Raw genomic sequence first — 57,671 nt, 5'->3', positions numbered from 1 at the left:
CCAGCTCAATTTCCGGATGGCCCGGATAACCGTGAAGCTGCTCCTCGCCGGGGCCAAAGACCCGATCGATATGGTCCGCCAGTTTGCATACCACCTCCAGCAGACGGCGTTTTCCGGTTCCCTGAAAATAGGCCACGCCAGCTTCAATCATATGTCCGGCGCAGTACAGTTCGTGGCATTCGGCGAGATTCGTCCAGCGCTCACCGGGTGCTTTCACCGTGAAGTAGGTGTTGAGATAGCCATCGTCGCACTGCGCCGCCGCAATCAGCTCAATCACCTCATCGGCGGTTTTTTCACGTTCCGGGTCGGGCTTCTGGCACAACGACCACGCGACGGCTTCCAGCCATTTCGCCACGTCGCTGTCCTGAAACACCATCCCATAGAACTCCCCTTTTTCCAGCCCAGCCGCAATGCGGAAGTTGGTGATGGCGTGACTCGGTTCGGCTTCGGTAACGCGATCGTTTAGCGCATCCCACTGGTAGGGGATCACCACATCACGCACCAGCCGCTGATACTGACCGAGAAACGGGTCGTTGATGTTCAGTGTGTGCAGGTCGGCTTCCATTATGGACATGTCATTCTCCTCAGGACGATACGTGACGCTGGCGCAGATCGGTGGCAATGCGCGACATCATGGGATTGTTGAGTCTGCACCAGCGGATTGAGACCGCCAGCAGCAGGTGGAAAAGGGCGGGGAGCAGCGTCTCCATCGCAGTAATTCCCTGCAACGAGGCTGGCGTCTGGTTGCCCGCGCCCGGCTGGTAGGCGACGGCGATAAACACCAGGCTGATGATCCCGGCGCTGGACGCCCAGGCGAGCTTGATGAAAAACAGATTAAAAGCGAAGTTCATGCCAGATGAACGTACCCCGTTTTTCCACTCACCATAGTCATCTGCAAATGCCATCAGCGAGAAGTGCAGGGGCAGGGTAAAACCGAGAATGACGCCGTTACTCAGAATAACGATCAGCCAGAGCATCTGATGAGCCGGACCGCCTGGCAGAAACCACATTCCCGCCGCGAGCGCGGCCAGCACGAGGTTGGTGTAGTAATAGAGTTTGACGGTATCAATCCGGCGAGAAAGGGGATTCACGATCACCGCGCCGAGAATGGCCGCAAAGGTCACCATCGTGAAGAACAGCGAGGTATAAGCGGTACTGCCCTGGAGCACGTAGGTGATGAAGTACATGTAGCCGCCGCCACGAATGTTGAAGACGTTGATCAGCAGGAATGACATCACCAGCATCAGCAGGAGCTGATCGTTGTTGCGCAGGCCGGCCAGATGCTCGCGTAAGGTGAATTTGCCCATCAGCGCCAGCGGGACGCGCTCACGCACCCAGAAGAAGCAGCAGAGGAACATCACCACGGCGATGGCGCACAACACCCCAACGCCGAGCTGATAGCCTCGCGCGGCGTTGCCCTCGCCCAGCGCTGCGACCAGCCACGGCAGGCCAACAGAGACCAAAAAGCCCGCCACACCGCACAGCACAAAGCGCCATGACTGACAGGAGATGACCTCGCTGTGGCGGGTGGTCATGGTGTTGATCAGCGCGCAGTAGGGCACGTTGATGGCGGTATAGCCCACTGACAACAGCAGATAGGTACCAAACGCCCAGGCGATTTTCACCCCCATGCTGGCGTCAGGCACGGTGAAGGTCAGTACACCGATAACTCCGACAGGAAGCGCCACCCACAGCTGCCGCGGGCGAAAACGCCCCCAACGGCTTTGTGTTCGGTCGGCAATCACCCCCATCACCGGATCGGAAATGGCATCAAACACGCGCAGGGCAATAAACAGCGTGCCAACGAGCGCAGGCGTCAGACCAAAAACGTCGGTGTAGAAGAAGGTAAGAAAATTCATGATCAGGCAGGTAATGACCGTGCCACCCGCGTCACCCAGGCCGTAGCCTATTTTTTCGCGGACTGACAGGCGGTCATCCATAGCCCCTTGTACGACCTGTGATTCTGTAATCGGTGTGGAAGTCATGAGGTAACTCCTCGGTAATCGATTTTTATCGTATTTATGCAAGGTACCCCATTCATTCTGCACCGAACGCTCGGGCCAACAAGGGAAGGGAAAAGTATAAAAAGGTGACGATTCCGACCTGATGATAAATTTGTGATTTCGATCGGGAAGGCAGGAAGATATTCATTAATAATCAAAGCATAAGATGAATATTAATGGCAATCAGAGCGGAATGGTGAATATCCATGCTTGAATTATCCATAGCGCTTCCGATTAAAGTGCAAAATGGTGGGCTCTTTATTTCCCGGGGCGTGGGCCGGCATCCGGCGCGCAAATTAACCTCGTGGGAGATTATCTTCGTCGAAAAAGGGACATTAACGATCCAGGAAGAAAACACGCTCTTTGAGGTGAAAGCGGGAGAGAGCTTACTGCTCTGGCCGGCGCGTCGACACGTGGGGACAGAAGATTTCCCGGCGGACCTGCGGTTCTACTGGCTGCATTTTGAGGTCGAAGCGCAATCGTCGTCTTTGCCACATGCTTTTCCGGTGGCCATTGAACAACATTGCTGCGTGCGCGATGCTCAATATGTGATTGCGCTATTCCGGCAATTCCTGAGTGAGCAGGAAAAATTACAGCGAAGCGTGGCGCTGGAAATGATTTTGCTGCTGATTTTACAGCAAGTGTCGATCTCCTCAGGTTATGAAGACAGAGCCGATGAAGCCGGCGCGGCCATGGCATGGAAGGCAAAACAGCTTATTCGCACGCAGTTTCATCTGCCGCTTTCCACATCGCAACTGGCAAAAGCCTTGCACTGCAATGCCGATTATCTGGGACGCGTATTTCGCCGGACCTTTCACTTAACCCTGACGGAAGCGATCCACCGCCAGCGCGTCAGGGCGGCAGAAAAGCTGTTGCTGAACGACTCCGCGTCCCTGACCGAAGTGGCAACCCGCTGCGGTTTTAATGATGTCGGGTATTTCCGGCAGATATTTTCAAAGCATACCGGCTTAACGCCCGCCGTATGGAAACGGCGGTACTGTAAGGAGCATATTAATTCCGGGTGATCACTGCCCGTAGTAGGCATTTGCTCCATGCTTGCGCAGGTAATGTTTATCGAGCAGTTCCTGCTGCATCGTCGGTAGCTGTGGCGCAAGCTGGCGTGAAAACAGCCCCATAAAGGCGCACTCTTCCAGCACCACAGCGTTATGTACCGCATCGGCCGCATTTTTTCCCCAGGTGAACGGGCCGTGAGAATGCACCAGCACCGCCGGGATCTGCATCGGGTTTACGTCGCGCTCCTCAAAGGTTTTGATGATCACTTCACCGGTCTGGTATTCGTATTCACCCGCAATTTCAGCCGGGGTCATCAACCGTGTGCAGGGGATCGCACCATAAAAATAGTCGGCGTGCGTGGTACCCCATGCCGGTAAATCCTGCCCTGCCTGCGCCCAGACAGTGGCGTGGCGGGAATGGGTATGCACAATGCCGCCAATTTCAGGGTAACGGCGATACAGCGCCAGGTGGGTTGGCGTGTCGGAAGAGGGTTTTTTAACCCCCTCGACCACCTGGCCCGTGGCAATGTCCACCACCACCATATCCTCTGCGGACATCACGTCATACTCCACGCCGGAGGGTTTAATCACCATCAGGCCGCGTTCACGATCCACCGCACTGACGTTGCCCCAAGTGAAAGTCACCAGCTGGTGGGCGGGCAGCGCCAGGTTTGCCGCCAGGACCTCGGCTTTGAGTTGTTCTAACATGTCATCCCTCCTTCCTGCATCCGGGCTTCAATCCAGCGGCGTGCCTGGATGATTTCCAGTACCGGCTCTTTGGCTTTTTCGGTCCACATTTCAATCAGAAATGCGCCGCGATAATTGAGCTGATTCAGCGTGTTAAATATGCCCACGAAATCAACGCACCCCTCACCGAACGGTACGTCACGAAACTGTCCGGGGCTTTGTTCAGTCACGGGCTGGGTATCTTTCAGGTGGATGGCGGCGATGCGATCGATGCCCAACGTCAGCTCGGCGGCCACATCGTTACCCCACGCGCTCAGGTTGCCGACGTCCGGATAAACGCTGAACCATGGTGAAGCGAGCATTTCGTCCCACTTTTTCCATTTGCTGATGGAGTTCATAAACGCGGTATCCATGATCTCCACTGCCAGCATGACCTGCGCGGCGGCGGCCTGCTCCACGGCCCATGCCAGCCCTTCGGCAAAGCGTTGCCGGGTACCTTCGTCATGTTCTTCGTAATAGACGTCATACCCGGCAAGCTGGATGGTGCGAATACCGAGATCGCGCGCCAGACGGATGGCTTTGGTCATGATGGCGCGTGCGCGCTCGCGGACGGTCTCGTCCCGGCTACCAAACGGGAAACGGCGGTGGGCTGACAGACACATCGACGGGATCGCGACCCCGGTTTCCAGCATCGCCTCAACCAGAGAGGCGCGCTGCGCGGTGTTCCACTCAAGGCGGGACAGACGCTCATCGGTTTCATCAATCGACATCTCGACAAAATCAAATCCGCAGCTTTTTGCCAGCACCAGGCGCTCTGGCCAGGTGAGCGCTTTCGGCAGCGCTTTTTCGTAGATACCTAACGGATGCTGACGCATGGTGACTCCCCCCAGATGTCGCGGATGTGTGAATGGAATGCATGGGCCACCTGCGGTGGGTTGGCAGCGCCTGTCAGTGCCCGTCCGGCAATAAACGCTTTCACATTGATCTGCTTAAACAGCGGCAGGTCGGCGGGGGTAATGCCGCCGGTGATCGAGAGCTGCAGGCCGATATCCGAGAGGGCTTTCATGCTGGCGAGATCCGCCTCGCCCCACTGCTGGCCGCTGGCCTGTGCGTCGCGCCCACGGTGATAAATGGCCTGTGTGACCCCGATACGGTGCCATTCTCGCGCATCATCCAGCGTCCAGTGACCAAACAGCTCCATCTGAATTTCCCCGCCGCAGCGCAGAGCCACCTCGTGACCCTTCTCGACGGTTGCCAGCGGCGCGGCGCAGATGATGGTCATCCAGTTCGCGCCTGCGCCAAACGCCTGTTCAGCCAGCGTTTCTCCGGCATCGGCCACTTTCCAGTCAGCCACGATCGTTTTTTTCGGACACTGCTGGCGCAGTGCGCGCACGGCATTAAGCCCTTCGGTGAGACACAAAATGGTGCCTGCTTCGATAATATCGACGTGATCCGCAAGCCGCTCGACGTCGCGCTGTGCGGCCTGAAGTGAGGTATGGTCGAGCGCCAGCTGCAGTAATGGTCGGCTCATAGGTCGTGCTCCTTAACATGGGCGTGATAGCCCTGTAGTGCTGAAATCAGTAGCTGGTAGCGCTGATACTTGCGCTGGTAGGCCGCATGGGCATGCTTGTCGGGTGTGATGACGCGAATGTGATGTCTGACAGCCTGCTGCGCGGTGCGGAAATCGGGATAAACGCCGGTACCCACCAGCGCGGCCAGCGCCGCGCCGGAACAGCCGGTCTCTTCGACCTGCGGCAGTTCTATTGCCAGACCGCTGACGTCCGCGAGCATTTGCATCCACACATCCGAATGGGCAGGGCCGCCGGTTACGCGCAATGCCTGCACGTGCGTGAAGCGCGCTAGCATGCGGTTAAGATGGGTCATGTGGCTGAAGACCACACCTTCATAGACCGCCTGCAACAGATGCGCGCGGGTGTGCAGGGCCTGCATGCCGTAAAACCCGCAGGTCATCTCCAGCCCGGCGTTGCTGCCATAGAGGAACGGCAGGAAGAGCAGATCGCTTCCGGCTTTCGGCAGGCTGGCCACGGCCTGGTTGATCGCATCGAATGACATGTTGCCCCACTGTGTGGTCAGCCATTCGAGGTTACCGGACGAGGTGGGGCTGGCTTCGTGAACGATGTAGTGCTGCGGATGAACGTAGCGCCCATACACATAGGGATACGGCTCGTTATGGCCTATACCGTTGGCGATCCCGCTGGTGACAGCCCAGGTGCCCATCACGGCGTTGAGCGTGCTGTCGTCATGTAACCCGGCGCAGATCGCGGTGGAAACCACATCAAACAGCCCCCCCACAACGGGTGTACCCGCTGCGAGACCGGTCAGGGCGGCGGCCTGAGCGGTGATTTCCCCGCAAATTTCTGCTGAACCGACGATCGGCGGCAGTGCGCCGTCAATTTCATCGATGCCGAGCCAGCGTGTGAGCTGCGGATCGTACTGCCCGGTGTTCATGTTGTAGAGATTGGATTCAGAGATGTTGCTCTCTTCACACCCTTTAACGCCGGTGAGGCACCAGCGCAGGTAGTCGTGCGCCATCATCACACAGCCAATCTGCTGATAACGGTGCGGTTCATTCTCTTTCACCCAGCGCAGGAGGGAGGCGGGATGCCCCGTCCATAGCGTCTGGCGCGTATGCGGATAAAGCTTTTCAGGAATACCGTCCTGCTGCCAGCGCTGTACAATCTCCAGCGCCCGGCGGTCAGAGGAGAGCATGGCGTTGCCGAGCGGCTGGTCATACTTGTCCAGTAAAAACAGTCCTTTACCCTGAGCCGATATCCCGACGCCTTTGATTTGTGCGCCGCCAATGTCGGCATTTTTAAGCAGCAGGGCGACGGTGGCGTGGCACTGCTGCCAGAGTTGGTGCATATCCCGCTCAGCGTGGCCTGCGTGTGGGCTGAGTGTGGCAACCGAGCGGCGCTCAATACAGACTTCCTGGCCCTGGCTGGTGTACAGACCGGCTTTTAGATACGTTCCGCCACAATCGATACCCAGCCAGAAGGGCTCTTTTTCACTCATCGTTGACTCTCTTGTCTTACGCCCTCTCTTCAGGAGAGGGCGGGGGGATCAGGCTGCGTGCTTATGCGGATTCACGCCGGGGTTGGGTTCCGCTCCGGCATCGCATTTCGCCGGTAGCATCAGGGCGAGCAGCGAAGCCAGCGCCAGCGAAACCGCGAGGCAGTACACCCCGGCATCTTTGCTGTAGAGGGTGATCAGCACGCCCACCGCGTAAGGGCCGCAGAACCCACCGAGGTTACCCAGGGCGTTAATCACGCCGCGAGCGCCACCGGCCATCTCTGCGCTGAACAGGCGCGCCGGAATCGTCCAGAACACACCCGCAGCGGACTGCAGGAAGAAGCCACAGCCCACCAGCGCGGCATAGGCCAGCCAGATGTTCTCTTTCAACGCCACGGAGAGGAACATGCAGAGCGCGAAGCCAATCAGCGGCAGGGAGACGAACAGCTTGCGCTTGCCGGTACGGTCAGACAGTGAGGAGAACAGGAACATGCCCGCAATGGCGCCGACATAAGGCAGGATGGCGAGCATTCCCACCTGGCCGATGCTGGTATGCGTCAGCTCTTTGAGAATGGTCGGTAGCCAGAGGGTGTAACCGTAAATCCCGGTCTGGTAGAAGAAGTTCAGGGCAATCAGCTGCCACATGGTTTTGTCGGACAGAACAGCACTCAGCGAGGCATTTTTCACCGCTTTTCCGGCAATAGCCTGCTGTTCTGCGGCCAGCGTTTGTATCAGATAATTTTTCTCGGCCTCGGAGATCCAGCGAGCCTCCTGCGGGCGGTCGTAGACGGTGAACACCCAGAGCACCAGCACCACAATGGACATCAGCCCTTCAATGATGAACAGCCAGCGCCAGTCGAGTGCGGTGATAATCCAGCCCGACAGGGGCGCGGTGATGATCCCCGCAATGGGAACAAACATGATGACAATCGCATTGGCGCGGCCGCGTTCGGCGTCCGGGAACCAGTTACTGATCATCGTGAGCACCACAGGCAGCATCCCGCCTTCTGCCACACCGAGTAAGAAGCGCAGTGCCAGCAGTTGATACTGATTGGTCACAACGCCGGTCAGGACCGAAATCACCGCCCAGGCAACCAGTGACCAGCCAATAAACTTCTTACCGCTGCCATGCACGGCGATCTTGCCGCCGGGCACCTGCAGGAACAGATAACCGATAAAGAAGATCCCACCCGCCAGGCCTGCCATGGTGGCAGAGATACCTAACTCTTCATCCATACCGCCTGGCATCGCAAATGCAATATTCACGCGGTCCATATATGAAATAATACAGGCGATAAGAATAGGCGGAATGATTCTTAACCAGCGCTGGCGCGGAATATCCGCTTGTAGAGCATGAGTAGAAATATTCATATTTAATATCTCAGTGAATGTAACCGGAATAAGATTTTTATTGTTATTGCGTTGCTTTTTTCATTTCACTAATGCCGTCGCGCAAAATAGCGATACGATGGCTGACGTTAGCATTAGCATTTATTTCCAGTAATTTAATACCGGAGAATTTCAATGTTGCGGCGCTCGCCGCAGTAAAAAGTGCTTTTACCTGTTCGGTGGTCATTAAACTGTCGGCACAGAACGGGGAAAATGGCGCATGCAGATCCTGCCATTCGCCGTACGCTCCGCGAACGGAGGTCCCGGAGAACATCAGTGCGCCCAGCTTCCCGGCCTCAAGTGCGGCTTTAACATGTTCAGGCGGCAGCGCGGTATTGCGTCCTTCGATAGCCGACCGCGCCCAGTTGATGCATACGCTGATATCCGTTTCTTTCACCACCTCAAGCACCTGCGCTAAGGGCAAAAACCCCTTGCGTGGCGCGGGGCCGGTCATTGCATCGCAGTGTTCAAGCACCAGGTCGCATGACCAGTCCCATGAGGTGATTTCGCGTACAGAACGGGAAAACGCAGCGGTAGCTTGTTCAACAGACGGGTTTCCCGCCTGCGGCGCGGCTTGCATCTCCAGAGCGATAATTTTGCCTGGAAAGCGAGTATTGATGGCATCAATCTTTCGCAGCAGATGGCGGTAATAGTCAACGCAGGCTTTGCGCTGTTCTTCATCGGCAGAGGCCAGGCCAAACGCGCCATTTGTGCCGCGGCGGCGCATGGTTTCCATCACCGCGGTAACCACCATTTGCCAGTCCCCCGGCGTATGGCGGAACAGCCATTCGTCACCCAACGGATGGAGATCCTCAAGACACGGTTGCTCCAGCCCGCGAATGTCTGGCGTGTCGGAAAGCGCTCGCCAGAAGTCCTGCTCTTCTTGTTCCCCTTGCTGATGAAACGAGGGTGCGCAGGGGTACGCACCAATTATAAAACCGGTGTTAGTCATTTCGCATTCCCAATAGAGTTCAGAAAATTAATCTATTTCGCTGATTGCTACTTTCACCACAATTTTACGAATTGCCGATACCTTATTTTTAATACAGGCAGGACGGTGAACATCCTGCGGAAAAAATATGGCGTACGTGCCGGGCGTCATTTCTATAAATGATTCATTTTCGCTGCCGTGGTAAAAAATAATATCCCGCTGTTCCAGCAGTGATTCGCTTATTTCGTTATTGCCGGTATCAATGGCGACACCGATTTTCTCTTCACCCCATGCCAGAAACTGTATGTCCAGATAGCGACGGTGCACTTCGGGACGGTTCTCATCCCACGTCCGGGTGGTGAGGTCGAGCACCTGAGCAAAAATGTTACGTCCGTCAATGTCCACCACGCCAGGTGCCAGCGCCGTGAAATCCGTGGTGCGCAGAAAATCGAGTGCTTTCTCTATCGCCCGCGGCAGGCGACACGGATTTGGCTGCGAAATATGTCCTAAAATCATGACCCACTCCTTACAGAGACTGGATTTTCGCCCACACGCTGTCGTCAATGGTGATGCCGTTGCGGCGGTTCTCTTCGAGCAGACGTGTGAATTCATGACCCGGCAGTCGAACCGCGACGTTGTCATCAGCCCGCTCGGCGTTGATGATAAAGTCCATGATGCGCTGCAGTTTGGCATCGCGGGTGGGTCCGTCGATCAAACGATCGACCTCGATGGCGATAAAGATTTGTGACACGCCATATTCGTCGCTGTTGTCCTGGGTCACTTCCGCAACGGAGGATCCGTTGGAGAGCAGGGTTGCGATCATGTCGAGGACGATGGATAAGCCCGATCCTTTCCAGTAGCCCATCGGCAGAATGCGGCGGTTTTTCTCGATCACACCAGGTTCTCTGGTGAGGTGCCCTTCATCGTCAAACCCCCCATCCACCGGCAACGTGCGTCCGGCCAGGCGATTCACTTCCAGCATGCCGTAGGAGAACATTGACATCGACATATCGACCATTGTGATCGGCGTAGACGGAATCGCCACGATCAGAGGGTTAGTGCCGATGCAGCACGCTTTCGAGCCCCAGGCTGGCATGACGGCAATGGAGTTAGTCCAGCAGATCCCGATGTACCCCTTCTCTGCGGCCTGCCAGCCGTAGCTGCCGCCGCGCATCCAGTGGTTGGCGTTTCGCAGTGCCACCAGGCCGATACCGTGGTCGGCGGCCAGTTCGGTGGCGCGATCCATCATCTTTTTCGCCGTCAGGTTGCCAATCGAACGTCGGGCATCCCACTGTTCGATGGCACCTAGCGAGGTCACCCGTGTTGGCTGGGCATCAGGAATGATGTCGCCGGCATCAAGCTGCTGAATGAAACGAGGGAAGCGGTTAACCCCGTGTGAATAGACGCCCGATTCCGTGGTGCGGGCAAACATCTCCGCGCAGGCGTCGGCGGTGTCCGCTTTTACGCCGCGATCGACCAGGACCCGCCTGAACGCCGCTTTTAACTCTTCAAAGGTCACTTTCATCCCTGTTCTCCTGTTTTTGTCGGGGCAAGTGTGAGTGCTTTTTTATCGCTAAATTTCACTATGCGAAATCTGATTTCAAATATAGCGATCAAATTTTGCCAGATCAACGACATTCATGATTTTCAAAATCGATTAAAATCAACTGGTTGTGTTTTTTCTGTTGAGATCGTGAACTGAACCACACTTTGCGCTACCATCAGGACGCGATAAAAAGGAGCCATTGGATGAGCACGAAAGAGAGCGAAATGACGCAAGAAAAAGAGAGGCCAGCAGGTAGCCAGAGCTTGTTTCGCGGCCTGATGCTGATTGAGATCCTCAGCAACTACCCGAACGGGTGTCCGTTGGCCCATTTATCGGAACTGGCAGGGCTGAATAAAAGCACCGTGCACCGCTTACTGCAGGGGTTACAGTCGTGCGGGTACGTTACCCCGGCGCCTGCGGCGGGCAGCTACCGCCTGACCACCAAATTTATCGCCGTCGGGCAAAAGGCGCTGTCGTCTCTGAATATCATTCACGTGGCGGCCCCGCACCTTGAGACGCTGAATATCGCCACCGGTGAGACGGTGAACTTCTCAAGCCGCGAGGACGATCACGCCATTCTGATTTATAAGCTGGAGCCCACAACCGGTATGCTGCGCACGCGCGCTTACATCGGTCAGCATATGCCGCTCTATTGTTCGGCGATGGGCAAAATCTACATGGCGTTTGGTCATCAGGACTATGTGGCGAGCTACTGGCAGAGCCATCAGGAGCAGATCCAGCCGCTCACCCGCAACACGATTACCGAACTGAGCGCGATGTATGACGAGCTGGCGGAAATCCGCGAGCACAGCATGGCGATGGATAAAGAAGAGAACGAGCTGGGCGTCTCCTGTCTTGCCGTACCGGTGTTTAATATTCATGGCCGCGTGCCGTACGCGATCTCCATTTCGCTCTCGACGTCCCGCATGAAGCAAATTGGTGAAAAAAACCTGCTGAAACCGCTGCGGGAAACGGCAGAGGCTATCTCAAAAGAGTTGGGTTTTAACGTGCGCGGAGCGTGACAGATGAACCGATTTATCCTGGCTGATACGGAAAAATGCATTGGCTGTCGTACCTGCGAAGTGGCCTGCGTGGTGTCGCATCAGGGAATGCTTTCTGCAGGCGCGTTTACGCCCCGCATTCGGGTGGTCAAAGGCGGTGCATTCACTACGGCTGTGGGCTGTCATCAGTGTGAAGATGCCCCTTGTGCCACTGTTTGTCCGACACAGGCGATTCGCCACACCGCGGGTGCCTGGCGGGTGGAGCCGGCGCGCTGTATTGGCTGTAAAAGTTGTGTGGTAGCGTGCCCGTTTGGGGCAATGCAGGTTCAGCGAGTGGGGAACCGCGTTCAGGCGGTGAAATGTGATTTGTGCGCAGATCGCGAGGCTGGACCCGCCTGTGTGGAGGCGTGCCCAACCCACGCGCTGCGCTGCGTTGACCCCGCCAGATTACGCACCGAACGGCTGCATAATCTGGCGTAACGCGTTACTGGCTATCTTCGCGCCAGGCGTACTCAATCTCTTCGGCGAGAATTTTCACGCCCGCTTCGATTTTCTCCGGATCGGGCACGTAGTTCATGCGCATGCACTGATGCGTATGCGGCCACGGCTTATCCAGACCCGGGAAGAAGTAATCACCCGGCACCATCAACACGCCGCGCTTTTTCAGGCGCTGGTAGAGAAGCTCGGTGGTGATCGGCAGATCCTTAAACCACAGCCACAGGAAAATTGCCCCTTCAGGTTTGTGGATCAGGCAGCGTTCTTCCGGTAAGTAGCGGCGAAGAATGGCGAGCGTTTCCTGTACCCGCTGGTAATAGAACGGCTTGATAACCTCGTTCGACAGGCGCAGCAGGTCATTACGTTTGATCATTTCGCACATCATCGCCGGGCCGATTCCCCCCGGGGAAAGGCTGATAATGCCGTTCATGTTGGTAATGGCGGTGATGATTTTTTCATTGGCGATGATGATCCCGCAACGGCTGCCCGGCAGACCCAGCTTGGAAAGGCTCATACACAGGACGATGTTCGGGTTCCACAGCGGACGTGCTTCGCTGAAGATGATCCCCGGGAACGGCACGCCATAAGCGTTATCAATCACCAGCGGGATGTCGTGCTGATTCGCCAGCGCATCCAGCTTCATCAGTTCGTCGTCGGTGATGACGTTGCCCGTTGGGTTGGTTGGACGTGATACGCAGATCATGCCCGTCTCTTCACCAATATGCAGATGTTCAAAGTCGACGTGATATTTGAACTGGCCTTCTGGCAGCAGCTCAATATTCGGGCGCGCCGAGACGAACAGATCCTCTTCGAGGCCGGAATCGGCATAGCCGATGTACTCTGGTGCCAGCGGGAACAGCACTTTTTTGGTGGTGCCGTCGGCGCGACGGCCTGCGAACAGATTAAACAAGTAGAAAAATGCGCTCTGACTGCCGTTTGTCAGTGCAATATTCTGTGGTTCGATATCCCAACCCAGCTCTTTGCGCAGCATTTCAGCAAGCAGTGTCAGCAGTTCGGTTTTACCCTGCGGGCCATCGTAGTTGCAAAGCGCATCGGTTGCTTTCCCGCTTTCCAGCATCTGAGCCAGCAGCGTCTGAAAATAGGTGTTCATCTCCGGGATTTGAGCCGGGTTTCCGCCGCCGAGCATGATGGCGCCTGGTGTGCGCAGCCCGTCGTTGAGGTCCTCCATCAGGCGAGTAATGCCTGAATGGCGGGTGAATTTGTCGCCGAAAAGTGAAAACGTCATAGCAGGTGATCTGTCGAGCTTATTTTGAAAGTGGGTAACCATAACGCTAGCACCGTGCTGGTGCAAATCGAGAGATGCGGTCGGGATTGTTGTTTTATGTGGTGGGAAGGTATTTAGGTAGTGGATTGTTCTGGTGAAATATCCCTCTCCCGGAGGGGGAGAGGGAACCGGTTTGCGTCGTTATTGATTACCTGCCCACACCACCATGACCTTATCGCCATTGTGCTCGCGAACGAAGCCGTAGCCTTCTTTCAGCGACAGCGTGGTTTGTTTGCCTTCACCTATTGCGGGATGACGGGCGCGGAACTGGCCCAGAACCTGCCAGTGGGCGACGGTTAAGGCCTGCTTGCCCGTCACGTCCTGCCAGTTCATATCCGAGCGGGTGCCCTGTAATGGATCAGACCCTGTCGGTCCGAATGGCCGCTCGGATTCATCGCCGTAGTAAATTTGTACGCTGCCCGGTGCGAGCAGGAGCAGCTCTGCGGCACGCTGGCCGCCTTCACGGAAAAGGCGTGTGTCATGCGACGAGAGATAGCTCAGGACATTGAAGCTTTGCAGTTTTTCCGCCATCTGCTGCCAGGTCAGGTCGATGTCCGCCAGACAACCGACCGCTTTTGCTGCCTGCTCCTGATAATCAAAGTTGATCATCGCGTCAAACCCGTGGCGGTAATAATCGCTTTGCATCACGCCGTGGCCCCATGACTCGCCGGTCATCCAGAACGGGGTGTTGTCGAGTTTTTTGTCGGGGTTCGCGCCTTTCCAGGCTGCCAGCGCCTGGCTTGCCTGATCTTTCAACTGCTGCCAGGCCTCGAGCTCCACGTGTTTTGCCGTATCCACACGGAAACCGTCAATGCCATAGTCACGTACCCACTGGCTGAGCCAGTGGGTCAGGTAATCACGCGGGGTGTAGCCCGAAATGGCCTTCGCGTGGGTATCAGGTTTATGTTGGTAGAAGTTGGGTAAACCGGAAGGGGTCGTCGACTCCGTTTTCAGGTCCGGCAGGAATGCCAGCGACAGGGTTAAATCGTCGAAGCCGGGATTGTCATAATCGCCAATGTCGGTGCGGATCCACTTTTTACCCCACCATTTTTCCCAGGCGGCTTTGTCGCTGAAGTTGATGTAATCGTTGAAGCTGTGCCAGCTTTGGCCTGCTCCCGGCTTCCAGTCCGTCCAGTGCTCGCCCAGCGTTTTTTTCAGTTCATCACCCTGCAGATAAAGGGCCCCAAACTGGAACGCCTGCATGTCTGCGAGCGTCGCGTAACCCGTGTGGTTCATGACGATATCAAACAAGATGCGGATACCGCGTTTATGCGCTTCATCGACAAGGTGGCGTAAATCATCTTCGGTGCCCATGTTGGCATCAAGCGTGGTCCAGTCCTGGGTGTAGTAGCCATGATAGGCGTAGTGGGGGAAGTCACCTTTGGTGCCACCGCCAACCCAGCCGTGGATCTGCTCCAGCGGGGAGCTTATCCAGAGCGCATTCACGCCCAGCTGCTGTAAATAATCGAGCCGGGTTGTAAGCCCCTTGAGATCGCCACCGTGGAAGGTGCCGATCTCCTGCATGCCATCTTTGTGGCGTCCATAGCTGTTATCGTTAGAGGGATCGCCGTTGACAAAGCGGTCAGTCAGCACGAAATAGACGGTGGCGTTTTGCCAGCTAAACGGCGCAGGTTTGTCGGTTTCGGCGCGTTCAAGCAGCAGCAGGCCGTTGCTGTTGGCGGCGGGTTGCAGGGTGATTTTTCCATTCTGCACTGTTGCAGTCTGTTTGCTGTAGAAATCACGGACCACCGATCCTTCCGGGAAATCGTTGCCAACTTCAAGCGTCAGGGGCTTACCGTCCCACTTCGGACACTGGCGGGTAACGTTTGCAACCGACGGTTCCGCTGCGCTCTGAATAGTCAGCATCAGTGTGGGCGTACCGGAGCGGGTATCGACACGCATCTGATACTCGCCGTCGCGGAACAGTCGCCACTGCGGCGGCGTGCCGTCACATTTTTTAAGCGACAGCATCTCATTGAGTTTTATTGCATCCGTTGGCTGCCAGCACGTGTTGTCAAAACTCAGCGTAAGAGGGCGAGTACCCTTCGCAAGCTTTGCCTGGCTGGTGAATATCCCGGTACCTTCGGCGCTAAAGGTGTTGAAACCCGGTGATGACCAGTCAGCATGAGCCAGTGCGGGTAACATCAGAAAAGCTAATGCGGTGCGTTTCATTCCATTTTCCTGTCGCGGCATTTTTGACCAGTGTGCCATCAGGTGTGGGGTAAAAACTCATCCCCCGGGGCTTTCTGCAAGGATGACGCGTGAGGATGAGTGAGCCCGCGCAAAATTAGGAAGTTATCTGCGAGTTCGCGCACAATTTTTCAGAATTGATGCTTATGTGAGCAGGTTTCAGGTGACATAGTTTCGGAATTGGACTATTTCTATACGTGCTCTTGCAGTCTATTTTTGTTATGATTTGAGATTCCGCTCTCAAATTTGTGAAAAAAATAAGGTGTTGGAATGTTTATATCCGACCAGGAGACCTAATGATATCGACTCCCATTCGACGATATGGGGCCGCGATACTCATGTTACTCACCATGGCATTTTCGGGTGAGGTGCTTGCGAAGACGCACACGGATACAACGAGTAAGAAAGCCCACGTAATAAAGACGACAAGTAGTAAGGTTAGCAGTAAACAAGAGTATTCTCGCAATAGTGCAAAGAGTAGTTCACTTCCTGATTTGCGAAAATACCCTTCCGGAACACCAAGGAAAAAAGCGTTTCTCCGGACGGTAATGCCTTACATCACAAGTCAAAACGCCGCGATTACTGCGGATCGTAACTGGTTGATTGCCAAACAGTACGATAGCCGTTGGTCGCCATCAGAACGCGCGCGTCTGAAAGATATCACCAAACGCTACAAGGTGAGCTGGAACGGTAACACGCGCCGTGTGCCGTGGAACTCTCTCTTAGAGCGTGTCGACATTATCCCGGGGAGCATGGTTGCGACCATGGCTGCAGCCGAAAGTGGCTGGGGTACCTCGAAACTGGCGCGTAACAACAACAACCTGTTTGGTATGAAATGTATCAAGGGTCGTTGTAACAATGCCCCAGGTAAGGTGAAAGGCTATTCTCAGTTTGAATCGGTGAAAGATTCCGTGAATGCCTACGTGGTGAATCTGAACACGCATCCGGCCTACTCATCGTTCCGTAAATCGCGCGCTCAGCTGCGTAAAGCGGATCAGGAAGTGACGGCCAGCACGATGATCCACAAGCTGAAAGGTTATTCGACCAAGGGACAGAGCTATAACAACTATCTGTTCGCGATGTACCAGGATAACCAGCGCTTAATCGCCGCACATATGTAATTCAAAAAAACGCCTTCCATCGGAAGGCGTTTTCTTTTCTCTTTTTTCTACATCATCACTTCGCTGTGACGCTCCCGGTACTCTTTTGGCGTACTTTCATACTCCTTTCGGAACACCGAATAAAAATATTGCAGCGACGGGTAACCGCACATCTGTGAGATTTCGTTGATCGACAATGAGGTGGAGATCAGCAGGCTGCGTGCTTTCTCCAGTTTCTCGGCGTGGATGACCGCATGAATGGTTTCGCCCACTTCCTCTTTAAACCGCTTCTCCAGATTCGAACGGGAAATGCCCACCGAGTCCAGCACCTGATCGACCTTAATCCCTTTGCAGGCGTTGTTGCGAATGTAGTGCATGGCCTGAATAACTGCCGGGTCGCTTAAGGAGCGGTAATCCGTTGAACGGCGTTCGACTACGCGAACTGGGGGAACCAGTAAGCGCTGAAGCGGCAACGCTTCTTTATCCAGCAGACGATGCAGTAACTTCGCCGCCTGATAGCCCATCTGCCGCGTACCCTGTGCCACGGACGAGAGCGCCACGCGAGAGAGGTAACGCGTCAGCTCCTCGTTATCGATGCCAATGACGCACAGTTTTTCCGGCACCGGAATGTGTAAATGTTCGCAGACCTGCAAGACGTGGCGGGCACGAGCATCCGTAACGGCAATGATGCCGGTTTGCGGCGGCAGAGTTTGCAGCCAGTCCGCCAGTCGGTTTTGCGCGTGCTGCCAGTTTTCCGGCGCGGTCTCCAGCCCCTGATAAACCACGCCGCGGTACTTCTCCTGCGCGACAAGCTGGCAGAAAGCATGTTCACGCTCAACTGCCCAGCGCTTGCCGCTGGTTGACGGTAAACCATAAAACGCGAAGCGATGGACGCCTTTCTCTTTCAAATGCAGGAAGGCGGTCTCAACCAGCGCATGGTTATCGGTGGCGATATAGTGAACCGGCGGATAGTGCTCGGGCGCATGGTAAGACCCGCCGACGCCAACAATCGGAACGTCGACGTCAGTCAGCAATTGCTCAATGACGGGGTCGTCGTAGTCAGCGATGACCCCATCGCCCAGCCACTCTTTGATGTTTTCGAGACGGGTTCGGAAATCTTCTTCGATAAAAATATCCCACTCGGATTGCGACGCCTGCAAATATTCACCAACGCCCTCCACCACCTGACGGTCGTAGGCTTTGTTGGCATTGAATAACAACGTGATGCGGTGACGCTTTTCAAACATGGCTAACTTCCCAAATAAGTCACAATATTGTTATCAGGCTCGTCGCTTGGTTGCAGAGTCCATCCAGACTGCCAGCAAAAGAATGGCCCCCTTGACGATATACTGCCAAAACGTCGGGACGTCCATCATACTCATCCCGTTATCCAACGAAGCCATGATAAATGCCCCCATCACCGCGCCTGCCACGCTGCCGATACCGCCTGCGAGGCTGGTGCCGCCAATGACACAGGCGGCGATAGCGTCCAGCTCGGCGATGTTCCCGGCCGAGGGAGAACCCGCCCCCAGACGCGAGCTGAGGATCAACCCGGCGATAGCAACCATCAGGCCGTTAATGGCGAAGACGGCGAGTTTGGTGCGCTCGACGTTGATCCCTGAAAGGCGCGCAGCCTCAAGGTTGCCGCCGATGGCATAAATACGGCGACCAAACGCAGTACGCGTGGCCATAAACATCCCGGCCAGCAGCAACAGTGCCAGCAGCAATACCGGCGTCGGGACACCGCGATAGTCGTTCAGAAGCCAGATTGCGCCCAGTACAATGACCGCAGTGAGTGCCTGACGACCGACTGTGGACGTTGACGCTGGCGATGCCAGACCCAACGCCTGACGGCGCATTCGTCCACGCCACTGCCAGGCCACAAACGCCAGCAACCCAATCACACCGAACGTAAAGCCGACGCTATCGGCGAGGTAGCTCTGACCAATTTGTGACATGGCTGCGCTGGTAGGGGAGACGGTGGTGCCGTTGGTAATGCCAATTAAGATCCCGCGGAAGGCCAGCATCCCCGCCAGCGTGACAATGAACGACGGGACTTTACGGTAGGCAACCCACCAGCCGTTCCAGGCGCCCAGCAGCAGACCCAGCACCAGCGTAACCGCAATGGTCAGCGGCAGTGGCCAGCCAAGCCAGACGTCAAAAATGGCCGCCACGCCACCGAGCAGACCCATCATCGACCCCACCGACAGGTCGATTTCCGCCGAGATAATCACGAATACCATGCCCACCGCGAGGATGCCGGTAATGGCAGTCTGACGCAGCAGGTTAGAGACGTTACGCGCGCTTAAGTACGAGCCATCGGTCATCCAGGTAAAGAACAACATGATGGCAATAATCGCCGCGATCATCACGAAAACCTGCAGGTTCAGCGCTTTTAGCCCGGCAAACGCGCCGGGCGTCGGAACAGCGACTTTAATATCAGACGGATTGCTTTTCGACATGACGTTCGCTCCTTAAAGCGGCTTCCATCACCTGCTCCTGCGTCAGGTTCTGGTTAATCAGATTGGCTTTCAGTTTTCCCTCGTGCATGACCAGCACGCGATCGCTCAGGCCGAGCACTTCGGGTAACTCAGACGAGATGACAATGACGGCAATCCCTTGCTGTACAAGCTGATTAATCAGTTTGTAGATTTCGTACTTGGCGCCGATATCGATCCCACGCGTCGGCTCGTCCAGGATCAATATGCGTGGGTTGAGAAGCAGGCAGCGCGCCAGGATTGCCTTCTGCTGGTTGCCCCCGCTCAGACGTCCAATGGCCAGTTCCGGGGAGGATGTTTTAACCTTGAGTCTGGCGAGCGACTGGAGAATGCACTGCTGCTCAGCAGCATCATCGAGGCTGCTCAGCGCACCGGAGAACCTATCGAGCGCGGCAAGCGTGATGTTTTTACCCACCGCCATGACCGGGACGATGCCATCTTTCTTGCGATCTTCCGGTACCATGGCGATACCGTGGGCAATCGCCTGCTGGCAGTTCTCGATTTTTACCGGCTGTCCGTCGATAAAAATACGGCCTTCCCAGCGGCCCGGCCACACGCCAAACAGGCACTGGACGGCTTCAGTGCGCCCGGCCCCGACTAACCCCGCAATACCGAGGATTTCGCCGCTGTGAAGGGAAAACGAGACGTCATTAACGCGCTTGATGTGGCGGTTAACGGGATGCCACGCGGTGAGGTTTTCCACGCGTAACACTTCGTCACCCGTGGTGTGCGGTTCGTTTGGATAGAGCGCCGTGAGCTCGCGCCCCACCATCATGGTGATGATGTCATCTTCACTCATGCCAGCAGCTTCACGTGTGCCGATGTGCTGACCGTCGCGGATCACACAGATGGTGTCCGAAATGGCTTTTACCTCATTGAGCTTGTGCGAAATGTAGATGCACGCAATGCCGTGGTTTTGCAGATCGCGAATGATATTGAGCAGGACGGCCGTTTCCTGCTCGGTGAGGGAGGCTGTTGGCTCATCGAGGATCAGCAGCCTTACCTGTTTGTTCAGCGCCTTGGCGATTTCAACCAGCTGTTGTTGCCCGAGGCCAAGATCACCGACGCGCGTATCCGGGGAAATCGCGAGACTTACCTGGGCCAGCAGTTTTTCACAGCGTAGGGTCATGGTGTCGTAATCCAGTACGCCATGACGTGAAATTTCGGCCCCCAGAAAAATGTTCTCCAGCACGGTGAGGTGCTTCACCAGCGCCAGCTCCTGGTGGATGATGGCGATGCCTTTGCGTTCGGTATCGCGAATGTGTGTCGCCTGAATCACTTCACCGGCAAAGACAATTTCGCCTTCGTAACTGCCGTGCGGGTAGATCCCACACAACACTTTCATCAACGTCGATTTGCCCGATCCGTTTTCGCCACACAGCGAGACCACTTCGCCGGGATTGAGCCGCAGACTGACGTTGTCGACCGCTTTCACCGCGCCAAAGCGCTTGGTGATGCTTTTCATTTCAAGTAAATAAGGCATAACTGCTCCACATGACCCGAGGGAAGAACAGTACAACTCGATGCGCCCCCGCAGAGCAGGGGCGCGCTGGATTACAGTTCACTCTTCTTGTGGAAACCGTCTTTAATGACGGTGGCGTCAATGTTCTCTTTATTGACTTCAATGGGGGTGAGCAGACGAGCCGGAACATCTTTAAGCCCGTTATTCAGCGTCGCGTCTGCCTTAGGTTGCTTACCATTTCCCAGCTCCACGGCAATTTCCGCCGCCGTATTCGCAAGCTGGGTAATCGGTTTGTAGACGGTCATGGTTTGTGTGCCTGCCATGATGCGTTTGACGCCCGCGAGGTCGGCATCCTGACCCGAAATAGCCACTTTTCCTGCCAGCCCCTGGGCGCTGAGTGCCTGGATTGCGCCCCCTGCGGTGGCATCGTTGGATGCGACGACAGCATCGATTTTGTTGTTGTTGGCGGTTAAGGCGTTTTCCATGATTTTCAGCGCGTTTTCTGGCAGCCAGCCATCCGCCCACTGATCGCCGACCACTTTAATCTTACCGCTGTCGATATACGGCTTCAGGACTTTCATTTGCCCTTCGCGGAACAGCTTGGCGTTGTTATCAACCGGCGAGCCGCCCATCAGGAAATAATTGCCCTGAGGTACTTTGTCGATCAGGCTTTTAGCCTGTAATTCACCCACTTTTTCATTGTCGAACGAAATATAATAATCGATATCCGCATTATTAATCATACGGTCATAGGCTAAGACTTTTATGCCTTCTTGTTTGGCTTCTTTAACGACGTTACTTAATACCTGGCCGTTATAAGGGATAATGACCAGCACATCGACGCCGCGGTTGATCATATTCTCAATTTGCGACATTTGCGTTTCTTCGTTGCCGTTCGCGGATTGCACAAACACATTCGCGCCAAGTGATTCCGCTTTTTTCACAAAAATATCGCGATCTTTCTGCCAGCGTTCAAGACGCAGATCGTCAATCGCCATGCCAATTTTGACTTCCTTGGCATGTCCGGCAAAGCTTGCAAGCAGGAGCGTAGTGCAGAGAGTTAGGGACAGGTTCTTTATCTTCATAATTAGAGGGCCTTTTTGTAGGGGTATGTGTTGCTGAGATAAAAGAAACATTCACTGCTGGGACGCAGCAAATTTTTAACGGGGAAAGGCGGGCTGGCAATTACAGATTTTTATCTTCGCATTATGATATTTGGTTTATTTCTGAATTTATGACCGCGATCGAACTTTAAAATACGTAACGTCTTAATTACATTTGATTATGGAAGAGGGACCGAAAAATAGTTTGCCTGCACATTATTTTGCGAGCCAGCGCACAGTTGTGCATTCTCTCAATAGCAGTGTGAAATAACGTAATTGAGCAAGCCAAAATGTCTATTCACTATTACTCCTGTATCAACGACTCGCCGCATACCCTGATTATGGAGCTCAATATGCAAGCTTATTTCGACCAACTCGATCGTGTTCGTTACGAAGGCCCGAAAACAACCAATCCTTTAGCATTTCGTCACTACAACCCGGATGAGCTGGTGCTGGGTAAGCGCATGGAAGATCATTTGCGCTTTGCCGCCTGTTACTGGCATACCTTCTGCTGGAACGGAGCCGATATGTTCGGCGTGGGTTCCTTTGACCGTCCATGGCAGCAGCCGGGTGAGGCCATCGAGCTGGCGAAGCGTAAAGCCGATGTCGCCTTTGAATTCTTCCACAAACTGAACGTGCCGTACTACTGCTTCCATGACGTGGATGTGTCGCCGGAAGGCGCCTCACTGAAAGAGTACCTGAACAATTTCGCGCAGATGGTGGATGTGCTGGCGGCTAAACAGCAGCAAAGCGGCGTGAAGCTGCTTTGGGGCACGGCCAACTGTTTTACCAACCCACGCTATGGCGCGGGTGCGGCAACCAATCCTGATCCGGAAGTGTTTAGCTGGGCGGCAACGCAGGTGGTTACCGCAATGAACGCCACGCATCAGCTGGGCGGCGAAAACTATGTGCTGTGGGGCGGTCGTGAAGGCTATGAAACCCTGCTCAACACCGACCTGCGTCAGGAGCGCGAGCAGATTGGCCGCTTTATGCAGATGGTGGTCGACCATAAACACAAAATCGGTTTCCGCGGTACGCTGCTGATCGAACCGAAGCCTCAGGAACCTACTAAGCACCAGTACGACTACGACGTTGCTACCGTGTACGGCTTCCTGAAACAGTTCGGCCTGGAAAAAGAGATCAAAGTTAACATTGAAGCCAACCATGCCACGCTGGCCGGCCACTCTTTCCATCACGAGATCGCGTCTGCTATCGCGCTGGGTATCTTCGGTTCTGTTGATGCTAACCGCGGCGATGCGCAACTGGGTTGGGATACCGACCAGTTCCCGAACAGCGTGGAAGAGAATGCACTGGTGATGTATGAAATTATCAAAGCGGGTGGTTTCACCACCGGCGGGCTGAACTTCGATGCCAAAGTGCGCCGTCAGAGCACCGACAAATACGACCTGTTCTACGGCCATATTGGCGCAATGGATACCATGGCGCTGGCGCTCAAAGTCGCCGCCCGTATGATTGAAGACGGTGAACTGGATAAACGTGTCGCGAAGCGTTATAGCGGCTGGAACAGTGAGTTGGGTCAGCAAATTTTGAAAGGCCAGTTATCGCTTGCGGACGTCGCGAAGTACGCTGAACAACATCAACTGGCACCGCAGCATCAGAGCGGGCATCAGGAGCTGCTGGAAAACCTGGTTAATCACTACCTGTTTGATAAATAACAGCGACTAGATAATAACGTAAGCCCGGTAAGCGTCGCGCCACCGGGCATTTCTGTTAAAGGAGTCACCGAATGTATATCGGGATTGATCTTGGCACATCGGGTGTGAAAGCCATCCTGTTAAGCGAGCAGGGCGACGTGTTAGCAACGCAGACAGAAAAGCTGCAGGTCTCACGTCCGCATCCGCTATGGTCGGAACAGGATCCGGAGCAGTGGTGGCTGGCAACGGATCGTGCAATCAAAGCGCTAGGTGAACAGCACAGTCTGCGTGACGTCAAAGCCCTCGGCATTGCCGGGCAAATGCACGGCGCGACGTTACTGGACAGTCAGCATCACGTTCTGCGACCGGCCATTCTCTGGAACGATGGTCGCTGTGCGGAAGAGTGCGCACTCCTTGAAGAGCGAGTACCCACCTCCCGCAGTATTACCGGCAACCTGATGATGCCCGGTTTTACCGCACCAAAGTTACTGTGGGTACACCGCCATGAGCCGGAAATTTTCCGTCAGGTGGCGAAAGTTTTACTGCCAAAAGATTATCTGCGTTTTCGCATGACGGGGGATTTCGCCAGCGACATGTCCGACGCTGCCGGCACGATGTGGCTCGACGTGGCCAAGCGTGACTGGAGTGAGGCCATGCTCGATGCCTGCCACCTGACCCGCGAACATATGCCAGCGCTCTATGAGGGCAGTGAGATAACGGGTACCTTACAGCCTGCCGTCGCAGAACGCTGGAATATGCCTGCTGTCCCGGTGGTGGCCGGTGGCGGTGACAACGCGGCGGGTGCCGTGGGGGTCGGGATGGTGGAAGCCGGGCAGGCGATGCTTTCGCTGGGAACGTCTGGCGTCTATTTTGCGGTCAGCGAGGGTTATCGCAGTAATCCTGAAAGTGCCGTTCACAGTTTCTGCCATGCGCTGCCGGGAAAATGGCATCTGATGTCGGTTATGTTGAGCGCCGCCTCTTGCCTTGACTGGGCCGCGAAACTGACCGGGATGGCTGATGTTCCGGCACTGATTGCTGCTGCACAGCAGGCGGATGAAAGTGCGGGTACCGTCTGGTTTTTACCCTATCTTTCCGGCGAGCGCACGCCGCATAACAATCCGGAAGCGAAAGGGGTGTTCTTTGGGTTAACCCATCAGCATGGCCCGGCGGAACTGGCTCGTGCCGTTCTGGAAGGCGTGGGATATGCCCTGGCGGACGGAATGGACGTGGTACATGACTGCGGTGTGACGCCGGCGAGTATCACCCTGATTGGCGGCGGTGCGCGTAGCAGCTACTGGCGCCAGATGCTGTCTGATATCAGCGGACTGCAGCTCGATTTTCGTACCGGTGGTGATGTGGGGCCTGCGCTCGGTGCAGCGCGACTGGCGCAGATTGCCATGAACCCGGAAACGCCGCTTTCTCAGCTGTTACCGCAGCTTCAACTGGAACAGGCGCATCTGCCTGATGCGGCACGTCATGCGCGTTATGCGCAAAGACGCGAGGTCTTTCGCAAAATCTACCAACAGCTGTTGCCGCTGATGTCGTAAATACGGTTGTCTGTAAGAGGCACGAGGTTGTCCTTTTTTGGTCTGTGCGGGCCTTTATTTCCTTGCCAGTATGGTGTCATATCCACTGGCGAGGAGATTCAACATGTCACGTACTGCATTAATCAACATCGATACTCAGCAGTCTTTTCATCATCGTCATTACTGGCAGGAGGACGAAATTCCTGCCTTTCAGCAGGCGATGCTGGGGCTGATTGAGGGCTGCCAGGCGCGTGGCATTCCTGTCGTTGATATTTTCCATGTAGATGAAGACGGTCCGTTCACACTGCAAAGCGGCTATGTCAAACCGATGGCCTTTTTACGTCATCAGCCGGACGTGGTCTTCCAGAAACACGTCCATAATGCGTTCACGGATACCGGGCTTGACCGCTGGCTGCGTGAGCGAGACATTAATCAGCTCATCGTGTGCGGCATTCGCACGGAACAATGCTGTGAAACCACTGCGCGGGTGGCATCCGATCTGGGCTATGCTGTGACCTTTGTTAGCGAGGCAACGCTCACGTTTCCAATGACGCACAAGGGGATAACCCTGAGCGCAGAGGAACTGCGCCATCGTACCGAGACGGTACTGGCCGGGCGGTTTGCCGACATTAAAACGGTTGCGGAGACGCTGGAGTCACTGTAATGAGCATCGACGTCTGGTTTGTGATGTTGCCCGGGGTGCTGTCATTAGACATGACGGGCCCGGCAGAGACCTTTGTGCTGGCCGGGGACGCGTTTCGCCTGCATTACATTGGTCCGCAGGCAGAGGTTCCGACGTCGATTGGTCTGATGATGGGCGGTATTCAGCCGCTGCCGGAAAGCTTGCCTGAGGGCAGTTTGCTGGTGCTGCCGGGGGTAAGCGACTCCCGCTTTCAGTTTTCAACGCCGCAGGCGCAGCTGATCCAGCACTGGTTAATGCGCCTGCAGCCAAAATTTCATCGTCAGGATATCACCGTCATGTGCGTCTGTTCAGGGGCGTTGCTGGCGGCAAAATCGGGCTTGCTGAATCACCGGCAGTGCACAACGCATCATGACGTTATAAGCCGTTTGCGTACGGCGGCTCCGACGGCAATCATCAAAGAAAACCGGATCTTCGTGCAGGATGAGAATATCTGGACCAGCGCCGGCATCACCTCGGGCATCGACCTGGCGCTGCATATGATTAACCGCCTGTGTGGCGCAGAAAAAGCGCTGGCCGTGGCGCGCGAAATGGTGGTCTGGTTTCGTCGCTCCGGGGACGATCCCCAGCTGTCGCCATGGTTACGCTACCGCAATCATCTTCACCCGGCCATTCATCGTGCGCAGGATGCGCTTACCACCGAGCCGCACAAAGCCTGGGCTTTACCCGAGATTGCCGCTCTGGCGCATGTCAGCCCGCGCCATTTAACGCGGCTTTTTCAGACGCATTTAGGGATAAGCGTTCGCGACTATCTGGAGCAGTTGCGTCTGGCGGTGGCTGAACAGTGGCTGTTGCAAGGGTGTGGCGTGGAACAGGCCTCACTGGCCGCGGGGTTTTCCTCCCCGCGCCAGTATCATCGTGCCCGACAGCGCAGCGTTAACTGACGAAGCGGCGGGTGTCGACCTTCTGCAGCAGCATTGACAGCAGCAGGCTCGCCATCAGCGTGACGGTAAAAATCCAGAGGATATCCAGCACCGGCCAGCTTTTGAACTCGACCCCTCTCGTTCTCAGGGCGTGGATCACCAGCGCGTGAAAACCGTATATTCCGAGCGAGTGTCGGGAGATAACGCTCAGCACCGGAAGGGGGCGTGCGTTCAGGGTGTTTTTGGCGAGCGTAAGCAGGGATACGGCACAGATGAAGACCATCGGGCCGCAGTACAGGTACCAGGTATCGGCAAAATTGCCGCGCCATTGCAGTTCATGCAGCGTCCCACGCGAAATTACGATCACGCCGATGATAAACAGCGCTGCACATAGCCCGTTCATGCCGCGTTTTTGGGTGTCCATCATCCCGATAGCTCGCCCCAGCATGCCGTAGAGTACGTAGTAAAAGGTATCGCCGTTGATATAGAGATTGACCGGTAACCATTCAAAACCATCAATTTTCTGCGAGACCGTATTCGGGTTGGCTATGATGCCAATGACCACCATCAGCGCCAGCAGCATTTTCCCGCTCACGGTTTTCACCTGAATCAGTGGGGAAACTAGATAGATAACGATAATGGCGAAGAAAAACCACAGATGGTAGAAGACGGGTTTTTGCAGAAGGTATTTGAGAGATAGCCCGGCGTTAATCGAGGTGAACAGGGTGATATAGAGCAAGGCCACGGCGCTGTAGAAGCCCAGGCAGGCGGCGATGCGGATAAAATGACGCGGTTGTGCGCTACGCTCGCCAAAAAAGAGAAAGCCGGAAATCATAAAGAACAACGGCACACTGACCCGCGACGCGGAGTTAAGAATATTGGCTATATCCCAGTTAACAGGGCTGATACTGTGCGCATTGGTGACATACCAGGTCGTCGTGTGGATCATGACCACCATCAGACACGCTATTCCTCGCAGATTATCAATCCAGCTAATTTTTGACGACATCAGTTCCTCATCATCCCTTGTAAATTCAGTGTGACTGCGATTGTATTGAAGCCTCTCTCTGGAAAATTCTGAGTTTTATTTAGCAGCCTTGTTTGAAAGCCGCGAGGTTCGCAGAATGCCAGGGCATAATCTATAAAAGCTTTGCTACTAAAAATAACAGCCACTGAACAGGGCGGTAATAAAAATGATGATGAAGCGTGCGGCGTCACTCTTTCTGCTGTTTATCCTGGCAGGATGCAGTACGCCACCCTCTGCACCCGTGCAAAAAGCACAGCAGGGAAAAATCAGCCCGGAACGCTCCCTGAATATGGAGCAGTTCTGTAAGGATCAGGCTGCGCGCCGCTATAACTCGGATGCGCAGAACATTGATGTCACCGGATTTGAGCGATTTCAGGGGAGTTATGAGCTGAAAGGCCATACGTCCCGTAAAGAGGGCTTTGTCTGTTCGTTTGACGCAGACGGTCAGTTTTTACATCTCTCCATGCGCTAAGCCGCTCGCATAATCAACAGCCAGACGCCAGCGGCTGCCTGGCGTGGTGGCTTATTTCCCCAATTTTCCCTAAACAAACCCGTTTCGTACTGTATATCTTGCAGGCAGCGGGTATACTGGTCCCTTCCATTTAAAACCACACGTATCCAGCACGACATACTATGCAAAAGTTTGATACCAAGACCTTCCAGGGCCTGATCCTGACCTTACAGGATTACTGGGCTCGTCAGGGCTGTACCATTGTTCAACCTTTGGACATGGAAGTAGGCGCAGGCACTTCACACCCAATGACCAGCTTACGCGCGTTGGGGCCGGAGCCAATGGCGACTGCTTATGTGCAACCTTCACGTCGTCCGACCGATGGCCGTTACGGCGAAAACCCGAACCGTCTGCAGCATTACTATCAGTTCCAGGTGGTGATTAAGCCATCGCCAGACAACATTCAGGAACTGTACCTCGGGTCACTGAAAGAGCTGGGTATGGATCCAACCATTCACGACATCCGTTTCGTGGAAGATAACTGGGAGAACCCAACGCTGGGTGCCTGGGGTCTGGGTTGGGAAGTGTGGCTGAACGGTATGGAAGTGACGCAGTTCACTTACTTCCAGCAGGTTGGCGGTCTGGAATGTAAACCGATTACCGGCGAAATCACCTACGGTCTGGAACGTCTGGCCATGTATATTCAGGGCGTAGACAGCGTTTACGACCTGGTCTGGAGCGACGGCCCGCTGGGTAAAACCACCTACGGCGACGTGTTCCATCAGAACGAAGTGGAGCAATCCACTTATAACTTCGAATACGCGGATGTGGACTTCCTGTTCACCTGCTTCGAGCAGTACGAGAAAGAAGCGCAGCAGTTGCTGGCGCTGGAGTCTCCGCTGCCGCTGCCTGCTTACGAGCGTATTCTGAAGGCCGCCCACAGCTTCAACCTGCTGGACGCCCGCAAAGCCATCTCCGTGACTGAACGTCAGCGCTACATTCTGCGTATTCGTACCCTGACCAAAGCCGTTGCAGAAGCGTACTATGCGTCCCGTGAAGCCCTTGGCTTCCCGATGTGCAACCGAAACAAATAAGAGGCGGCCATGTCTGAGAAAACTTTCCTGGTGGAAATTGGCACCGAAGAGCTGCCACCAAAAGCCCTGCGCAGCCTGGCTGAATCTTTTGCTGCGAACGTGACTGCTGAGCTGGATAACGCTGGCCTGGCACACGGTAAAATTGAATGGTTTGCTGCTCCGCGTCGTCTGGCGCTGAAAGTGGCGAACCTGGCGGCGTCTCAGCCGGATCGTGAGGTTGAAAAACGTGGCCCGGCGATTGCTCAGGCGTTTGATGCTGAAGGCAAGCCAAGCAAAGCGGCTGAAGGCTGGGCGCGTGGTTGTGGTATCACCGTCGATCAGGCTGAGCGTCTGACCACCGATAAAGGCGAGTGGCTGCTGTACCGTGCACATGTGAAAGGTGAAAGTGCGCAAGCGCTGCTGCCTGACATGATCGCCACGTCGCTGGCCAGGCTGCCGATTCCAAAACTGATGCGCTGGGGCGCAAGCGACGTGCACTTCGTGCGTCCTGTGCACACCGTGACGCTGCTGCTGGGCGATACTGTTATTCCGGCTACCATCCTGGGTGTGGCGTCCGATCGCGTGATCCGTGGGCACCGCTTCATGGGCGAGCCTGAGTTCACCATCGACAATGCTGACCAGTATCCGCAGATCCTGCTGGAGCGCGGTAAAGTTATTGCTGACTACGAACAGCGTAAAGCCAAAATCAAGGCGGATGCGGAAGACGCGGCGCGTAAGATTGGCGGTACAGCGGATCTGAGCGACAGCCTGCTGGAAGAAGTGACCTCTCTGGTTGAATGGCCAGTGGTACTGACCGCGAAGTTCGAAGAGAAATTCCTGGCCGTGCCGGCTGAAGCGCTGGTGTACACCATGAAGGGTGACCAGAAGTACTTCCCGGTTTACGCCAACGACGGCAAGCTGCTGCCAAACTTCATCTTCGTGGCGAACATTGAATCAAAAGATCCGATCCAGATTATCTCCGGTAACGAGAAAGTGGTGCGTCCACGTCTGGCGGATGCCGAGTTCTTCTTCAACACCGACCGTAAAAAGCGTCTGGAAGATCACCTGCCACGTCTGCAGACCGTGCTGTTCCAGCAACAGCTGGGTACGCTGCGCGACAAGACTGACCGTATTGCGGAGCTGTCTGGCTGGATCGCACGTGAAATCGGTGCGGATGTGAACCACGCAACGCGCGCGGGTTTACTGTCCAAGTGTGACCTGATGACCAACATGGTGTTCGAATTTACCGACACCCAGGGTGTGATGGGGATGCACTACGCGCGTCACGACGGTGAAGCGGAAGATGTGGCCGTGGCCCTGAACGAGCAGTATCAGCCGCGCTTCGCGGGTGACGCGCTGCCGTCTAATCCGGTGGCCTGTGCGGTCGCGATTGCCGATAAGATGGACACCCTTGCAGGTATCTTTGGCATCGGCCAGCATCCAAAAGGCGACAAAGACCCGTTTGCGCTGCGTCGTGCTGCCCTGGGCGTGCTGCGTATCATCGTTGAAAAGAACCTGAACCTGGATCTGCAGACCCTGACTGAAGAAGCGGTACGTCTGTACGGTGATAAGCTGACCAACGCCAACGTGGTCGACGATGTGATCGACTTTATGCTTGGTCGCTTCCGTGCGTGGTATCAGGACGAAGGTTACACCGTCGATACCATTCAGGCGGTACTGGCACGTCGTCCAACCCGTCCGGCAGATTTCGATGCGCGTATGAAGGCGGTTTCCCACTTCCGTACGCTGGAAGCGGCATCTGCACTGGCCGCGGCTAACAAGCGTGTCTCTAACATTCTGGCGAAATCCGACGAAACGCTGAACGAGCGTGTGAACGCTGCGACGCTGAAAGAGCCAGAAGAGATCGCCCTGGCGATGCAGGTTGTGGTACTGCGTGACAAGCTGGAGCCGTATTTCGCCGAAGGCCGCTACCAGGAAGCCCTGGTGGAGCTGGCGGAACTGCGTGATGTCATCGATGCCTTCTTCGAGAAAGTGATGGTGAACGTGGAAGATAAAGAGCTGCGTATCAACCGTCTCTCTATGCTCGAAAAACTGCGTGAGCTGTTCCTGCGCGTGGCGGATATTTCGCTGCTGCAGTAACGTGCATGTGCCCGGTGACGGGCCAGCAGATGAGAAAAACCCGCTTCGGCGGGTTTTTTTATGTCTCGTTTTTTTGTGGACCAGCTAAGCGCAGTGCAATCGCCTAAAAATTCACCTTGAAATGGTCAGCAAATTACCGTTATCCTGTTTCTCGTTATATTTCTCCCTCAGGAGCGCATCCCGAAAATGAACAAACACGACTGATGAATTTCGATCCTTGCTAAACGCGACCGCGTCGGCAGGGGATGTTTTGATTTCATTCAGGAGTGCTTATGGCTCATTTTGCGCAATCCCCTTCTTTTATTTTGCATCAGGTGACCTGTCAGTTTGCGACGGGCGATACCCTTTTTGGTCCGCTGAATCTTTCTCTGGCGCCGTCACTGTGCGCGCTGGTTGGCCGTAACGGCAGCGGTAAAACACGTCTGCTACGTTTGCTGGCAGGGTGTGATGAACCTGCCAGCGGTCATATCGAACGTTTTGCAACGCACGCTTATGTGGCACAACAGCCCGATATCTCCCCGCGAACCACGCTTGCTGAGCTGCTGGGGTATGAGGCGATTTTTGCGGCGCGTAAGCGCATCGACAGCGGTGACTACCAGCCCGATGATTTGGCGTTACTCGACGGACACTGGGATGTAGCAGACCGTCTGAGCGAGGCGTTTTTCCACGCAAAACTTCCACCATTTGACCCGGATAAATCAGCCATGGAACTCAGTGGCGGCGAGCGCATTCGCGCGTTGCTCTGTGGCGCGTTTACGTCTGATGCGGATTATTTGCTGCTGGACGAACCCACCAACCATCTCGACCGGCAGGGACGTGAGTGGTTCTACGACCAGCTCGCCCGTTATCAGGGGGGCGTGCTGGTGGCCTCCCACGACCGTGAACTGCTGGCGAAGGTACCGCGTATTCTTGAACTGAGCGCCTCGGGTCTTCGCCACTACGGTGGCAGTTACGACGACTATACGCATCAGCGGGACGCCGAACAGCAGGCAGCCCGTGCGGCACTGGAACATGCGGCAACAGAACGCAAACGCACCCGCGCGCGGATGCAAAAAGAGCATGACGAAAGCCAGCGGCGTTCGGCGAAGACGTTACGTACGGTCGATAACCTTAATATCGCCTCGTTCGAGCGGGTCAAATACAAAATGGCCGCCAAAGAGCGCATTGGCACCTTGAAAAAACAGCATGGCGATCAACATGAAGCGCTGAATGCCACGGTGAACAAGGCCCGGGAGCGAGTTGAAGAGGAGAATCCGGTGATGTTCACGTTGCCTGGAAGCCAGATTGCTGAGGGGAAACAGGTGTTGGTGATGGAGGGGCTGGTGCTGCCGTACGTCACTCTCCCGCCGACCAACTGGCGAATGGACGGACCGATGCGCGTGGCGCTAAAAGGACCAAACGGCTGCGGTAAATCGACGCTTTTAAAAGCCATTCTCGGCGAAGTGGCTCCGCTCTCAGGAACGTGTAAGGTATCGGTAAACTGCGCTTATCTCGATCAACATCTGTCGCAGCTCGATCTTTCGCAGTCGGTGATGGCGCATCTCAATCTGAGTCATACACCTCTGGAAGAGGGTGTGCTGCGAACCCGTTTAGCGCAGCTTCAGTTGGGCGCTGACAAAGTGGTGCTTCCGCTGGCTGAGCTGAGCGGCGGGGAACGTCTCAAGGCTGCTCTGGCCTGTGTCTTGTGGCGTGAAGACGCTACGCAGCTTTTACTGCTGGATGAACCGACCAACCATCTGGATCTGGCCTCGGTCGAGGCGATTGAAGCCGCACTGGCCGGTTTTCCCGGGGCATTGCTGGTGGTTTCTCACGATGAGGCTTTTTTGCGGGGGTTAGCATTGACGCATGAACTGGTCTGGGAAGAGGCGGGTTGGCGCTGTGCCCCCCTTTAAAACACAAGCCCCCGCAAAGGCGGGGGCGGTAACTTACTTTACTGCATCATGCTATATGCTTGCTGAGTGCAGGGTTGGCCTGAATCAGGCGCATCAGCTTTAGCTCGGTTGGGGTGGGTTTTTCGCGTTTTGACTCCCACTCCTGCACCATAGCCACGCTGACACCCATCGCTCTGGCGAATTCTTCAGTTTTTAATCCAGTCCCTTTGCGCAATTGCTCATATTCTTTAAAGGGATTGGATCTTTGTTGCAGGGTTAACGTCTGCGGTACATCTTTAAAAATAATCTGTTCCAGGCTGCTCAGCAGCTCAAGCTCAGGATCTTTATATTCCATTGAGGACTCCTCTTAAATCACATACCGGGATCAAGAACATCAGAGAGCCTGTTAAGAATAGTCCCTAATACAAACGACGGATCGTCACGGATGTGATTAATCGTGCGGTAACGATCGCTTTATGCGTTTCAGCCGTTGCCAGGGTGAGACTAATTACCTGATTACGCTTATGTCGGCTTCGCCAGGTATTTTTTTGTAAATAGTAAGAAATAAAACGGCAATAGCCGTTTTGCATGAAAAGAGTATCTTGCAGGGCTGACCTGGACTATCCTTGTCAGCGTCGGGCACGCATGTGCCGGTGTGCGCTTTTTTGGGTGAAAGGAGTAATGAAATGGCGACAGGAAAGTCCTGCTCTCGCTGGTTTGCGCCTATTGCGGCGTTGTTGATGGTTGTTAGCCTGAGTGGGTGTTTTGATAAAGAAGGCGATCAGCGCAAAGCGTTTATCGATTTTCTACAGAATACGGTGATGCGCAGCGGTGAACGGTTGCCGACGCTGACTGCGGATCAGAAAAAACAGTTTGGCCCCTTCGTGTCTGATTACGCCATTCTTTATGGTTATTCACAGCAGGTGAGCCAGGCGATGGATTCCGGTATCCGTCCGGTTGTGGATAGCGTGAACGCTATTCGCGTCCCGCAGGATTACATGACGCAACGTGAACCGCTGCGCCAGTCCAACGGTGCGCTCGGCGTGCTGAGCCAACAGCTGCAGAATGCGAAAATGCAGGCGGACGCGTCACGTTCCGCGCTGAAGCAGGGCGACGATCTCAAACCGGTCTTCGACAAAGTGTATGAGAAAGTGGTGTCGAAACCTTCTGAAGCGATGCAACCGCTGATCCCGGCCGCGCAAATTTTCACGCAGCAGCTGGTTCAGGTGGGGGACTTCATCTCCCAGCAGGGCACTCAGGTGAGCTTTGTGGCCAACGGTATTCAGTTCCCGACCTCGCAGCAGGCAAGCCAGTATAATGCGCTGATTGGGCCACTGGCCTCCCAGCACCAGGCCTTTAGTCAGGCGTGGAGTGCAGCGGTCGCTGCCACAGAATAAATCGGAAAACCCCGCCTCAGGCGGGGTTTTTTATTCCGGGCGAAAATAACGCTTGTTATTCTTCTACCACATCGGTATAACTATACAGGTCGGTTTGTTACACAGACCTAAAGCAGTTTAGTAAAGCAGTCCAGATTGTTATCCATAGATACCCTTCGTAGTGACCCTTCCTTCATCGCTTAAAAATCTGTAACACAATCCATCAAGCCGGAAGGCACAATATATTTGTTAATTAAGGTAATTCTATGTCTGCTAAAATGACTGGTCTGGTAAAATGGTTCAACGCTGATAAAGGTTTCGGCTTCATCACTCCTGACGATGGCTCTAAAGACGTGTTCGTACACTTCTCTGCTATCCAGAACGAAGGCTACAAATCTCTGGATGAAGGTCAGAAAGTTTCCTTCACCATCGAAAGCGGCGCTAAAGGCCCAGCAGCTGGTAACGTTGTAAGCCTGTAAGCTTCCAACCCAGTAGCACAAATTTTAAAAACCCGCCTTCTGGCGGGTTTTTTCATTTCTATCGCTGAACCTGCGGGTTAACGCAATTGATTTCCACCTTTCCGCTAAGGGCAGCGATCAGGTTGTCTACCGCGGTTGCAGCCATATTGTAGCGTGTTTCATGGGTTGCTGAGCCGATGTGGGGCAGGGCCACCACGTTGGGCAATGAAAGCAACGGGGAGTCCACCGGCAGCGGTTCCTGTTCAAACACGTCAAGACCGGCAGCGTGGATCTCACCCTGTTGCAGAGCCTCAATCAACGCCTTCTCATCCACCACCGGGCCACGACCCGCGTTGATGAAAATGGCCGTTTTCTTCATTTTTTCAAACGCCTCTTTACCGATAAGATGACGGGTTTCGTCCGTCAGCGGCAGGATCAGACAGACAAAATCGGCTTCCTGCAGCAGCGTATCCAGCTCGCAGTAGCGGGCGTTAAAACGTTCTTCGGCTTCACTGTGATGACGACGCGCGTTATACAGAATCGGCATGTTAAAACCAAAATGTGCGCGCTGCGCCAGAGCCAGGCCAATACGGCCCATGCCAACGATGCCCAGCGTTTTGCCATGAACATCCACCCCAAACCAGTCCGGACCAATGCTTTTTGTCCATTCGCCAGCTTTGACGCGATCGGCCACTTCGACCACACGACGCGCCGTGCTGAGGACCAGCGCCATCAGCGTGTCGGCCACGGTCTCCGTCAGCGCATGTGGCGTATGCATCAACAGGATCTTGCGGGCATTAAGGGCATCCACGTCGAAGTTGTCATAGCCCACGGAAACGGTAGAGGTAGCACGAAGCTTCGGCATTTTCTCCAGCAGGGCGACATCCACTTTTTCGCTTGAACCCAGCAAACCTTCGGCGCTGGCGAACGCATCGGCGTGCTGTGCCACGGTTTCCGGGCTGAGGTTCTTCACCTGGGTAACGGTGAAGTGTTCCTCAAGGCGTTTCTGCAGATCTTCCGGCAGTGCTTTATACAAAATGACGGACGGCTTCATGCTAATCTCCGTTAATTTTTAAGGATTCAGGCGTGGCGTGCGCCGACAGGTAATTGTTGATTATTAGCAGGCTTAACAATCAGAGTAAGCCACACGGAGGCGAAAAGCGCTACCCCCATAAATATGTACGATGCGGATGGGCTGCCGGTTGCTCCGTTCAGGTAACCCACAAACCAGGAGCCGCAGAACGAGCCCAGCGCTCCCATACTGTTAATCAGTGCCATCGCGCCGCCTGCCACGTTACGCGGCAGCATCTCCGGGATGATCGCAAAGAACGGTCCATAAGGGGCGTACATTGCCGCACCCGCAATCACCAGCAGGGTGTAAGAGACCCAGAAATGGTTCGCGCCGACGGCCCAGGAACCAATGAAGGCAAAGGCAGCGATCAGCAGCAGCGGCCAGACAAACAGCTTACGGTTCTGCATTTTGTCCGATGCCCATGACGCAATGATCATGGCGATTGTGGCTGCGAGGTAAGGCACGGATGACAGCCAGCCCACTTCCACCATGCCAAGGTTTTCACCGGCATTGCGGAGAATCGATGGCAGCCACAGTACGAAACCGTACACGCCAATGCTCCAGGTGAAATACTGGGCGCAGAGCAGAATCACATTACGCGAGCGGAATGCTTCACCATAGTTACGCACCGCTTTCAGGCCTTGCTGTTCTTTATCCAGTTGCGCCTGCAGAGCGGCTTTTTCATCTTCGGAGAGCCATTTCGCCTGCGCAGGTTTATCTTTTACCAGCATCCACCAGCAGAATGCCCAGATAACCGCCGGCACCCCTTCGATAATGAACATTTCGCGCCAGCCGAAGGACTGGATCAGGTAGCCAGAAACCACCGACATCCACAGCACGGTGACCGGGTTACCGAGGATCAGGAAAGTATTGGCTCGTGAGCGTTCGGATTTGGTAAACCAGTTGCTGATATAAATCAGCATCGCAGGCATTACCGCTGCCTCAACGACCCCAAGAATAAAGCGAATGGCTGCCAGAGCAGGAATATTATTCACCACGCCGGTCAGTGAGGCGCAGGCACCCCACAGGATCAGGCAAACGAAAATCAATTTGCGGACGCTGCGACGCTCCGCATAGATAGCGCCGGGGATCTGGAAGAAGAAGTAGCCCAGGAAGAAAAGGGCACCCAGCAACGAAGAGATACCTTTGGTGATCCCCAGGTCTTCGGTGATCCCTGCCGCGGACGCGAAACTGAAGTTGGCACGATCAAGGTACGCCAGGCTGTACGTGATAAACACGATTGGCATGATGTACCACCAGCGTTTTACTGCATTGGTCGAACTGTTCATAGGCTTGCCTCTGTTGTTGAGGTTTGTACCGCCGTTGTATGTAGGGTACACGGTGGTTTGTTTTGTTTCCCCCTGACCTACCTGAGGAGAGGGGGAGGGAAACGGAATTTATTCGTTCAGCTGCGCGCGGGTCGGTAATCCTTCACTGTCGCCCTGCACCTGGATTGCCAGCGAGCCAATTTTATTGCCCCGGGCGACGGCCTGCTGCAGCGGTTTGCCTTCCAGCAGAGCACTAATGACCCCCACGGCAAAACCATCGCCAGCGCCGACGGTATCAACCACGTTATCGACCTTCACGGCCGCGACTGCGCCTTGCTCGCCGTTAGCCGTTTTAAACCAGGCGCCATCGGCGCCGGTTTTCAGCACCACCGCTTTTACCCCTTTGTTGAGGTAAAAATCGGCAATCCCTTCAGGGGTGTTTTTACCGGTCAGGATCATGCCTTCTTTCACGCCCGGCAGAACCCAGTCAGCCTGAAACGCCAGACGGTTCAGCTTCTCGATCATTTCCGCTTCGCTTTTCCACAGCACCGGGCGCAGGTTAGGATCGAATGAGATCGTTTTCCCCTGAGCCTTCATGGTGGTTGCGGCATGATCCAGTAATGCATACGAGCTGGCTGAAAGCGCAGCCGCCACGCCGCTCAGATGCAGATGGCGTGCGGAGGCGAAATAGTGGGCGTGGTAATCCTCGACTGAGAGGTGGCTCGCCGCAGACCCTTTACGGAAATACTCCACAATGGGATCGGTTCCATTTTCGACTTTCGATTTAAGCTGGAAACCGGTCGGGAAGCGTCCATCAAGGGTGACGCCGGAAGCATCAATGCCCTCTTTTTTCAGCGAATCGAGAACGAAATGGCCAAAGCTGTCATCACCCACGCGGCTGACCCAGCCGACGTTCAGACCCAGGCGCGCCAGGCCGGTCGCGACGTTCAGCTCAGCCCCCGCCACGCGTTTGATAAAGTGCTCCACCGTACTCAGGTCGCCCGTTTCGGTGGCGACAAACATCGCCATGGCTTCGCCGATAGTGATCACATCCAGCGTCTTGTGCATGGTTTACTCCTCACGCAGCAGGTTTACGTAATGACGGGTGACGGCGGTTAAATCCGCCCCTTCCAGCGGGAACTCGATACCACGCGGGGCATCGGCGGGCAGCTGACAAAGCAGATCCAGCCAGCGCGCATCGGCCCGATCCGGCGCCACGGCGCGGAAATTTTCTTTATGCGGCACGGCGGCTTTAACGTGGATATAGCTCACTGCGGAGGCCAGATGGTGCGCGGCTTCTTCCGGGGAGTCGCCCACCCACAGCCAGTTGCCCATGTCGAACGTCAGCGTGACGGGCAGCGCCATGTCCCGGCAGGCGGCTTTGAAGCGCTGCATCGGCGCAAGCTGGCCGCAGTCGGTCTGGTCGTTTTCCACCACCAGGGCCATACCGCTTTCATCGAGCAGGGCACGCAGGGCGTGAAGCGGCTGGGTGTCGCTGAAATGACCCAGCGAGACCTTGAGCCACAGCGCATTCAGGGTACTGGCTTCGCTGAGATAACGGGGCAGGTCAGGGTTGAGGGTGCCATCGGGCATAAACAGGGCCGCAGGGGCGGAGTAGCATGCCAGCAGGCCCAGCAACTCAATGGATTCACCCAGCGCGGGCAGCGCCAGCAGCTCTTCGCTGTTGAACAGCTCGCGGCGGATCTCGACGCCGTCGGCACCCGCGCCCGCAATGACGGGCAGCATTGCCCGTTGACCACCTGCCTGTCGCACCTGTTCCGCGCCATACGCGGCGGTGACCACCATGATTTTTCTGCCCATCGTCGGACTCCATCGCAACACATCAATACTATTACGCTAGATGGAACCGGTTCCAAAGAAAAGGTCAGGATGTTGAATTTATGATCGGTATCACAAGGGAAAATTAACGGGCGGTGGAGCCGCGAACAATCAACTCGCCGGAAAATACCTGCTCGCGAACGGCATCGCTGGTGCCTTCAATACGACGAACCACTTGTTCAACAGCGGCATAGCCAATCTGCCAGGTGGGTTGTTTGAGGGTCGTGATCCCGACGCCAGCCAGTTCTGCCCACTCGAGCTCGTCGAACCCCAGCAGACCGATATCGCTTCCCCAGTGCAGGCCAATGCGCTTAAGCGAGCGGGCGACCTGCAGGGTCAGCGCCCCGTTGGCAGAGATAACGGCTTTACGCATTCCGCGATGGCGGGTGTGGAACTGCCGCAGGGTATTGTCGAGCTGATCGGCTTCGTGGAGGGGCGTTTCGGCATTCTCGGCAATCACGCCGGGGTAACGCTCCAGCGTGGCACGAAACGCGCTCAGTCGCTCACGACGGGTATTGACCATGCCCAGAGGTTCGCTCAGAAACAGGATGGCTTCAAAGCCCTGTTCAATCAGATGCTCAGTGGCGGTTGTCGCCGCCTGAGTGTTATCCAGCCCGACGACATCGCAGGCGAATTCCGGGATTTTGCGGTCGATAAGAACCATCGGCAGGGAGGATTGCTGCAGGCGGTTTAAGCCCTCTTCACGCATGCCCACGGCATTCACCACAATCCCTTCGACCTGATAGCTGCGCAGCAAATCCAGGTAATGCAGCTCCTGATCGACTTCGTTGTTGGTGTTACAGACCAGCGGCGTAAAGCCCTTTTCGCGACAGGCGGCTTCAATTCCGCTCAATACGTTGACGGAGTAGGGATTGGTGATATCGGCGATGATAAGCCCGATAAGACGGGTACGGCCCCGTTTGAGCCCGCGCGCCATAAGGCTCGGGCGGTAGTCGAGATCGGCAATAGCCTGTTCAATACGAGCGAGCAGCGCATCGGACAGCAGGTGTTTCTCGCCGTTGAGGTAGCGTGAAATGCTGGTTTTACCGGTTTTGGCGGCTTTCGCCACGTCGCTGATTGTGGCCCGTGTTGGTTTGCTCATCGCTGAATTCCCTGAAGTGAGTGAGAACACCTTAGCGGGAAAATTAGCGATGGCAAGCGGTTCATGCTGACGTGGCGGCATGATGCCCTTATCCCCCTCTCCCCTGGAAGAGGGGGGCAGCCCTTACTGAATTGGGCTTAAGGTAATCTCAACTCGACGGTTCTGCGCTTTGCCTTCCGCCGTGCTGTTGCTGGCGATAGGGTTTGCAGGGCCCATGCCGCTGGTGCGGATGCGGTTTGCTGCAACGCCCTGCGTGATCAGCGAGCTGGCCACAGAATCGGCACGCTGCTGAGACAGGCGCATATTCAGATCCTGGCTGCCGGTGCTGTCGGTATAACCGATCACATTCACCGCGGTCTTGTTGTACTCTTTCAGCACCATTGCCACGCCGGTCAGGGTGTTCGCCCCTGCAGGTTTCAGCGTTGCGCTGCTGCTGTCGAAGGTGACGTTGTTTGGCATATTCAGGATGATGTTATCGCCGCTGCGCGTCACGCTCACGCCGGTGCCTTTCATTTTGTCGCGCAGTTTTGCTTCCTGCACATCCATGTAATAACCCACGCCGCCGCCCAGGGCTGCACCTGCCGCTGCGCCAATTAACGCGCCTTTGCCGCGGTCTTTCTTGGAGGAGGAGAGTGCGCCCACACCAGCCCCTACCAGCGAGCCGAGACCCGCGCCGATGCCGGATTTACCTGCTTCGCTTTCACCGGTGTAAGGGTTTGTTGTGCAGCCAGAAACAGCCAGTGCACCGCTCACCAGAGCGGCAATAACGAATACGCGTTTTTTCATCTTATTTCCTTAATCCTTTTTATTCTTTGCCACGACGCGCGTGGCAGTTGATTATGACGTCCAGATACGGAGAAAATTCCGGGTATAACTCTGAAATTTGTGACAAACCATAAACTGCCTCACTAAGAAGGCCGTAAAACCTGCACGCAACCAGGAGCGCACGCTTGAGCACCTCAACAAAAACGATTCTGACCGCCGCCCACTGGGGGCCGATGCTGGTCGAAACCGATGGCGAAAATGTTCTGTCGTCTCGCGGGGCATTGCCAACGCAACATCCCAACTCTTTACAGACCGTCGTTCGCGATCAGGTGCACAGCAAAACGCGCGTGCGCTGGCCGATGGTGCGTAAAGGATTTCTGGCGTCGCCAGACAAGCCGCAGGGTATTCGTGGTCAGGATGAGTTTGTCCGGGTGAGCTGGGATGACGCGCTGGCGCTGATCCATGCGCAGCACAAACGTATTCGCGACACGTATGGCCCGTCGTCCATTTTTGCCGGATCTTACGGCTGGCGCTCAAACGGCGTGCTGCATAAGGCCTCGACGTTACTGCAGCGCTATATGAGTCTGGCCGGGGGGTATACCGGGCATCTTGGGGATTACTCCACCGGCGCAGCGCAGGCGATCATGCCCTACGTGGTGGGCGGTAACGAAGTGTATCAGCAGCAGACCAGCTGGCCGCTGGTGCTGGAGCACACCGATGTGGTGGTGCTGTGGAGCGCCAACCCGCTCAACACCCTGAAAATCGCGTGGAATGCCAGTGACGAGCAGGGGATCCCGTATTTCGATGCGCTGCGTAAAAGCGGCAAGCGCATTATCTGCATTGACCCGATGCGCTCTGAAACCATGGACTTCTTCGGCGACAGCGCCGAGTGGATTGCCCCGCATATGGGCACCGACGTGGCGATGATGCTGGGCATTGCCCATACGCTGGTGGAGAACGGCTGGCACGATACCGGGTTCCTCGCACGCTGTACCACCGGTTTTGACAACTTCGCCGACTATCTGACGGGCAATACAGACGGTATGGCCAAAACGGCAGAGTGGGCGGCAGAGATTTGTGGGGTTCCTGCGGCCAAACTGCGTGAACTGGCAGCGTTATTCCACCAAAACACCACGATGTTAATGTCTGGGTGGGGGATGCAGCGCCAGCAGTTCGGTGAGCAGAAACACTGGATGCTCGTGACGCTGGCCGCCATGCTCGGGCAAATCGGTACGCCGGGCGGTGGGTTTGGTCTCTCTTATCACTTCGCCAATGGCGGCAACCCAACCCGCAAAGCGGCAGTGCTGGCTTCTCTGCAGGGCTCGGTTCAGGGCGGTGTGGATGCCGTGGATAAAATCCCGGTGGCGCGCATTGTTGAAGCCCTGGAAAACCCGGGCGGGTTTTATCAGCATAACGGTCTGGATCGCCACTTCCCGGATATCCGGTTTGTCTGGTGGGCCGGCGGCGCGAACTTTACTCATCACCAGGACACGAATCGCCTGATCCGCGCCTGGCAGAAGCCAGAACTGGTGGTTATCTCAGAATGCTTCTGGACCGCCTCAGCCAAACATGCCGATATTGTGCTGCCGGCGACCACCTCGTTTGAGCGTAACGACCTCACCATGACCGGTGACTACAGCAATCAGCATATGGTACCGATGAAGCGCGTCGTGGCGCCGCGTGATGAGGCGCGTGATGATTTTGAGGTGTTTGCTGAGCTGAGCGAGTTGTGGGAAACGGGGGGGCGCGAGCGTTTTACCGAGGGCAAATCGGATTTGCAGTGGCTGGAGACGTTCTACCAGATTGCAGGCCAGCGCGGGGCCCCGCAGGGCGTGACGCTGCCGCCATTTGCACAGTTCTGGGAAGCGAACCAGATTATTGAGATGCCGGAGAGCGAACAGAATGCGCAGTTTGTTCGCTTCGCCGATTTCCGCCGCGACCCGGAGAACCATCCGCTGAAAACCGAGAGCGGGAAGATTGTGATCTACAGCGAGCGTATCGCCCAATTTAAGTATGCCGACTGTCCGGCGCATCCAACGTGGCTTGAGCCGGACGAGTGGCACGGTAATGCCCAGCCGGAACAGCTGCAGGTGTTATCGGCCCATCCTGCCCATCGCCTGCACAGCCAGCTTAACTATTCATCACTGCGCGAGCGGTATGCGGTTGCCGGGCGAGAGCCCGTGACCCTGAACAGCGCAGATGCGCGCGCGCGTGGGATCGTTGACGGTGACGTGGTTCGCGTCTGGAATCAGCGTGGCCAGGTGCTGGCAGGGGCGGTGGTGAGCGACGGGATTAAACCTGGCGTTATCTGCATTCACCAGGGGGCATGGCCAGACCTGGAGCCGAGCGAAGGCGGTATTTGTAAAAACGGTGCAGTAAACGTTCTGACCAAAGATCTCCCCAGCTCGAAGCTGGGGAATGGCTGCGCGGGGAACACGGCGCTGGCCTGGGTCGAGAAATATCAGGGACCCGAGCTTACGCTCACGGCGTTTGATCCGCCTGCCAGCTCATGATCCACGTTGGGTGCTGAGTGTCATCCTGCCAGGCGCTGTCTTCAATGCGAAAACCCTGTGCATGATAGAAATTCACCGCCCGGACATTTTTCTGGTAGACCTCCAGGCTTAAATACGGGAAGCGCTGTTGAACATGGTTCAGCAGCGCACGCCCAATCCCCCGACCAATAAAATCAGTTGAGACAAACAGCGCGCCTACAAACTGGGACTGCATGACGCTGATAAAGCCGCGCAGCATTCCATCCTCTTCCCATACCCAGGTTTCGGCGGCGGGCAGGTATACATCCCGCACCATACCTTCGTTCTCTTTCCAGTAGCTTGCGCTGATAAACGGGTGCGCCTCCGTGGTGCTTTCAAGCCACAGACTCAGGAGTGGCCCGGCATTATCACTTTCCCATTTGCGGATCATGGTGCCTCCCTGGATGACAGACGCAGCCGGTAACGTGGTCGTTGACCAGGCCACAGGCCTGCATAAAGGCGTAACAGATGGTGGAGCCGACAAATTTAAAGCCGCGTTTTTTCAGCGCTTTAGAGAGCTCATCCGACGCCGGGGTGGAGGCCGGGATTTCCGCGAGCGTGGCGGCCTGGGTAATTTGCGGCGTATTGTTCACAAACGTCCAGACAAATTCTGAGAACGGTTCTCCGTTTTGCTCCATCGCCAGATAAGCGCGCGCGTTACCAATGATGGCCTGGATCTTACCGCGATGGCGGATGATGCCTGCATCCTGGACCAGCCGTTCCACATCGTCCTCGGTCATGGCAGCGACGGCGACCGGATCGAACTGATGGAAGGCATTACGATAGTTTTCCCGTTTCTTAAGCACCGTAATCCATGACAAGCCCGCCTGTTGACCTTCCAGGCAGATCATCTCAAAAAGCTTTTTCCCTTCTGTCTCCGGTACGCCCCATTCCCGATCGTGATAGTCGATATAAAGCTGATCCTGGCTTACCCAACCGCAACGCTGCATCGGTTATCTCCCTTAATGAACGGTTATCGCAAAATTTTCATTCTGTCAGGCTTGACGTGTCTACTATAAAGACAATAGTTAATACAGGGCCATATGCCCGCAAAACTCTTCCTAAACAATGACAAATATCGCCGAATTCGGCTCTCTCTGGAGTCGCTTTGATGATGATAAAAAAAATCAGTGGTCGCCATGCTGTTTCTGGCCTGGCGGGGATTTCAGCCTGTCTGTTTTTTTGTAATACAGCATTTGCCTGGCAACAGGAATATATCGTTTCAGACGCCCAAAGTAATACGGCGGAACGCTATACATGGGATGCGGATCACCAACCGCGTTATGAGGATATTCTCGCCGAGCGGATTCAGTCCTCACAAAATGCCCCCGGACTTGCGCTGAGTTTACCGTCGGGTTCCACGCCGGCAGGGGCCATGAGCGTGGGCTGGAACATTCCGGTGTCAGGGCGTATCACGACCGGTCCGGTGATGGCGTGGCGTTATGACGGCACGGCACCGATGATGATCAACGAATTTGGTGACAGCGCGACGACGCAGGGGCTTACCGACCCACTCTGGCATGCCAGCGTCAGCACGCTCGGCTGGCGCGTGGATACACAGTACGGCGAGCTTCGCCCGTGGGCGCAGATAAGCTATAACCAGCAGTTTGGCGAAAACCAGTGGAAATCCCAGTTTGGGATGCCACAGACGCCGGCACCAACACAAAGCGGCAACTGGATGGATGTAACCGTCGGAACGGATATTCCGTTTAACACGCATATGGCGGCCTATGCGTCGTTAGCACAAGGGGAATACACCACCACGGGTGAGGAGTTTATGTACACCCTGGGCGTGAGCGCTAATTTTTAAGGTTGTTACTTTTTTAAACGTGCCGATAACATCCTGAATACAATAGCCGTGGGGGTTGTAGCGATAGCAGTCACTAACACGCTGTCGCTTCATTCCCTGGCAAGGTCATTCATTCCCGATTTATGGCATTTCATTCCATTCCTCCTGCATTTCATGCCGTTTTACCCCAGGCATATTAAGGTTTTGTTTATCGTTGCCCTCAGCGAATTCCCTTACTTTCTCTTGCAGGACAACTGCCATGAACACATCAACTTACAACCGTACGCGCTGGCTAACGCTTTTTGGCACCATCGTGACCCAGTTTGCGCTGGGGTCGGTCTATACCTGGAGCCTGTTTAACAGTGCGCTTTCCGATAAGCTTGGTGCACCGGTCAGCCAGGTGGCGTTCTCCTTCGGCTTGCTGAGCCTCGGGCTGGCGCTTTCATCTTCCGTCGCGGGAAAATTGCAGGAGCGATTCGGCGTGAAGCGGGTGACGATGGCATCCGGTATCCTGCTGGGCGTGGGCTTTTTCCTGACGGCGCATTCCAGCAACCTGATGATGCTGTGGCTGAACGCCGGGGTGCTGGTGGGACTTGCCGACGGTGCAGGTTATCTGCTGACCCTGTCAAACTGTGTGAAGTGGTTCCCGGAACGTAAAGGTTTAATCTCTGCATTTGCCATCGGGTCCTATGGCCTGGGGAGCCTCGGTTTTAAATTTATCGATTCCCACCTGCTTGCTTCCGTGGGGCTCGAAAAAACGTTCATGATCTGGGGCGCTATCGTTCTGGTCATGATCCTGTTCGGCGCCACGCTGATGAAAGATGCGCCGCAGCAGGAAGTGAAAACCGTTAACGGTGTGGTGGAGAATGATTTCACCCTCGCGCAGTCTATGCGTCAACCACAGTACTGGATGCTGGCGGTCATGTTCCTGACAGCCTGCATGAGCGGTCTGTATGTGATTGGGGTGGCGAAAGATATTGCTCAGGGAATGGTGAAACTGGATGCGGCAACAGCAGCGAATGCGGTCACCGTCATCTCCATTGCCAACCTCTCTGGCCGTCTGGTGCTCGGGATTCTGTCTGACAAAATTGCCCGAATCCGCGTGATTACCATCGGGCAGGTTGTCTCGCTGGTGGGGATGGCGGCGCTGCTGTTTGCCCCACTGAACGAAGCCACGTTCTTCGCCGCAATTGCCTGTGTGGCCTTTAATTTCGGCGGCACGATTACAGTCTTCCCGTCGCTGGTCAGTGAGTTCTTCGGCCTGAACAATCTGGCGAAAAACTATGGCGTTATCTATCTGGGCTTTGGCATCGGCAGTATCTGCGGCTCGTTAATCGCCTCGCTGTTCGGTGGGTTCTATGTGACCTTCTGCGTGATATTTGCTTTGCTGATAATCTCGCTGGCCTTGTCGACCACCATTCGCCAGCCGCAGCGTGAAGTCTTTAACGAAGCGCATGCCTGATTATCGCTAAGAGGCCTTTACGGCCTCTTTTTTATGGTCGTCCAAAGTATGCCTGGTCGTGTTATTTTGTAAAAAAATGCACCGATCACATTCTCTGCTGCCACTTTTCTCTCCCGCTGTGGTCTACTTAACGCGCTTGTAGACGTTTCTGATAACGGTTTCTTACGCACTTACTTACTCTGTCTGCTTTCTCATCGAGATTAAGCGGGTCTCTATACCCCTTTCCCCAGGGTTGTTTGCATGAAATACATTAGGTCTCTTACCCAGCAAAGATTGTGTCTGATGCTGGCTGTCTATATCGGTTTATTTCTGAATGGCGCGGTGTTGTTCAGAAGAGTGGAAGGTTATTTAGAACATCTCACCGTAAGAAATGGAATTTTTGCCGCAATTGAAGTGTTCGGTTCCGTTCTCGCCACATTCTTCCTGTTACGCCTGCTCTCACTCTTCGGCCGACGCACCTGGCAAATTTTGGCCTCACTGGTGGTAATTATTTCCGCCGCTGCCAGTTATTACATGACCTTTATGAATGTCGTTATTGGCTACGGCATCGTCGCGTCGGTAATGACAACGGATATCGACCTCTCGAAAGAGGTGGTCGGAAAAGGGTTTATCGTCTGGACGGTATTAACCTGCCTGATCCCGCTCTTCTTTATCTGGAGTAATACCTGCCGCTATACGTTGCTGCGCCAGCTCCGCACCCGTGGGCAGCGAATCAGGAATATCGCCGTCGTTGTGCTGGCGGCCTTGCTGGTATGGGCACCCATCCGCTTGATGGAAAAACAGCAAAAACGAATCGAAAAAGCGACGGGCGTGGATATGCCAAGCTATGGCGGCGTGGTAGCAAACTCCTACCTGCCATCAAACTGGATTTCAGCGCTGGGTCTTTATGCCTGGGCGCAGGCGGATGAATCAAGTGATGTGAAATCGCTCATCAACCCAATGAAAAAATTCAGTTACGAAGCGCCGGGTAACCAACTCGATGATACCTATGTTGTCTTTGTTATTGGTGAAACGACGCGCTGGGATCATATGGGCATCCTCGGTTATGACCGGGATACCACGCCAAAACTGGCGCAGGAAAAGAACCTGGTGGCTTACCGGGGGTATTCTTGCGATACCGCAACCAAGCTCTCTCTGCGTTGTATGTTTGTTCGTGAAGGCGGTGCCAGTGATAACCCACAGCGTACCCTGAAAGAGCAGAACGTATTTGCGGTACTCAAGCAGCTCGGTTTCAGCTCCGATTTATTCGCGATGCAAAGTGAGATGTGGTTCTACACCAACACGCTGGCGGACAACATCTCGTATCGCGAGCAGATTGGCGCCGAACCACGTAACCGCGGCAAGAACGTGGATGACATGTTGCTCCTTGAGGAGATGTCACAGTCCCTGAAGAGCCATCCGCAGGGTAAACATCTGGTTATCCTGCATACTAAAGGCTCCCATTACAGCTATTACCAGCGTTACACGCGTGATTTTGCGAAGTGGCAGCCGGAGTGTGTAGGCATCAATAAAGACTGCAGCAAGCAGGAACTGATCAATGCCTATGATAACTCGGTTCTGTATGTGGATACGTTCCTGAGCCGGGTGATTGACCAGCTTCGTGATAAGAAAGCGATTGTTATTTATGCGGCTGACCACGGAGAGTCAATCAACGAGAAAGAGCATTTGCACGGTACGCCGCGCAAGCTGGCACCGCCTGAGCAATTCCGTGTACCGATGATCATGTGGATGTCGGACAAGTACCTCGAAGACCCGGAGAAAGCGAAGATGTTTGCCCACCTGAAAAAAGAGGCAGACATGAAGGTGCCGCGTCGTCATGTTGAGCTGTACGACACCATTTTGGGTTGCCTGGGTTATACCTCTCCTGACGGCGGTATCAACGAAAATAACAACTGGTGCAAACTCCCTGATAGCAAGGCGAAAGCCGCGCAGTAACGCGTCTGGCGAGAATATCGCCAGTTGAAGGGCTTTTTTAATTTAAGGGATTGACGGGGGCGCACCTCAGCAGTAAGATGCGCTCCGCATTCGGCGAGTAGCGCAGCTTGGTAGCGCAACTGGTTTGGGACCAGTGGGTCGGAGGTTCGAATCCTCTCTCGCCGACCACATTTAAAGAAGGGCTAACCGCAAGGTTAGCCCTTTTTGCATTAGCAGCTTACTCATCCTGATTCACCAAAACGCACCTTATCCCGCCTTCTTCCTGTCTGTTAACGATTTTGTGACATAATCCATTGTATTTTTTTATATATAGATTGATCTTTTTTCGCGTTGCTTATGGATAACCTCAGCATTTTTCGCTGTGCGTTTTAACGTTCGCGGTATTTAGTGCTCAGATAATCACCGTTCTGCAAGAAAATTTACCCGATCTGAATAAAAGTTAATCACTGATTGTTGCGAAATATGAAGATAATTGTGCTGCAACATAGCGAGTAGCATAAATTTCCCTGCTGAAAACTGGCATACATAGTTTTTTTAATCTTTGTTTGCGGTTTCTCACACTCAGCGTAAATCCCCGTCACCTGTATTGACGTTTTCACATTCTGTTGACAGATTGTAGGGCATGAGGGGCATTTCAGGGACGATCTGCGCTGCAACTCAAACGCTCTTCTGAAAGGATTCTCCATCCCTTAAACGCCTTCGGGCATCACCGACCGGACCGGGTAAAAAATAAATAAAGGTCTGGCGGCGTAACACAACAAAGCAAAACATCACATTGGAGCAGAATAATGAGTATTTCCTTGAAGAAGTCAGGGATGCTGAAGCTTGGTCTGAGCCTGGTGGCTATGACCGTGGCAGCAAGCGTACAGGCAAAAACCCTGGTTTACTGTTCTGAAGGCTCGCCGGAAGGCTTTAACCCACAGCTCTTTACCTCTGGTACGACTTACGACGCAAGCTCTGTGCCTATCTATAACCGTCTGGTTGAATTCAAAACCGGTACCACGGAAGTGATCCCAGGTCTGGCGGAGAAGTGGGACGTCAGCGAAGACGGTAAGACCTATACCTTCCACCTGCGCCAGGGCGTGAAGTGGCAGGACAATAAAGAATTCAAACCAACGCGCGATTTTAACGCCGATGACGTTGTGTTCTCCTTCGACCGTCAGAAAAACGCTCAGAACCCGTATCACAAAGTGTCTGGCGGCAGCTATGAATACTTCGAAGGGATGGGCCTGCAGGACCTGATCGCTGAAGTGAAAAAAGTGGACGATAAAACCGTTCAGTTCGTGCTGACGCGTCCGGAAGCACCATTCCTGGCTGACCTGGCTATGGACTTCGCCTCTATTCTGTCTAAAGAGTACGCGGACAACATGCTGAAAGCCGGCACCCCGGAGAAAGTGGACCTGAACCCAATCGGTACCGGTCCGTTCCAGCTTCTGCAGTACCAGAAAGATTCCCGTATTCTGTATAAAGCCTTCCCGGGCTTCTGGGGCACCAAGCCGCAGATCGACCGTCTGGTCTTCTCCATCACGCCTGATGCTTCTGTGCGTTACGCAAAACTGCAGAAAAATGAATGCCAGGTCATGCCATACCCGAACCCGGCTGACATCGCGCGCATGAAGCAGGATAAAAACATCAACCTGCTGGAGCAGGCTGGTCTGAACGTGGGTTACCTCTCCTTCAACACCGAGAAGAAACCGTTTGATGACGTGAAAGTCCGTCAGGCGCTGACCTATGCAGTGAATAAAGAAGCGATCATTAAAGCGGTCTATCAGGGCGCGGGTGTTGCCGCCAAGAACCTGATCCCACCAACCATGTGGGGCTATAACGACGACGTTAAAGACTACACCTACGATCCTGAGAAAGCGAAAGCGCTGCTGAAAGAAGCAGGCCAGGAGAAAGGCTTTACCGTTGAGCTGTGGGCGATGCCAGTACAGCGTCCGTATAACCCGAACGCACGCCGTATGGCTGAAATGGTTCAGGCTGACTGGGCTAAAGTGGGCGTTCAGGCCAAGATTGTGACCTACGAGTGGGGCGAGTATCTGAAGCGTGCCAAAGCGGGTGAGCATCAGGCGGTGATGATGGGCTGGACCGGTGACAATGGGGATCCGGACAACTTCTTCGCTACCCTGTTCAGCTGTGCAGCTGCGAAAGACGGTTCTAACTACTCTCGCTGGTGCTACAAGCCGTTTGAAGACCTGATCCAGCCGGCGCGTGCGACCGACGATCACAACAAACGTATCGAGCTGTACAAACAGGCTCAGGTTGTGATGCACGATCAGGCTCCGGCTCTGATTGTGGCTCACTCCACCGTGTACGAACCAGTGCGTAAAGAAGTGAAGGGCTACGTGGTTGATCCACTGGGCAAACACCACTTCGAAAACGTCTCTGTTGAATAATAAGTAGGGTGTTCTCCCTCTCCTTCACGGAGAGGGCAGGGGTGAGGGCGTGCATGCATTCCCTCACCCTAATCCTCTCCTGAAGAGAGAGGGAATTTACATTTGTGAGCAATACAGACGTCACGCCAACTGGTTGTACGTCATCAGAGAGAATCCGGGTTATGTTGCAGTTCATCCTCCGACGTCTGGGACTTGTTATCCCCACGTTTATCGGTATCACCCTTCTCACTTTTGCCTTCGTCCATATGATCCCCGGCGACCCGGTAATGATTATGGCGGGCGAGCGTGGTATTTCACCTGAACGCCATGCACAGCTGCTGGCTGAGCTTGGCCTGAACAAACCACTGTGGCAGCAATACCTCAACTATATCTGGGGCGTGTTGCACGGTGATTTAGGGATTTCGCTGAAAAGCCGTCTTCCGGTGTGGGACGAGTTCGTGCCGCGTTTTAAAGCGACACTGGAGCTTGGTGTCTGCGCCATGATTTTCGCCACTGCGGTGGGTATCCCTGTTGGGGTCCTGGCTGCCGTGAAACGTGGCTCTATTTTCGACCATACGGCTGTTGGCCTGGCGCTGACGGGTTACTCCATGCCTATCTTCTGGTGGGGCATGATGCTGATCATGCTGGTCTCGGTGCAGCTAAACCTGACGCCGGTCTCCGGACGCGTCAGCGATATGGTCTTCCTGGATGATACGAATCCTCTGACCGGTTTCATGCTGATCGATACGGCTATCTGGGGCGAAGAGGGTAACTTCATTGATGCGGTGGCACATATGATCCTGCCTGCGATGGTGCTCGGCACCATTCCTCTGGCGGTTATCGTGCGTATGACCCGTTCTTCAATGCTGGAAGTGTTGGGTGAGGATTACATTCGCACCGCACGCGCCAAAGGTCTGACGCGTATGCGCGTCATTATCGTTCACGCCCTGCGTAACGCCATGCTGCCGGTGGTGACTGTTATTGGTCTGCAGGTGGGGACGTTGCTGGCGGGGGCGATCCTGACCGAAACCATCTTCTCCTGGCCGGGCCTCGGACGCTGGCTGATTGACGCACTGCAACGCCGTGATTATCCGGTAGTGCAGGGCGGGGTATTGCTGGTCGCGACGATGATTATTCTCGTCAACCTGCTGGTCGATTTGCTCTACGGCGTGGTGAACCCGCGTATTCGTCATAAGAAGTAAGGGGCCATCATGTCACACGTTTCTGAAAATAAAGTGGTTACTGCACCGGTTCCCATGACGCCGCTGCAGGAATTCTGGCACTACTTCAAGCGCAACAAAGGCGCGGTGGTGGGGCTGGTTTATGTCTCTGTCATGATCCTGATTGCGGTGTTTGCCAACGTGCTTGCACCGTATAACCCGGCGGATCAATTCCGTGATGCGTTGCTGGCACCGCCAGCATGGCAGGACGGCGGTAGCCTGTCGCACCTGCTGGGTACTGATGACGTGGGCCGCGATGTGCTGTCGCGTCTGATGTACGGTGCGCGTTTGTCGCTGCTGGTCGGCTGCCTGGTGGTCGTGTTGTCGCTGGTTATGGGGATCGTACTCGGTCTGGTTGCTGGCTACTTCGGCGGCATTATCGATAACATCATCATGCGTATCGTCGACATCATGCTAGCGCTGCCCAGCTTGCTGTTGGCGCTGGTACTGGTGGCGATTTTTGGTCCGTCGATCAGTAACGCCGCGCTGGCATTAACCTTCGTGGCGCTTCCCCACTATGTGCGACTCACGCGCGCGGCGGTGCTGGTGGAAGTAAACCGCGACTACGTAACGGCCTCCCGCGTGGCGGGTGCTGGCGCGATGCGTCAAATGTTCGTCAACATCTTCCCTAACTGCCTGGCGCCGCTGATTGTTCAGGCGTCGCTCGGTTTCTCTAACGCCATTCTTGATATGGCCGCTCTTGGCTTCCTGGGCATGGGTGCGCAGCCGCCAACACCGGAGTGGGGCACCATGCTCTCCGATGTGTTGCAGTTCGCCCAAAGCGCCTGGTGGGTTGTGACCTTTCCGGGTCTGGCAATCCTGCTGACGGTACTGGCATTTAACCTGATGGGTGATGGCCTGCGTGATGCACTTGACCCCAAACTGAAGCAGTAAGAGGCACGAGATGGCGTTATTAAATGTAGATAAATTATCGGTGCACTTCGGTGACGAAGGCACTCCGTTTCGCGCCGTGGACCGCATCAGCTACAGCGTAAATCAGGGCGAAGTGGTCGGCATTGTGGGTGAGTCGGGTTCCGGTAAGTCGGTCAGTTCACTGGCCATCATGGGGCTGATTGATTATCCCGGCCGTGTGATGGCCGAAAGTCTGGAGTTTAACGGTCAGGACCTGCAGCGTATCTCCGAAAAGCAGCGCCGCCAGCTGGTCGGTGCGGAAGTGGCGATGATCTTCCAGGACCCAATGACCAGCCTGAACCCTTGTTACACCGTGGGATTCCAGATTATGGAAGCCATCAAGGTGCACCAGGGCGGGAATAAGAAGACCCGGCGTCAGCGTGCGATCGATCTGCTGAATCAGGTTGGTATCCCTGACCCGGCATCGCGTCTGGACGTTTACCCGCACCAGCTCTCCGGTGGGATGAGCCAGCGTGTGATGATCGCCATGGCGATTGCCTGTCGGCCAAAACTGCTGATTGCGGATGAACCGACAACGGCACTGGACGTGACTATCCAGGCGCAGATCATCGAGCTGCTGCTGGAACTGCAGCAGAAAGAGAACATGGCGCTGGTGCTGATTACGCATGACCTGGCGCTGGTGGCCGAAGCGGCGCACAAAATTATCGTGATGTATGCAGGTCAGGTGGTCGAGACTGGCCATTCGCACGATATTTTCCGCGCGCCGCGTCACCCGTATACGCAGGCGCTTTTGCGTGCGCTGCCGGAGTTTGCCCAGGACAAAGCGCGCCTGGCATCACTTCCGGGCGTCGTACCGGGTAAATATGACCGACCGCAGGGCTGCCTGCTTAATCCGCGTTGTCCGTATGCTACAGACAAATGTCGTGCAGAAGAGCCAGAGCTCAATCTGCTTGCTGACGGTCGTCAGTCGAAATGCCACTACCCACTCGATGATGCCGGGAGGCCAACACTATGAGTACGCAACAGGCCACCACGCAACAACCGCTGTTGCAGGCTATCGACCTGAAAAAATACTATCCGGTGAAGAAGGGGCTGTTTGCGCCTGAACGCCTGGTGAAAGCGCTGGATGGCGTATCCTTTACCCTTGAACGCGGCAAAACGCTGGCGGTGGTCGGTGAGTCAGGCTGTGGCAAATCGACGCTGGGTCGTTTGCTGACGATGATTGAAGTCCCCACCGGCGGTGAACTCTATTATCAGGGACAGGACCTGCTCAAGCACGATCCACAGGCGCAGAAACTGCGCCGTCAGAAAATCCAGATTGTGTTCCAGAACCCGTACGGATCGTTGAATCCGCGTAAAAAAGTGGGACAGATTCTGGAAGAGCCCCTGCTGATTAACAGCAATCTGAACAAAGAGCAGCGTCGTGAAAAAGCGCTGGCGATGATGGCGAAAGTGGGCCTGAAGACCGAGCATTACGATCGTTATCCGCATATGTTCTCTGGCGGCCAGCGCCAGCGTATCGCGATTGCGCGTGGTTTGATGCTCGACCCTGACGTGGTCATCGCCGATGAGCCGGTATCTGCCCTCGACGTTTCTGTGCGTGCGCAGGTGTTGAACCTGATGATGGATCTGCAGCAGGACATGGGGCTGTCGTACGTGTTTATTTCGCACGACCTGTCGGTTGTGGAGCACATTGCCGACGAAGTGATGGTGATGTATCTGGGGCGCTGCGTGGAGAAGGGGACAAAAGAGCAGATCTTTACTCATCCTCGTCACCCGTACACCCAGGCGCTGCTGTCTGCGACCCCGCGTCTGAACCCTGACGATCGTCGTGAGCGTATCAAACTGACGGGTGAATTGCCCAGCCCGCTGAATCCGCCTCCAGGCTGTGCATTCAACGCCCGCTGCAGTCGCCGCTTTGGCCCGTGCACCCAGTTGCAGCCACAGCTCAAGGATTATGGCGGTCAGCTGGTTGCCTGCTTCGCGGTCGATCAGGATGAGAATGGCGAAAAGCCGATGGCGTAATCCATCAATAAAAAAACCGGCGCTAAGCCGGTTTTTTTATGTCTGCGTGATTACTTGCGCAGACGGATCTGGTCGACAGCGTGTTTCTCACTCTTGGTGAGGATCAGGCTGGCGCGCTCACGTGTGGGCAGAATGTTCTCTTTCAGGTTCACGTAGTTGATCTCATTCCACAGCCCTCGCGCCACATTAATGGCTTCTTCTTCAGAAAGCTGGGCGTAGTGGTGGAAATAGGAGTCAGGATCGGTGAACGCGCCTTCACGGAACTTCAGGAAGCGGTTGATATACCAGTTCTGCAGCAGGTCTTCCGGCGCATCGACATAAATAGAGAAATCGACGAAGTCAGAGACAAACACATGATGGGGATCGTGAGGATAATCCATCCCGCTTTGCAGGACGTTTAACCCTTCGAGGATCAGGATATCCGGCTGAACCACCGTTTTGTCTCCACCCGGGATGCGATCGTAGATCAGGTGCGAATAGACCGGAGCCGTCACGTTAGGCGCGCCCGATTTCAGGTCAGAGACAAACTTCACCAGACGGTGCATATCATAAGAGAGCGGGAAGCCCTTCTTCTTCATAAGCCCACGTTCCTTTAACACCTCATTCGGGTGCAGGAAACCGTCAGTGGTGATGAGCTCCACGCTGCGGTGCTCTGGCCAGCGGCTCAGTAACGCCTGCAATACGCGTGCGGTGGTGCTTTTACCGACGGCCACGCTGCCTGCAATGCTGATGATATAAGGAATGCGTTGGCCGTTCGTCCCGAGGAACTGCTCCAGCACCGCCTGACGGCGCAGGTTGGAGCTGATATAGAAGTTAAGCAAGCGCGAGAGTGGTAAATAGATTTCTGCCACTTCTTCCAGCGACAGATCTTCGTTTATCCCCTTTAACCGTGCGATTTCGCCTTCCGTCAGCGTCATCGGGACGGAGTCACGCAGTGCAGCCCACTGGCTACGGTTAAACTGAAGATAAGGTGTCATTAACGTTTGCTCTTTTTTGCTCATAAGCATGCTTCAGTGAGCCAGCACAACACAGCGCGTCCGGGCTCAACATAGTTAATTTTGGACAATGGGCAGGAGGTTAACACCAGATGACAGGAATAATAAGAAAAAATATGGGGAAGCGATGCTTTACGCGGGAGTCATCACGATACGGTATAAGTGGTGTAAATCGGGCGCTGATGTTGAATTTTTGACCTTGAGTGGATGAATTTACAGCGGTTAACCCTGGTTTCGAATAAAATGTGAGCGAAAGAACGTTTTATGCAATTTTTTAGTTGCATGACTGCGCATGTCTCCATAGAATGCGCGCTACTTGATGCCGACTTAGCTCAGTAGGTAGAGCAACTGACTTGTAATCAGTAGGTCACCAGTTCGATTCCGGTAGTCGGCACCATCAAGTCCGGTGGGGTTCCCGAGCGGCCAAAGGGAGCAGACTGTAAATCTGCCGTCACAGACTTCGAAGGTTCGAATCCTTCCCCCACCACCACTTTCTGGCAGCGTTAAGCCGCCGGAGCTGGTTTGAAAATTGAATCAGCTCGAACCTAAAAAGAGAGAAATCTCTTTTTTTGTTACAGAAAGAACTGGGTAGCCGAGTTTCAGGATGCGGGCATCGTATAATGGCTATTACCTCAGCCTTCCAAGCTGATGATGCGGGTTCGATTCCCGCTGCCCGCTCCAATACGTGCTGATATGGCTCAGTTGGTAGAGCGCACCCTTGGTAAGGGTGAGGTCCCCAGTTCGACTCTGGGTATCAGCACCACTTCACTTCTCCTTCCCGTTTCTCTCTGTTTCAATTTTACTGTATTCAACAATTCAGGCATTTCGCCTGGTTGATGTGGTGATATCACCGATTTATCCGTGTCTTAGAGGGACAATCGATGTCTAAAGAAAAGTTTGAACGTACAAAACCGCACGTTAACGTCGGTACTATCGGCCACGTTGACCATGGTAAAACAACGCTGACCGCTGCAATCACTACCGTTCTGGCTAAAACCTACGGTGGTTCTGCTCGTGCATTCGACCAGATCGATAACGCACCAGAAGAAAAAGCTCGTGGTATCACCATCAACACCTCTCACGTTGAGTACGACACCCCGACTCGCCACTACGCACACGTAGACTGCCCAGGCCACGCCGACTATGTTAAAAACATGATCACCGGTGCTGCGCAGATGGACGGCGCGATCCTGGTTGTTGCTGCGACTGACGGCCCAATGCCTCAGACCCGTGAGCACATCCTGCTGGGTCGTCAGGTAGGCGTTCCTTACATCATCGTGTTCCTGAACAAATGTGACATGGTTGATGACGAAGAGCTGCTGGAACTGGTAGAGATGGAAGTTCGTGAACTGCTGTCTCAGTACGATTTCCCAGGCGACGACACCCCAATCGTTCGTGGTTCCGCGCTGAAAGCGCTGGAAGGCGACGCTGAGTGGGAAGCGAAAATCATCGAACTGGCTGGCTTCCTGGATTCTTACATCCCAGAACCAGAGCGTGCGATTGATAAGCCGTTCCTGCTGCCAATCGAAGACGTATTCTCCATCTCCGGTCGTGGTACCGTTGTTACCGGTCGTGTTGAGCGCGGTA

Annotated in this window: 51 protein-coding genes and 5 tRNA genes (1 of these 56 running past the window's edge); 29 read left to right on the top strand and 27 right to left on the bottom strand. The window is 55.0% G+C overall.

Annotated elements, in window-relative coordinates; all coding sequences use genetic code 11:
• Together AAIR21_RS10840 and AAIR21_RS10835 are read right to left on the bottom strand one after the other, a co-directional pair.
• Window positions 1-574, bottom strand: partial view of a glycoside hydrolase family 127 protein gene (locus AAIR21_RS10840; RefSeq protein WP_121340325.1) — the 5' portion only. 1,382 nt of this gene lie to the left of the window's left edge; only the first 574 of its 1,956 coding nucleotides appear in the window; it begins with the start codon at window positions 572-574; its stop codon lies beyond the left edge, outside the window.
• Between the two features lie 10 nt (window positions 575-584).
• Window positions 585-1,985, bottom strand: a complete 1,401-nt coding sequence (locus AAIR21_RS10835) for an MFS transporter (protein WP_434680966.1) — start codon at window positions 1,983-1,985, stop codon at window positions 585-587.
• Window positions 1,986-2,209: 224 nt separating this feature from the next.
• On the opposite strand from AAIR21_RS10835, the gene AAIR21_RS10830 reads away from it, so the two are divergent.
• The gene (locus tag AAIR21_RS10830) at window positions 2,210-3,028 is read left to right on the top strand and encodes a helix-turn-helix domain-containing protein (protein ID WP_183516855.1); all 819 of its coding nucleotides are present in this window, start codon (window positions 2,210-2,212) and stop codon (window positions 3,026-3,028) included.
• Here the strand turns inward: AAIR21_RS10830 and araD are convergent, their stop codons facing one another.
• The 8 genes from araD to yiaK are packed head-to-tail and all read right to left on the bottom strand — an operon-like array spanning window position 3,029 to window position 10,578.
• On the bottom strand, window positions 3,029-3,724 hold the full coding sequence (araD, locus tag AAIR21_RS10825; protein ID WP_014168101.1) for an L-ribulose-5-phosphate 4-epimerase: 696 nt from the start codon (window positions 3,722-3,724) through the stop codon (window positions 3,029-3,031).
• Window positions 3,718-4,578, bottom strand: a complete 861-nt coding sequence (locus AAIR21_RS10820; protein WP_014168102.1) for an L-ribulose-5-phosphate 3-epimerase — start codon at window positions 4,576-4,578, stop codon at window positions 3,718-3,720. Before AAIR21_RS10820 ends, araD begins: the two co-directional genes overlap by 7 nt.
• A complete protein-coding gene (gene ulaD, locus AAIR21_RS10815; RefSeq protein ID WP_014168103.1) occupies window positions 4,560-5,234 on the bottom strand; it encodes a 3-keto-L-gulonate-6-phosphate decarboxylase UlaD in 675 nt (224 codons plus the stop codon). Before ulaD ends, AAIR21_RS10820 begins: the two co-directional genes overlap by 19 nt.
• Window positions 5,231-6,736: an FGGY-family carbohydrate kinase gene (locus AAIR21_RS10810; protein ID WP_020882657.1), complete on the bottom strand. Its 1,506-nt coding sequence runs from the start codon at window positions 6,734-6,736 to the stop codon at window positions 5,231-5,233. The genes ulaD and AAIR21_RS10810 overlap by 4 nt, the downstream gene beginning before the upstream one ends.
• 48 nt (window positions 6,737-6,784) lie before the next feature.
• A complete protein-coding gene (locus AAIR21_RS10805) occupies window positions 6,785-8,104 on the bottom strand; it encodes an MFS transporter (RefSeq protein ID WP_014168105.1) in 1,320 nt (439 codons plus the stop codon).
• 43 nt (window positions 8,105-8,147) lie between these two features.
• Entirely contained in the window at window positions 8,148-9,074 is a 927-nt protein-coding gene (locus AAIR21_RS10800; protein ID WP_047366260.1) for a DUF4862 family protein, read from the bottom strand.
• Window positions 9,075-9,101: 27 nt separating this feature from the next.
• Window positions 9,102-9,569, bottom strand: coding sequence for a YhcH/YjgK/YiaL family protein (locus tag AAIR21_RS10795; protein ID WP_020882655.1), 468 nt, complete (start codon window positions 9,567-9,569; stop codon window positions 9,102-9,104).
• A 10-nt stretch (window positions 9,570-9,579) separates the two neighbouring features.
• On the bottom strand, window positions 9,580-10,578 hold the full coding sequence (yiaK, locus tag AAIR21_RS10790; RefSeq protein WP_014168108.1) for a 3-dehydro-L-gulonate 2-dehydrogenase: 999 nt from the start codon (window positions 10,576-10,578) through the stop codon (window positions 9,580-9,582).
• A gap of 224 nt (window positions 10,579-10,802) precedes the next feature.
• Between yiaK and yiaJ the strand changes: the two genes are divergently transcribed.
• Both yiaJ and AAIR21_RS10780 read left to right on the top strand, forming a co-directional pair.
• Entirely contained in the window at window positions 10,803-11,621 is an 819-nt protein-coding gene (gene yiaJ, locus AAIR21_RS10785; protein ID WP_434680959.1) for an IclR family transcriptional regulator YiaJ, read from the top strand.
• 3 nt (window positions 11,622-11,624) lie between these two features.
• Window positions 11,625-12,080: a 4Fe-4S binding protein gene (locus AAIR21_RS10780; RefSeq protein WP_032679988.1), complete on the top strand. Its 456-nt coding sequence runs from the start codon at window positions 11,625-11,627 to the stop codon at window positions 12,078-12,080.
• Window positions 12,081-12,084: 4 nt separating this feature from the next.
• Here the strand turns inward: AAIR21_RS10780 and avtA are convergent, their stop codons facing one another.
• Together avtA and AAIR21_RS10770 are read right to left on the bottom strand one after the other, a co-directional pair.
• Entirely contained in the window at window positions 12,085-13,341 is a 1,257-nt protein-coding gene (gene avtA / locus AAIR21_RS10775) for a valine--pyruvate transaminase (RefSeq protein ID WP_050737624.1), read from the bottom strand.
• 180 nt (window positions 13,342-13,521) lie between these two features.
• Window positions 13,522-15,552, bottom strand: coding sequence for an alpha-amylase (locus AAIR21_RS10770; RefSeq protein ID WP_183516856.1), 2,031 nt, complete (start codon window positions 15,550-15,552; stop codon window positions 13,522-13,524).
• 314 nt (window positions 15,553-15,866) lie between these two features.
• Here AAIR21_RS10770 and AAIR21_RS10765 point away from each other — a divergent pair, with 314 nt between their 5' ends.
• Complete coding sequence (locus tag AAIR21_RS10765) at window positions 15,867-16,691, top strand: protein bax (protein ID WP_020882650.1); 825 nt, start codon at window positions 15,867-15,869, stop codon at window positions 16,689-16,691.
• Window positions 16,692-16,738: 47 nt separating this feature from the next.
• On the opposite strand, the gene xylR is transcribed toward AAIR21_RS10765, so the two are convergent.
• The 4 genes from xylR to xylF form a co-directional block, all read right to left on the bottom strand.
• Window positions 16,739-17,917: a D-xylose utilization transcriptional activator XylR gene (xylR, locus tag AAIR21_RS10760; protein ID WP_020882649.1), complete on the bottom strand. Its 1,179-nt coding sequence runs from the start codon at window positions 17,915-17,917 to the stop codon at window positions 16,739-16,741.
• Window positions 17,918-17,950: 33 nt separating this feature from the next.
• Window positions 17,951-19,132: a xylose ABC transporter permease XylH gene (gene xylH, locus AAIR21_RS10755; protein ID WP_025206430.1), complete on the bottom strand. Its 1,182-nt coding sequence runs from the start codon at window positions 19,130-19,132 to the stop codon at window positions 17,951-17,953.
• Window positions 19,110-20,651: a xylose ABC transporter ATP-binding protein gene (locus tag AAIR21_RS10750; RefSeq protein WP_020882648.1), complete on the bottom strand. Its 1,542-nt coding sequence runs from the start codon at window positions 20,649-20,651 to the stop codon at window positions 19,110-19,112. Before AAIR21_RS10750 ends, xylH begins: the two co-directional genes overlap by 23 nt.
• Before the next feature lie 71 nt (window positions 20,652-20,722).
• Window positions 20,723-21,715: a D-xylose ABC transporter substrate-binding protein gene (gene xylF, locus AAIR21_RS10745; RefSeq protein WP_020882647.1), complete on the bottom strand. Its 993-nt coding sequence runs from the start codon at window positions 21,713-21,715 to the stop codon at window positions 20,723-20,725.
• 371 nt (window positions 21,716-22,086) lie between these two features.
• Between xylF and xylA the strand changes: the two genes are divergently transcribed.
• From xylA to AAIR21_RS10725, 4 genes are all read left to right on the top strand, one after another.
• Window positions 22,087-23,409, top strand: a complete 1,323-nt coding sequence (gene xylA / locus AAIR21_RS10740; RefSeq protein WP_086462926.1) for a xylose isomerase — start codon at window positions 22,087-22,089, stop codon at window positions 23,407-23,409.
• A gap of 71 nt (window positions 23,410-23,480) precedes the next feature.
• Complete coding sequence (xylB, locus tag AAIR21_RS10735; protein WP_025206427.1) at window positions 23,481-24,935, top strand: xylulokinase; 1,455 nt, start codon at window positions 23,481-23,483, stop codon at window positions 24,933-24,935.
• 103 nt (window positions 24,936-25,038) lie between these two features.
• Window positions 25,039-25,578, top strand: coding sequence for an isochorismatase family protein (locus AAIR21_RS10730; protein ID WP_020882645.1), 540 nt, complete (start codon window positions 25,039-25,041; stop codon window positions 25,576-25,578).
• A complete protein-coding gene (locus tag AAIR21_RS10725) occupies window positions 25,578-26,498 on the top strand; it encodes a GlxA family transcriptional regulator (RefSeq protein ID WP_183516857.1) in 921 nt (306 codons plus the stop codon). The genes AAIR21_RS10730 and AAIR21_RS10725 overlap by 1 nt, the downstream gene beginning before the upstream one ends.
• On the opposite strand, the gene AAIR21_RS10720 is transcribed toward AAIR21_RS10725, so the two are convergent.
• Entirely contained in the window at window positions 26,491-27,486 is a 996-nt protein-coding gene (locus AAIR21_RS10720; protein ID WP_014168123.1) for an acyltransferase, read from the bottom strand. The two genes, AAIR21_RS10725 and AAIR21_RS10720, sit on opposite strands and share 8 nt — an antisense overlap.
• A gap of 184 nt (window positions 27,487-27,670) precedes the next feature.
• On the opposite strand from AAIR21_RS10720, the gene AAIR21_RS10715 reads away from it, so the two are divergent.
• The 4 genes from AAIR21_RS10715 (at window position 27,671) to AAIR21_RS10700 (ending at window position 33,020) form a co-directional block, all read left to right on the top strand.
• A complete protein-coding gene (locus AAIR21_RS10715; protein WP_014168124.1) occupies window positions 27,671-27,976 on the top strand; it encodes a YsaB family lipoprotein in 306 nt (101 codons plus the stop codon).
• A gap of 161 nt (window positions 27,977-28,137) precedes the next feature.
• Entirely contained in the window at window positions 28,138-29,049 is a 912-nt protein-coding gene (glyQ, locus tag AAIR21_RS10710; protein WP_014168125.1) for a glycine--tRNA ligase subunit alpha, read from the top strand.
• A 9-nt stretch (window positions 29,050-29,058) separates the two neighbouring features.
• On the top strand, window positions 29,059-31,128 hold the full coding sequence (glyS, locus tag AAIR21_RS10705) for a glycine--tRNA ligase subunit beta (protein ID WP_183516858.1): 2,070 nt from the start codon (window positions 29,059-29,061) through the stop codon (window positions 31,126-31,128).
• Between the two features lie 272 nt (window positions 31,129-31,400).
• The gene (locus tag AAIR21_RS10700) at window positions 31,401-33,020 is read left to right on the top strand and encodes an ABC-F family ATP-binding cassette domain-containing protein (RefSeq protein WP_434680949.1); all 1,620 of its coding nucleotides are present in this window, start codon (window positions 31,401-31,403) and stop codon (window positions 33,018-33,020) included.
• Window positions 33,021-33,066: 46 nt separating this feature from the next.
• Here the strand turns inward: AAIR21_RS10700 and AAIR21_RS10695 are convergent, their stop codons facing one another.
• Window positions 33,067-33,354, bottom strand: coding sequence for an HTH-type transcriptional regulator (locus AAIR21_RS10695; RefSeq protein WP_014168128.1), 288 nt, complete (start codon window positions 33,352-33,354; stop codon window positions 33,067-33,069).
• A gap of 331 nt (window positions 33,355-33,685) precedes the next feature.
• Here AAIR21_RS10695 and AAIR21_RS10690 point away from each other — a divergent pair, with 331 nt between their 5' ends.
• Window positions 33,686-34,396: a DUF3053 domain-containing protein gene (locus AAIR21_RS10690; protein WP_020882641.1), complete on the top strand. Its 711-nt coding sequence runs from the start codon at window positions 33,686-33,688 to the stop codon at window positions 34,394-34,396.
• Window positions 34,397-34,641: 245 nt separating this feature from the next.
• A complete protein-coding gene (gene cspE, locus AAIR21_RS10685; RefSeq protein ID WP_014168131.1) occupies window positions 34,642-34,854 on the top strand; it encodes a transcription antiterminator/RNA stability regulator CspE in 213 nt (70 codons plus the stop codon).
• Window positions 34,855-34,912: 58 nt separating this feature from the next.
• Here the strand turns inward: cspE and ghrB are convergent, their stop codons facing one another.
• The 6 genes from ghrB to AAIR21_RS10655 all read right to left on the bottom strand — a co-directional run bounded on the left by ghrB (window position 34,913) and on the right by AAIR21_RS10655 (window position 40,900).
• Window positions 34,913-35,887, bottom strand: a complete 975-nt coding sequence (gene ghrB / locus AAIR21_RS10680; protein ID WP_014168132.1) for a glyoxylate/hydroxypyruvate reductase GhrB — start codon at window positions 35,885-35,887, stop codon at window positions 34,913-34,915.
• A 26-nt stretch (window positions 35,888-35,913) separates the two neighbouring features.
• Window positions 35,914-37,194, bottom strand: a complete 1,281-nt coding sequence (locus AAIR21_RS10675) for an MFS transporter (RefSeq protein WP_020882640.1) — start codon at window positions 37,192-37,194, stop codon at window positions 35,914-35,916.
• A gap of 108 nt (window positions 37,195-37,302) precedes the next feature.
• Window positions 37,303-38,241, bottom strand: a complete 939-nt coding sequence (locus tag AAIR21_RS10670) for a sugar kinase (RefSeq protein ID WP_025206424.1) — start codon at window positions 38,239-38,241, stop codon at window positions 37,303-37,305.
• Between the two features lie 3 nt (window positions 38,242-38,244).
• Entirely contained in the window at window positions 38,245-38,994 is a 750-nt protein-coding gene (locus AAIR21_RS10665) for a sugar phosphate isomerase/epimerase family protein (RefSeq protein WP_025206423.1), read from the bottom strand.
• A 103-nt stretch (window positions 38,995-39,097) separates the two neighbouring features.
• Window positions 39,098-40,114, bottom strand: coding sequence for a LacI family DNA-binding transcriptional regulator (locus AAIR21_RS10660; RefSeq protein WP_032679356.1), 1,017 nt, complete (start codon window positions 40,112-40,114; stop codon window positions 39,098-39,100).
• Window positions 40,115-40,237: 123 nt separating this feature from the next.
• The gene (locus AAIR21_RS10655) at window positions 40,238-40,900 is read right to left on the bottom strand and encodes an OmpA family lipoprotein (protein ID WP_014168137.1); all 663 of its coding nucleotides are present in this window, start codon (window positions 40,898-40,900) and stop codon (window positions 40,238-40,240) included.
• A gap of 212 nt (window positions 40,901-41,112) precedes the next feature.
• Between AAIR21_RS10655 and AAIR21_RS10650 the strand changes: the two genes are divergently transcribed.
• Window positions 41,113-43,392: a molybdopterin guanine dinucleotide-containing S/N-oxide reductase gene (locus AAIR21_RS10650; protein ID WP_434681051.1), complete on the top strand. Its 2,280-nt coding sequence runs from the start codon at window positions 41,113-41,115 to the stop codon at window positions 43,390-43,392.
• Here AAIR21_RS10650 and AAIR21_RS10645 read toward each other — a convergent pair.
• Both AAIR21_RS10645 and tag read right to left on the bottom strand, forming a co-directional pair.
• Window positions 43,361-43,801, bottom strand: coding sequence for an N-acetyltransferase (locus AAIR21_RS10645; protein ID WP_032679358.1), 441 nt, complete (start codon window positions 43,799-43,801; stop codon window positions 43,361-43,363). The genes AAIR21_RS10650 and AAIR21_RS10645 overlap by 32 nt on opposite strands.
• Complete coding sequence (tag, locus tag AAIR21_RS10640; protein ID WP_183516861.1) at window positions 43,779-44,360, bottom strand: DNA-3-methyladenine glycosylase I; 582 nt, start codon at window positions 44,358-44,360, stop codon at window positions 43,779-43,781. Before tag ends, AAIR21_RS10645 begins: the two co-directional genes overlap by 23 nt.
• 161 nt (window positions 44,361-44,521) lie before the next feature.
• On the opposite strand from tag, the gene AAIR21_RS10635 reads away from it, so the two are divergent.
• The 9 genes from AAIR21_RS10635 to dppF all read left to right on the top strand — a co-directional run bounded on the left by AAIR21_RS10635 (window position 44,522) and on the right by dppF (window position 55,089).
• Entirely contained in the window at window positions 44,522-45,220 is a 699-nt protein-coding gene (locus AAIR21_RS10635) for an autotransporter domain-containing protein (protein ID WP_020882635.1), read from the top strand.
• A 238-nt stretch (window positions 45,221-45,458) separates the two neighbouring features.
• Complete coding sequence (locus AAIR21_RS10630) at window positions 45,459-46,661, top strand: L-lactate MFS transporter (protein ID WP_183516863.1); 1,203 nt, start codon at window positions 45,459-45,461, stop codon at window positions 46,659-46,661.
• Between the two features lie 240 nt (window positions 46,662-46,901).
• The gene (gene eptB / locus AAIR21_RS10625) at window positions 46,902-48,596 is read left to right on the top strand and encodes a kdo(2)-lipid A phosphoethanolamine 7''-transferase (RefSeq protein ID WP_020882633.1); all 1,695 of its coding nucleotides are present in this window, start codon (window positions 46,902-46,904) and stop codon (window positions 48,594-48,596) included.
• Between the two features lie 91 nt (window positions 48,597-48,687).
• Window positions 48,688-48,764 (top strand) — tRNA-Pro (locus AAIR21_RS10620).
• Between the two features lie 620 nt (window positions 48,765-49,384).
• The gene (gene dppA / locus AAIR21_RS10615) at window positions 49,385-50,992 is read left to right on the top strand and encodes a dipeptide ABC transporter periplasmic-binding protein DppA (RefSeq protein ID WP_014168145.1); all 1,608 of its coding nucleotides are present in this window, start codon (window positions 49,385-49,387) and stop codon (window positions 50,990-50,992) included.
• Between the two features lie 161 nt (window positions 50,993-51,153).
• The gene (dppB, locus tag AAIR21_RS10610) at window positions 51,154-52,173 is read left to right on the top strand and encodes a dipeptide ABC transporter permease DppB (RefSeq protein WP_020882632.1); all 1,020 of its coding nucleotides are present in this window, start codon (window positions 51,154-51,156) and stop codon (window positions 52,171-52,173) included.
• Window positions 52,174-52,182: 9 nt separating this feature from the next.
• A complete protein-coding gene (dppC, locus tag AAIR21_RS10605; RefSeq protein WP_014168147.1) occupies window positions 52,183-53,085 on the top strand; it encodes a dipeptide ABC transporter permease DppC in 903 nt (300 codons plus the stop codon).
• A gap of 10 nt (window positions 53,086-53,095) precedes the next feature.
• Window positions 53,096-54,079 (top strand): dipeptide ABC transporter ATP-binding protein, encoded by a 984-nt coding sequence (dppD, locus tag AAIR21_RS10600; RefSeq protein WP_014168148.1) that lies wholly within the window; start codon window positions 53,096-53,098, stop codon window positions 54,077-54,079.
• Window positions 54,076-55,089, top strand: a complete 1,014-nt coding sequence (gene dppF / locus AAIR21_RS10595; protein WP_020882631.1) for a dipeptide ABC transporter ATP-binding subunit DppF — start codon at window positions 54,076-54,078, stop codon at window positions 55,087-55,089. Before dppD ends, dppF begins: the two co-directional genes overlap by 4 nt.
• Window positions 55,090-55,139: 50 nt before the next feature.
• Here the strand turns inward: dppF and coaA are convergent, their stop codons facing one another.
• Window positions 55,140-56,090 carry a type I pantothenate kinase gene (gene coaA, locus AAIR21_RS10590; RefSeq protein ID WP_025206418.1) on the bottom strand — a complete coding sequence of 317 codons (951 nt, stop codon included), beginning with the start codon at window positions 56,088-56,090 and terminating at the stop codon, window positions 55,140-55,142.
• A 315-nt stretch (window positions 56,091-56,405) separates the two neighbouring features.
• Between coaA and AAIR21_RS10585 the strand changes: the two genes are divergently transcribed.
• The 5 genes from AAIR21_RS10585 to AAIR21_RS10565 all read left to right on the top strand — a co-directional run.
• Window positions 56,406-56,481, top strand: a tRNA-Thr gene (locus AAIR21_RS10585).
• An 8-nt stretch (window positions 56,482-56,489) separates the two neighbouring features.
• Window positions 56,490-56,574: transfer RNA gene (locus tag AAIR21_RS10580), tRNA-Tyr, on the top strand.
• A gap of 116 nt (window positions 56,575-56,690) precedes the next feature.
• Window positions 56,691-56,765, top strand: a tRNA-Gly gene (locus tag AAIR21_RS10575).
• Window positions 56,766-56,771: 6 nt separating this feature from the next.
• Window positions 56,772-56,847: transfer RNA gene (locus AAIR21_RS10570), tRNA-Thr, on the top strand.
• A 118-nt stretch (window positions 56,848-56,965) separates the two neighbouring features.
• The coding region (locus AAIR21_RS10565) for an elongation factor Tu (protein ID WP_309893056.1) at window positions 56,966-57,671 on the top strand (706 nt) is incomplete at its 3' end.

The organism is Enterobacter sp. PTB, from assembly GCF_051130085.1.
GTDB lineage: Bacteria > Pseudomonadota > Gammaproteobacteria > Enterobacterales > Enterobacteriaceae > Enterobacter > Enterobacter ludwigii.
The sequence above is the reverse complement of the archived record's forward strand: the minus strand, read 5'-3'. Positions and strand labels throughout refer to the sequence as shown.

Coding starts and splice junctions, on each gene's coding strand:
- AAIR21_RS10835 (WP_434680966.1), bottom strand. CDS start 1,985: ATGACTTCCACACCGATTACAGAATCACAGGTCGTACAAGGGGCTATG.
- AAIR21_RS10830 (WP_183516855.1), top strand. CDS start 2,210: ATGCTTGAATTATCCATAGCGCTTCCGATTAAAGTGCAAAATGGTGGG.
- araD (WP_014168101.1), bottom strand. CDS start 3,724: ATGTTAGAACAACTCAAAGCCGAGGTCCTGGCGGCAAACCTGGCGCTG.
- AAIR21_RS10820 (WP_014168102.1), bottom strand. CDS start 4,578: ATGCGTCAGCATCCGTTAGGTATCTACGAAAAAGCGCTGCCGAAAGCG.
- ulaD (WP_014168103.1), bottom strand. CDS start 5,234: ATGAGCCGACCATTACTGCAGCTGGCGCTCGACCATACCTCACTTCAG.
- AAIR21_RS10810 (WP_020882657.1), bottom strand. CDS start 6,736: ATGAGTGAAAAAGAGCCCTTCTGGCTGGGTATCGATTGTGGCGGAACG.
- AAIR21_RS10805 (WP_014168105.1), bottom strand. CDS start 8,104: ATGAATATTTCTACTCATGCTCTACAAGCGGATATTCCGCGCCAGCGC.
- AAIR21_RS10800 (WP_047366260.1), bottom strand. CDS start 9,074: ATGACTAACACCGGTTTTATAATTGGTGCGTACCCCTGCGCACCCTCG.
- AAIR21_RS10795 (WP_020882655.1), bottom strand. CDS start 9,569: ATGATTTTAGGACATATTTCGCAGCCAAATCCGTGTCGCCTGCCGCGG.
- yiaK (WP_014168108.1), bottom strand. CDS start 10,578: ATGAAAGTGACCTTTGAAGAGTTAAAAGCGGCGTTCAGGCGGGTCCTG.
- yiaJ (WP_434680959.1), top strand. CDS start 10,803: ATGAGCACGAAAGAGAGCGAAATGACGCAAGAAAAAGAGAGGCCAGCA.
- AAIR21_RS10780 (WP_032679988.1), top strand. CDS start 11,625: ATGAACCGATTTATCCTGGCTGATACGGAAAAATGCATTGGCTGTCGT.
- avtA (WP_050737624.1), bottom strand. CDS start 13,341: ATGACGTTTTCACTTTTCGGCGACAAATTCACCCGCCATTCAGGCATT.
- AAIR21_RS10770 (WP_183516856.1), bottom strand. CDS start 15,552: ATGAAACGCACCGCATTAGCTTTTCTGATGTTACCCGCACTGGCTCAT.
- AAIR21_RS10765 (WP_020882650.1), top strand. CDS start 15,867: ATGATATCGACTCCCATTCGACGATATGGGGCCGCGATACTCATGTTA.
- xylR (WP_020882649.1), bottom strand. CDS start 17,917: ATGTTTGAAAAGCGTCACCGCATCACGTTGTTATTCAATGCCAACAAA.
- xylH (WP_025206430.1), bottom strand. CDS start 19,132: ATGTCGAAAAGCAATCCGTCTGATATTAAAGTCGCTGTTCCGACGCCC.
- AAIR21_RS10750 (WP_020882648.1), bottom strand. CDS start 20,651: ATGCCTTATTTACTTGAAATGAAAAGCATCACCAAGCGCTTTGGCGCG.
- xylF (WP_020882647.1), bottom strand. CDS start 21,715: ATGAAGATAAAGAACCTGTCCCTAACTCTCTGCACTACGCTCCTGCTT.
- xylA (WP_086462926.1), top strand. CDS start 22,087: ATGCAAGCTTATTTCGACCAACTCGATCGTGTTCGTTACGAAGGCCCG.
- xylB (WP_025206427.1), top strand. CDS start 23,481: ATGTATATCGGGATTGATCTTGGCACATCGGGTGTGAAAGCCATCCTG.
- AAIR21_RS10730 (WP_020882645.1), top strand. CDS start 25,039: ATGTCACGTACTGCATTAATCAACATCGATACTCAGCAGTCTTTTCAT.
- AAIR21_RS10725 (WP_183516857.1), top strand. CDS start 25,578: ATGAGCATCGACGTCTGGTTTGTGATGTTGCCCGGGGTGCTGTCATTA.
- AAIR21_RS10720 (WP_014168123.1), bottom strand. CDS start 27,486: ATGTCGTCAAAAATTAGCTGGATTGATAATCTGCGAGGAATAGCGTGT.
- AAIR21_RS10715 (WP_014168124.1), top strand. CDS start 27,671: ATGATGATGAAGCGTGCGGCGTCACTCTTTCTGCTGTTTATCCTGGCA.
- glyQ (WP_014168125.1), top strand. CDS start 28,138: ATGCAAAAGTTTGATACCAAGACCTTCCAGGGCCTGATCCTGACCTTA.
- glyS (WP_183516858.1), top strand. CDS start 29,059: ATGTCTGAGAAAACTTTCCTGGTGGAAATTGGCACCGAAGAGCTGCCA.
- AAIR21_RS10700 (WP_434680949.1), top strand. CDS start 31,401: ATGGCTCATTTTGCGCAATCCCCTTCTTTTATTTTGCATCAGGTGACC.
- AAIR21_RS10695 (WP_014168128.1), bottom strand. CDS start 33,354: ATGGAATATAAAGATCCTGAGCTTGAGCTGCTGAGCAGCCTGGAACAG.
- AAIR21_RS10690 (WP_020882641.1), top strand. CDS start 33,686: ATGGCGACAGGAAAGTCCTGCTCTCGCTGGTTTGCGCCTATTGCGGCG.
- cspE (WP_014168131.1), top strand. CDS start 34,642: ATGTCTGCTAAAATGACTGGTCTGGTAAAATGGTTCAACGCTGATAAA.
- ghrB (WP_014168132.1), bottom strand. CDS start 35,887: ATGAAGCCGTCCGTCATTTTGTATAAAGCACTGCCGGAAGATCTGCAG.
- AAIR21_RS10675 (WP_020882640.1), bottom strand. CDS start 37,194: ATGAACAGTTCGACCAATGCAGTAAAACGCTGGTGGTACATCATGCCA.
- AAIR21_RS10670 (WP_025206424.1), bottom strand. CDS start 38,241: ATGCACAAGACGCTGGATGTGATCACTATCGGCGAAGCCATGGCGATG.
- AAIR21_RS10665 (WP_025206423.1), bottom strand. CDS start 38,994: ATGGGCAGAAAAATCATGGTGGTCACCGCCGCGTATGGCGCGGAACAG.
- AAIR21_RS10660 (WP_032679356.1), bottom strand. CDS start 40,114: ATGAGCAAACCAACACGGGCCACAATCAGCGACGTGGCGAAAGCCGCC.
- AAIR21_RS10655 (WP_014168137.1), bottom strand. CDS start 40,900: ATGAAAAAACGCGTATTCGTTATTGCCGCTCTGGTGAGCGGTGCACTG.
- AAIR21_RS10650 (WP_434681051.1), top strand. CDS start 41,113: ATGCTGGTCGAAACCGATGGCGAAAATGTTCTGTCGTCTCGCGGGGCA.
- AAIR21_RS10645 (WP_032679358.1), bottom strand. CDS start 43,801: ATGATCCGCAAATGGGAAAGTGATAATGCCGGGCCACTCCTGAGTCTG.
- tag (WP_183516861.1), bottom strand. CDS start 44,360: ATGCAGCGTTGCGGTTGGGTAAGCCAGGATCAGCTTTATATCGACTAT.
- AAIR21_RS10635 (WP_020882635.1), top strand. CDS start 44,522: ATGATGATAAAAAAAATCAGTGGTCGCCATGCTGTTTCTGGCCTGGCG.
- AAIR21_RS10630 (WP_183516863.1), top strand. CDS start 45,459: ATGAACACATCAACTTACAACCGTACGCGCTGGCTAACGCTTTTTGGC.
- eptB (WP_020882633.1), top strand. CDS start 46,902: ATGAAATACATTAGGTCTCTTACCCAGCAAAGATTGTGTCTGATGCTG.
- dppA (WP_014168145.1), top strand. CDS start 49,385: ATGAGTATTTCCTTGAAGAAGTCAGGGATGCTGAAGCTTGGTCTGAGC.
- dppB (WP_020882632.1), top strand. CDS start 51,154: ATGTTGCAGTTCATCCTCCGACGTCTGGGACTTGTTATCCCCACGTTT.
- dppC (WP_014168147.1), top strand. CDS start 52,183: ATGTCACACGTTTCTGAAAATAAAGTGGTTACTGCACCGGTTCCCATG.
- dppD (WP_014168148.1), top strand. CDS start 53,096: ATGGCGTTATTAAATGTAGATAAATTATCGGTGCACTTCGGTGACGAA.
- dppF (WP_020882631.1), top strand. CDS start 54,076: ATGAGTACGCAACAGGCCACCACGCAACAACCGCTGTTGCAGGCTATC.
- coaA (WP_025206418.1), bottom strand. CDS start 56,090: ATGAGCAAAAAAGAGCAAACGTTAATGACACCTTATCTTCAGTTTAAC.